Origin of the sequence: Stenotrophomonas sp. SKA14 (genome assembly GCF_000158575.1) — a bacterium.
GTDB classification, from domain to species: Bacteria; Pseudomonadota; Gammaproteobacteria; order Xanthomonadales; family Xanthomonadaceae; genus Stenotrophomonas; species Stenotrophomonas forensis.
The window spans coordinates 3,476,351-3,524,855 of the sequence record NZ_DS999412.1; the positions used below are offsets into that span (position 1 = coordinate 3,476,351).

At 66.1% G+C, this 48,505-nt stretch carries 34 protein-coding genes and 1 tRNA gene; 8 read left to right on the forward strand and 27 right to left on the reverse strand.

Annotation, left to right across the window (positions count from 1 at the left end):
• Positions 1-91 precede the first annotated feature (91 nt).
• Positions 92-1,012 carry a LysR family transcriptional regulator gene (locus SSKA14_RS15620; RefSeq protein WP_008265411.1) on the reverse strand — a complete coding sequence of 307 codons (921 nt, stop codon included), beginning with the start codon at positions 1,010-1,012 and terminating at the stop codon, positions 92-94.
• A gap of 140 nt (positions 1,013-1,152) precedes the next feature.
• On the opposite strand from SSKA14_RS15620, the gene SSKA14_RS15625 reads away from it, so the two are divergent.
• Positions 1,153-1,854 (forward strand): pirin family protein, encoded by a 702-nt coding sequence (locus SSKA14_RS15625; RefSeq protein ID WP_008268748.1) that lies wholly within the window; start codon positions 1,153-1,155, stop codon positions 1,852-1,854.
• A 56-nt stretch (positions 1,855-1,910) separates the two neighbouring features.
• Here the strand turns inward: SSKA14_RS15625 and SSKA14_RS15630 are convergent, their stop codons facing one another.
• Together SSKA14_RS15630 and SSKA14_RS15635 are read right to left on the reverse strand one after the other, a co-directional pair.
• Positions 1,911-4,115, reverse strand: coding sequence for a TonB-dependent siderophore receptor (locus SSKA14_RS15630; RefSeq protein WP_040008043.1), 2,205 nt, complete (start codon positions 4,113-4,115; stop codon positions 1,911-1,913).
• Between the two features lie 187 nt (positions 4,116-4,302).
• Entirely contained in the window at positions 4,303-4,998 is a 696-nt protein-coding gene (locus tag SSKA14_RS15635; protein ID WP_040008044.1) for an alpha/beta hydrolase, read from the reverse strand.
• A gap of 185 nt (positions 4,999-5,183) precedes the next feature.
• Here SSKA14_RS15635 and SSKA14_RS15640 point away from each other — a divergent pair, with 185 nt between their 5' ends.
• A complete protein-coding gene (locus SSKA14_RS15640) occupies positions 5,184-6,323 on the forward strand; it encodes an MFS transporter (protein ID WP_008268669.1) in 1,140 nt (379 codons plus the stop codon).
• Positions 6,324-6,406: 83 nt separating this feature from the next.
• Here SSKA14_RS15640 and SSKA14_RS15645 read toward each other — a convergent pair whose 3' ends face one another.
• The gene (locus SSKA14_RS15645) at positions 6,407-7,558 is read right to left on the reverse strand and encodes an alpha/beta fold hydrolase (protein WP_008268325.1); all 1,152 of its coding nucleotides are present in this window, start codon (positions 7,556-7,558) and stop codon (positions 6,407-6,409) included.
• Positions 7,559-7,743: 185 nt separating this feature from the next.
• On the opposite strand from SSKA14_RS15645, the gene SSKA14_RS15650 reads away from it, so the two are divergent.
• On the forward strand, positions 7,744-9,090 hold the full coding sequence (locus SSKA14_RS15650; protein ID WP_040008046.1) for a cytochrome c: 1,347 nt from the start codon (positions 7,744-7,746) through the stop codon (positions 9,088-9,090).
• Positions 9,087-10,013, forward strand: coding sequence for a c-type cytochrome (locus SSKA14_RS15655; RefSeq protein WP_008268629.1), 927 nt, complete (start codon positions 9,087-9,089; stop codon positions 10,011-10,013). The genes SSKA14_RS15650 and SSKA14_RS15655 overlap by 4 nt, the downstream gene beginning before the upstream one ends.
• 12 nt (positions 10,014-10,025) lie before the next feature.
• Here the strand turns inward: SSKA14_RS15655 and SSKA14_RS15660 are convergent, their stop codons facing one another.
• Complete coding sequence (locus SSKA14_RS15660) at positions 10,026-11,648, reverse strand: OmpA family protein (protein ID WP_232281407.1); 1,623 nt, start codon at positions 11,646-11,648, stop codon at positions 10,026-10,028.
• Between the two features lie 60 nt (positions 11,649-11,708).
• On the opposite strand from SSKA14_RS15660, the gene SSKA14_RS15665 reads away from it, so the two are divergent.
• Both SSKA14_RS15665 and SSKA14_RS15670 read left to right on the forward strand, forming a co-directional pair.
• Positions 11,709-14,087, forward strand: coding sequence for a TonB-dependent receptor (locus tag SSKA14_RS15665; RefSeq protein WP_008268490.1), 2,379 nt, complete (start codon positions 11,709-11,711; stop codon positions 14,085-14,087).
• 8 nt (positions 14,088-14,095) lie between these two features.
• Entirely contained in the window at positions 14,096-16,204 is a 2,109-nt protein-coding gene (locus SSKA14_RS15670; RefSeq protein WP_008265962.1) for a phospholipase C, phosphocholine-specific, read from the forward strand.
• Between the two features lie 102 nt (positions 16,205-16,306).
• Here the strand turns inward: SSKA14_RS15670 and SSKA14_RS15675 are convergent, their stop codons facing one another.
• From SSKA14_RS15675 to SSKA14_RS15690, 4 genes are all read right to left on the reverse strand, one after another.
• Positions 16,307-17,902: an alkaline phosphatase D family protein gene (locus SSKA14_RS15675; protein ID WP_008265496.1), complete on the reverse strand. Its 1,596-nt coding sequence runs from the start codon at positions 17,900-17,902 to the stop codon at positions 16,307-16,309.
• 10 nt (positions 17,903-17,912) lie between these two features.
• Positions 17,913-20,846, reverse strand: coding sequence for a TonB-dependent receptor (locus SSKA14_RS15680; RefSeq protein WP_008266774.1), 2,934 nt, complete (start codon positions 20,844-20,846; stop codon positions 17,913-17,915).
• Between the two features lie 138 nt (positions 20,847-20,984).
• Positions 20,985-22,010: a FecR domain-containing protein gene (locus SSKA14_RS15685; RefSeq protein WP_008265211.1), complete on the reverse strand. Its 1,026-nt coding sequence runs from the start codon at positions 22,008-22,010 to the stop codon at positions 20,985-20,987.
• Positions 22,007-22,522, reverse strand: coding sequence for an RNA polymerase sigma factor (locus SSKA14_RS15690; RefSeq protein WP_008266364.1), 516 nt, complete (start codon positions 22,520-22,522; stop codon positions 22,007-22,009). The genes SSKA14_RS15685 and SSKA14_RS15690 overlap by 4 nt, the downstream gene beginning before the upstream one ends.
• Before the next feature lie 274 nt (positions 22,523-22,796).
• Between SSKA14_RS15690 and aceE the strand changes: the two genes are divergently transcribed.
• Positions 22,797-25,472, forward strand: a complete 2,676-nt coding sequence (gene aceE, locus SSKA14_RS15695; protein WP_008264502.1) for a pyruvate dehydrogenase (acetyl-transferring), homodimeric type — start codon at positions 22,797-22,799, stop codon at positions 25,470-25,472.
• 56 nt (positions 25,473-25,528) lie between these two features.
• Here the strand turns inward: aceE and SSKA14_RS15700 are convergent, their stop codons facing one another.
• The 3 genes from SSKA14_RS15700 to SSKA14_RS15710 form a co-directional block, all read right to left on the reverse strand.
• A complete protein-coding gene (locus tag SSKA14_RS15700) occupies positions 25,529-26,011 on the reverse strand; it encodes a hypothetical protein (protein WP_008267606.1) in 483 nt (160 codons plus the stop codon).
• Positions 26,012-26,134: 123 nt separating this feature from the next.
• Positions 26,135-28,306, reverse strand: coding sequence for a TonB-dependent siderophore receptor (locus SSKA14_RS15705; protein WP_040008049.1), 2,172 nt, complete (start codon positions 28,304-28,306; stop codon positions 26,135-26,137).
• Between the two features lie 111 nt (positions 28,307-28,417).
• Entirely contained in the window at positions 28,418-29,347 is a 930-nt protein-coding gene (locus SSKA14_RS15710; RefSeq protein ID WP_008264893.1) for a helix-turn-helix transcriptional regulator, read from the reverse strand.
• Between the two features lie 144 nt (positions 29,348-29,491).
• On the opposite strand from SSKA14_RS15710, the gene SSKA14_RS15715 reads away from it, so the two are divergent.
• A complete protein-coding gene (locus SSKA14_RS15715; protein ID WP_008264615.1) occupies positions 29,492-31,822 on the forward strand; it encodes a TonB-dependent receptor in 2,331 nt (776 codons plus the stop codon).
• A gap of 54 nt (positions 31,823-31,876) precedes the next feature.
• Here SSKA14_RS15715 and SSKA14_RS15720 read toward each other — a convergent pair whose 3' ends face one another.
• From SSKA14_RS15720 to folP, 15 genes are all read right to left on the reverse strand, one after another.
• Positions 31,877-34,294, reverse strand: coding sequence for a TonB-dependent receptor (locus SSKA14_RS15720; RefSeq protein ID WP_198283613.1), 2,418 nt, complete (start codon positions 34,292-34,294; stop codon positions 31,877-31,879).
• Positions 34,295-34,500: 206 nt separating this feature from the next.
• The gene (locus SSKA14_RS15725) at positions 34,501-35,655 is read right to left on the reverse strand and encodes a FecR domain-containing protein (RefSeq protein WP_008265433.1); all 1,155 of its coding nucleotides are present in this window, start codon (positions 35,653-35,655) and stop codon (positions 34,501-34,503) included.
• A 79-nt stretch (positions 35,656-35,734) separates the two neighbouring features.
• On the reverse strand, positions 35,735-36,244 hold the full coding sequence (locus SSKA14_RS15730; protein ID WP_040008053.1) for a sigma-70 family RNA polymerase sigma factor: 510 nt from the start codon (positions 36,242-36,244) through the stop codon (positions 35,735-35,737).
• A gap of 299 nt (positions 36,245-36,543) precedes the next feature.
• A tRNA-Ser gene (locus tag SSKA14_RS15735) sits at positions 36,544-36,636 on the reverse strand.
• A gap of 78 nt (positions 36,637-36,714) precedes the next feature.
• Entirely contained in the window at positions 36,715-36,918 is a 204-nt protein-coding gene (csrA, locus tag SSKA14_RS15740; protein WP_004152909.1) for a carbon storage regulator CsrA, read from the reverse strand.
• A 148-nt stretch (positions 36,919-37,066) separates the two neighbouring features.
• Positions 37,067-39,715 carry an alanine--tRNA ligase gene (gene alaS, locus SSKA14_RS15745; protein WP_008267546.1) on the reverse strand — a complete coding sequence of 883 codons (2,649 nt, stop codon included), beginning with the start codon at positions 39,713-39,715 and terminating at the stop codon, positions 37,067-37,069.
• A gap of 109 nt (positions 39,716-39,824) precedes the next feature.
• On the reverse strand, positions 39,825-40,316 hold the full coding sequence (recX, locus tag SSKA14_RS15750) for a recombination regulator RecX (protein ID WP_008265297.1): 492 nt from the start codon (positions 40,314-40,316) through the stop codon (positions 39,825-39,827).
• A 110-nt stretch (positions 40,317-40,426) separates the two neighbouring features.
• Complete coding sequence (gene recA, locus SSKA14_RS15755; RefSeq protein ID WP_040008061.1) at positions 40,427-41,464, reverse strand: recombinase RecA; 1,038 nt, start codon at positions 41,462-41,464, stop codon at positions 40,427-40,429.
• Between the two features lie 204 nt (positions 41,465-41,668).
• Positions 41,669-42,304: a transcriptional repressor LexA gene (gene lexA / locus SSKA14_RS15760; RefSeq protein WP_008267755.1), complete on the reverse strand. Its 636-nt coding sequence runs from the start codon at positions 42,302-42,304 to the stop codon at positions 41,669-41,671.
• A gap of 208 nt (positions 42,305-42,512) precedes the next feature.
• Complete coding sequence (gene ubiB, locus SSKA14_RS15765; RefSeq protein WP_040009740.1) at positions 42,513-44,195, reverse strand: 2-polyprenylphenol 6-hydroxylase; 1,683 nt, start codon at positions 44,193-44,195, stop codon at positions 42,513-42,515.
• Between the two features lie 34 nt (positions 44,196-44,229).
• Positions 44,230-44,724 (reverse strand): nicotinamide-nucleotide amidohydrolase family protein, encoded by a 495-nt coding sequence (locus SSKA14_RS15770; protein WP_005409020.1) that lies wholly within the window; start codon positions 44,722-44,724, stop codon positions 44,230-44,232.
• 122 nt (positions 44,725-44,846) lie between these two features.
• Positions 44,847-46,157: a ribosome rescue GTPase HflX gene (gene hflX / locus SSKA14_RS15775; protein ID WP_008268766.1), complete on the reverse strand. Its 1,311-nt coding sequence runs from the start codon at positions 46,155-46,157 to the stop codon at positions 44,847-44,849.
• Positions 46,158-46,171: 14 nt separating this feature from the next.
• Positions 46,172-46,447, reverse strand: a complete 276-nt coding sequence (hfq, locus tag SSKA14_RS15780) for an RNA chaperone Hfq (RefSeq protein WP_004152891.1) — start codon at positions 46,445-46,447, stop codon at positions 46,172-46,174.
• A 96-nt stretch (positions 46,448-46,543) separates the two neighbouring features.
• Positions 46,544-47,497, reverse strand: coding sequence for a tRNA (adenosine(37)-N6)-dimethylallyltransferase MiaA (miaA, locus tag SSKA14_RS15785; RefSeq protein WP_008266264.1), 954 nt, complete (start codon positions 47,495-47,497; stop codon positions 46,544-46,546).
• Positions 47,497-48,393, reverse strand: a complete 897-nt coding sequence (gene folP, locus SSKA14_RS15790) for a dihydropteroate synthase (protein ID WP_008268106.1) — start codon at positions 48,391-48,393, stop codon at positions 47,497-47,499. Before folP ends, miaA begins: the two co-directional genes overlap by 1 nt.
• Positions 48,394-48,505: the final 112 nt, after the last annotated feature.

Here is a 48,505-nt window from a genome sequence, read left to right on the forward strand (position 1 = left end):
CCATCAGGAAACCTGCTTTTGCTTTTGCTGTTGAGGTTGCCGGCCAGCGTCCGGCACTACCTCGGGTGCAGGGCGCAGCCCTGCCAAACCCCTACCCCCTGGCCATGGCCTGCCACCACTGCGACAGCAGCTCCGGCCTGCGCAGGCGCTCGCGCCACCAGCGCAGTGCCGCGCCATCCTCACCCGTGCGCCAGGCCAGCCAGAAGGTCTCTTCCGGCTTGTGCTCCTCCACCTCGCGGATCACCAGCTGGCCATGCGCCACCGCCGCGCGCGCGCACGGCTCAGGCAGGAAACCGAAGCCGACACCCTCGCACTGCAGCTTCAGCTTGCTGGCCATGTCCGGCACCGTCAGCATCTCCTGCCCCATCAACAGGCCGACCGTACGCGGCAGCAGCCGCCGCGCCGAATCAGAAACGGCGATCGCGCAATGCTCGACCAGCTGCTCGCGACCCAACACGCCCTCCACCGCGGCCAGGGGATGGTTGGGCGCAACCGCGAACACGAATTCCACCGTGCCCAGCGGCTCGACCACGTAGCCGCCGCCACTGGGGCCCTCGCCCGGTGCGCCCACCAGCAGGTCGGCGCGTCTGTCGAGCAGCGCTTCCCAGGTGCCGGACAGTGCCTCGCCGATCAGCCGCAGCCGGGTCGGCGCCTCGGCCTCACGGAATGCAGCGATGTCAGGGCCCAGCAGCCAGGTCGGGAACACCGAATCCACCGCCAGGGTCAGCTCGGTCTCCCAGCCCGATGCCACCCGGCGCACCCGCAGCTCCAGTTCGCGGGCCGCGCGCAGCAGGTGCCGGCCCTCGTCCAGCAACGCGCGACCGGCCTCGGTCGGTTCGGCACGCGGGCCGACCCGGTCGAACAACTGAACGCCGAGGTCCTCCTCCAGCTTGGCCACGGTGTAGGAAATGGTCGAGGGCACCTTGTGCAGGGCCTTGCCGGCGCCGGCGAACGAGCCGCGGCGGTCAATGGCATCGAGAATCTGCAGGGCATCCAGGCTGAGCTTGAGCATTCGAATTTTTCGATGATGGCTGTCAAAACTATCCGTTTTTCAAACCCACGGCGCAAGCGGATACTTCTCTCCAACGGGGAAACACGGCGCCTACCGCCCCACCCCGCCCCATCGAAACCATCGAACAAGGAGATTCCATCATGCTGCAGATCCGCAAGAGCGCTACCCGTGGCCTGGCCGAGCATGGCTGGCTGTCCTCGCGCCATACCTTCTCCTTCGCCAACTACTACGACCCCCGCTACGTCAGCTTCGGCCCGCTGCGGGTGATCAACGAAGACAAGGTGATCGGCGGCCAGGGCTTCGGCACCCACAGCCACAGCAACATGGAGATCGTCTCCTACGTGCTGGGCGGTGCGCTGGAGCACAAGGACTCGATGGGCACCGGTTCGGTGCTGCGCTACGGCGACGTGCAGCGCATGAGCGCCGGCAGTGGTGTCAGCCACAGCGAGTTCAACCACTCGGCCGACGAGACCGTGCACTTCCTGCAGATCTGGATCTTCCCGGATGCGGAGAACATCACCCCGTCCTACGAGGAGACCCACTTCACGCCGGACAGCAAGCGCGGCCAGCTGCGCCTGATCGCTTCGCCGGACGGTGCCGACGGTTCGCTGCGCATCCACCAGGATGCCCGCATCTTCGCCACCATCCTTGATGGCGACCAGAAGCTGCACCATGCGCTCGGCAACGGTCGTGGCGCCTACGTGCAGGTGGCCCGTGGCCAGTTGCAGGTGAACGGCATCACCCTGGAGGCCGGTGATGCGCTGCAGGTCAGCGACGAAGCGCAGCTGACCCTGGAAAACGGCAACGACGCCGAAGTGCTGGTGTTCGACCTGCCGCTGTAACCATGGCGCCCGCGATGCCATGACGCATCGCGGGCGGTTTCGCGTAGCGGCGGGTGTCAGAACCTGTACGTCATCGCCAGCCGTACATTGCGCGGCTCACCCCAGGTGTAGGTGCTGTACCAGCTGAAGATGGTGTAGTAGCGCTTGTCGAGCAGGTTGTTGACGTTGAGCGTGGCCGACAGGCGATCGTTGAATTCATAGCGCGCCATCGCGTCCAGCAACCAATACGGTTGGGTGCGATGCACCACCTTGGCCTGCGTGGCCGGGTTGGTGATCTCGCCGAAGGTGGAATCCTGCCACCGCGCGCCACCGCCCAGCGTCAGCCCCTTCCAGTCGCCACGCAGGCGGTAGCTGGTGTGCAGGCTGAACTGGTTTTCCGGCTCCAGCGTGGTCACCTTGCCACCGGCCTGGCGCGCGATCTTGTGCGAGAACCCACCTTGCACCTGCCAGCCCTCGGCCAGCTGGCCCGACATTTCCAGCTCGTAACCCTTGGTCCGCACGCCCATCAGGGCGCGATAGGCATCCTGCCCATCCGGTGTCTTGCCGCCGGTGGGCTGGGCGAAGTTGTCCTGGTCAAGCTGGAACAGCGCTGCACTGGCGTTGAAGCGGCCGTCGAGGAACTCGGCCTTCAGGCCCATCTCGTAGCTGCGGCCTTCCAGCGGATCCAGCGCCTTGCCCTGCTCGTCACGCTCGCCCTGTGGCTTGAAGATGGTGCTGTAGCTGGCGTACACCGAATAGTGCTCGCCAAGGTCGTAGACCACGCCGGCATACGGCACGAACACGCCGGTCTCGCGCGTCTGCGGCGAGCGGTAGCTGGCCAGGCGGCTGCCAACGATCACCTTCAGCGGATCGGCCAGGTCAAAACGGCCGACCACGTACAGGCCGTTCTCACGGGTCACTTCATTGTTGTCGTAGCTGCGCTGCCATTGCGGCTCCGCGATGTCGCCCCGCCATGCACGGTAGTCGGGTACTTCCGTCGGGTAGCCGGGCTGCGGCGAATAACCGGTATTGGTCCAGCGCTTGCGCGAGGCACTGCCGCCCACCACCAGCTCATGCTCGCGGCCGAACAGGCCGAAATGACCACTCAGGTAGAAATCGGCGGCATTGCTGACCGTCCTGCCGACATACTTGCTCAACCACAACGACACGCCTTCGCCGGTGACCGGATCGGGATTGCCACCGGCCGCACCGGCCAGGGCAGCGTCATAACCGTTGACCTGGTGGTTGAGCTGCAGCTTGGCGACCCAATCGTTGTCGAAGGTGTGCTCCAGCGTGGCAAAGCCGGTACGCACATACTGGCCCCAGCCACTCCAGCGGGTGCCGTTGTTGAACGAGCGCGGCATGTCATTGAAGTTGCCGGCACTGTCCAGCAGCGGAATGCCACCCCAGGTCGAGCCCTTCGGGTCGCTGTCCATCGCGTCGCCACCCACGGTCAGTAGCGTGCGCTCGCCCAGATCGGCTTCCAGCACTGCGTAGCCGACCTTGCTGGTGCGCTGGTAGTGGTCGAGGTTGGAATGCTTGTCCTGCCACGCACCGACCGCGCGGCCGCGCACGCGCCCATCCGCGGTCAATGGGCCACCCACATCGATCTCGGCACGGTAGTCGTCCCAGCGACCGAGGCCCAGCGTCGCGCTGCCGGCGAAGTCCCTGCCGGGCTTCTTGCGCACCAGATTGATGGTCGCGCCGGGATCGCCCATGCCGGTCAACAGGCCGGTAGCGCCCTTGAGCACTTCGATGCGGTCGTAGATGGCGGTGTCGCTGAGCGTGTTGCCGGCCGAATAGGCCGAGTCACGCGACATCGGGATGCCGTCGTACTGGAAGTTCTGCACGGCGAAACCACGTGCGTAGTACTCGGTGCGCTCGCTGTCGTAGGTGACGATGCTGATGCCCGGGGTCACCCGCATCACGTCATCGATACCGTGCAGGCCGAAGTCATCCATCTCCGCACGGGTGATCACGCTGATGGTCTGCGGTGTCTGCCGCGGGGTCAGCACCAGGCGGGTGGCGGTAGCGATGGTGCCAGGTGTGTAGGCGCCGCTGCCTTCGGTGATGGTGCCCAGCTGGTTGGCGGTGACCTGCACGGTCTGCAGGGTCGGCGAGGTGGGCGTCTGCGTGGCCTTGTCGCCGTCATCGGTGGACTGTGCGGCGGCGCTGCCGCTGCCGGCCAGTGCAGCGATCAGCAGGCTCTGTGCGAGCGCCTGCGGCAGCAGGCGACGGCGCATCAGCAAAGACGGGATACGGGCAACGGGCACGGACAGCACGACGGGACCTCCACGATCGGGTGGGATCCTCTGGCGACGGCTGGAGGGGATGGGGATTCGGCCGGATGGCCGCAGGCGCAGGCGCAGGCGCAGGCGCAGGCGCAGGCGCAGGCGCAGGCGCAGGAGTGTACTCCCCTGCGCCCCGGCTGTCGTGCGATGTGCTGTCGTGCGGCGCGCTGCCGCAGGCTCAGCCGCCGATGGCGGCGCAGGCCTCCAGGATCAGCGCGGTTACTTCCTTCGGCTGCGAGGCCAGCGAGGCATGGCTGGCATCCAGCTCCAGCAGTCGCTTGGGCTGCATCCTGCCAGCCATCGCCTTCTGGTTCTCCGGCGCGATCATGCGGTCATGGCGGGACAACTGGTACCAACTGGGCCGGTGCCTCCACGCCGGGTCGCTGACCGCGTCACCAAAGGTGCTGGCCAGCGGCGCCTTCTGGGTCACGGCCATCACCCGGCCTTCGTCGGCGCTCAGGTCCTGGCAGAAACTCTCATGGAACTTGTCCGCGCGCAGCCACAGGTAGCCGTCGCTGTCCGGTGCCAGATTCGGCGCGGCTTCCGGCAGATGTTGCTGGGTGATGCCGCCCGGGCTTTCGCCGTCATCCGGGGCAAAGGCCGCGATATAGACCAGCCCCTTCACGTTGGCCTCGTTGCCGGCCTGGCTGATCACTGCGCCACCATAGGAATGGCCGACCAGCAGCACCGGCCCGTCGATCTGCCGGATCATCTTCTGGGTGCGTCCTGCATCGTCGGCCAGCGAGGTGAGTGGCAGTTCCACCGCCTGCACGCGGTCATGGCCGTTGCGATGCAGTTCCAGGATCACCTTCGCCCAGTGTGCAGCCCCGCCCCAGAATCCATGGACGAGGAGGATGGTCGGTGTCGTGCTCATGTACGGATCTCCGGCAGCGGCCGGCGGAATGCCGACCGTGCAGCCACTGTCCGTGGGCGACGTTAACCACTGGTGACGCAATCGGGTCACTGCAATCGTATGCGTCGTCCAATGTCATGCATGGCACTTGCCGATCCCGTGTGAAAACGTTTCCATGGAGGTTCCTCTGGAGCTTCACATCGCGCATGACGCCTTCATCTCCGCTTGCCCAGCAGCACGCTACCCGTGCCGCCTTCTTCATTCCCGGATTCGCCACCGCCGCGTGGGCGCCGATGGTGCCCTACGCCAAGGCCAAGGCCGGGCTGTCCGACGCCAGCCTTGGCGCGGTGCTGCTGTGCCTGGGCCTGGGCTCGCTGCTGGCGATGCCTTTGGCGGGCGCACTGACCGGGCGACTGGGCTGCCGTCGGGTGATGGTCATCACCTGCGCCATGATGTTTTGCGCGCTGCCCCTGCTGGTACTGGCCCCTTCACCCATGGCACTGGGCGCGGCGCTGTTCGTGTTCGGCGCTGGCGTAGGGGCACTGGACTGTGCGATGAACATGCAGGCGGTGGCCGTCGAGCGCGATGCCGGGCGCGCGATGATGTCCGGCTTCCACGCCTTCTACAGCATCGGCGGCTTCGTCGGTGCCGGCTGCATGACCGGCCTGCTGATTCTCGGCACGCCGCTGTGGGTGGCCGCGCTGGTGTCGGTTGCCGCACTGCTGCTGGTCGCAGCCCTGTCGGCTCCGCACTGGCGACCGCAGCGCATCCTGCATGAAGGCCCCCTGCTGGCACTGCCGCATGGCGTGGTGCTGTTCATCGGTGTGCTCGCGTTCGTGGTGTTCCTTGCCGAGGGCTCGATGCTGGATTGGAGCGCAGTGTTTTTGGCCGACGTGCGGCAGGTGCAGCGCGACCAGGCCGGCGCGGGCTTCGCGGTGTTCACCCTGGCGATGACAGCGATGCGGCTGTTTGGTGATGGCATCGTCGAGCGCCTCGGGCGAACCCGCACGATCGTCATCGGTGGCATCACTGCGGCCACCGGTTTCGGCCTGGCCACGCTGGTACCGTCGTTCCCGGTGGCGCTGGGCGGCTACGTACTGGTCGGGCTGGGCTGCGCCAACATCGTGCCGGCGCTGTTCTCGATGGCCGGCCAGCAACGGGTGATGCCGGAGAGCATCGCCATCACGGCGGTGACCACGCTGGGCTACGCCGGCATCCTCGCCGGCCCGGCCGCGATCGGCGCGCTCGCGCATGTGACCAGCCTCGGCTTCGCCTTCCTGTGCGTGGCCGCGTTGCTGCTCGGTGTGGCCGCGTCCGCACGCTCACTGGCACGCCGCCTGCCCTGACAGAAAAAGGGGACGGAGGGGATTAAGGCGTATCTGCATCAGGTGTGCTGCAAACGACTTGATCCCCTCCGTCCCCTTCTTGTTCAACCGCGCGTTGGAGACTTCGGCGAAGTATCGGCGTCGTGCACCAGCCACTCGGCCTGCGCGGGCAGCTGCGGGGCCGGGCATGCGCTCTTCGGGTGGTGCTCGTCGCGGGCCATCCAGTCATCGACCACGCCGGCCAGCAGGTCCAGCCGCAGCGGCAGAGTGATGTGGTCCTCGCCACGCATCTCGATGTAGTGCGCGCGCGGATTGGCCTGTGCCAGCTCGCGGCCCTGGCTGACCGGAATGTGCTGGTCGCCCTGCCCGTGCAGCAGCAGCACGCAGGCACGGGTATCGGCCAGCGCTCGCGCCACGTCCACCCGATCCAGATCGACATCGATGCGGCGGCTGGCTGCAGCGATCACCTGGTTGATGTCCTGGCCGCCGTAGCGCCAGCGCGCGTAGGACGCCACCGCCTGCGCCTTCAGGCCTTCCGGTTGCAACCCCATCAGGTGCGGGATCATCGTGCGGATCGCCACCCCGGCATTGGCGAACGACTCCATCGCCACCACCCCGGCCACCTGGTCGCCCAGCTTGTCGGCGGTGAACACCGCGGTCGCGGCGCCGTAGGAGACGCCGAACAGGTACAGCGGTCCAGTGATCTCGCCGCGCGCGCGCAGTTCACCGATCACATCGACAACGTCGTCGGATTCATAGGTGCCATAGCCGGACGGGCCTGCACCGGACTGGCCGTGGTTGCGCAGATCCAAGGTGACCACGCGGTAGCCCGATTCGGCCAGCTGCAGCGACCACGGCAGCATCGAATCGCCGTTCATCATCCAGCCGTGCAGCAGCACCACGGTGCCGCGCGGCGCCTGCGCACGGAATGGCTGCGGCACGGCCAGGCTCAGTCCGGTGTCCAGCGGCAGGCCGTTCTCGTGGCGCTGCGGCAGGTAGTGGTAGCGCGCACCGTAGTCACCCGCATCGAACACGCGCCAGAAGATCGGCACGCCATCGCGGCCCGGTGCGAAGCCATGGCGGTTGGGCAGTTCGGCGATGGCCGCGGCGATGCGCGGGCGATCAAGCAGGGTCGACACGCCACCTGGCGCAATCAGCCTGTCGGCGAGCGAGGTGGACGCGGCATTCATCGAAGAAGAGCATGCAGCCAGCCACAGGCCGGCGCACGCCAGCAACAGCAGCAGCAGGCGCTTCATATCACGTCATAGGGGCAAATCAGACAGGCTGGGACGTTAACGCCTCAATCGCCCTTCCATCTATCGCGCACGGATGACGGCTTGATGACAACGCAGGAACGATTCAGCTTGGTGCACAAGCTGTATCCGTTCAGTCATTGATCCGGATCAATGAACGCGCCCGCAGGATTGAACACAGTGCCGCCATGCGCACCTCGCTCAAGCTCGCCATTGCCCTGGCCGCCACAGTGGCCGCCGCCTACGGCATCGCCCGCACCACGCCCTACTGGTTCGCACCGCGACAGACGGCGCAGGTCGACATCCACGATCCAGCCCTGATCACGCAGGGGCAATACCTGTCGCGCGCCGCCGACTGCGCGGCCTGCCATACCGCGCCGGGCGGCAAGCCGTTCGCCGGTGGCCTCGGCATGCAGACGCCGATGGGCACGATCTACTCGACCAACATCACGCCCGACCCCGAAACCGGTATCGGCAGCTACGACTACGCCGACTTCGAGCGCGCGGTGCGCCGCGGCATCCGTCATGACGGCCAGCCGTTGTATCCGGCGATGCCATATGCCTCCTACGTGATTGCCAGCGACGCCGAGATAAAGGCGCTGTACGCCTACTTCATGGGCTCGGTGCAGCCGGTAAAGCAGGACAACGCCGACAGCACGATTCCATGGCCGGCCAACATGCGCTGGCCGCTGGCGTGGTGGCAGCTGCTGTTCGCACGCCCGCGCAGTTTCAACCCGGACCCGTTGCTGGATGCCGGGCAGCAGCGCGGTGCCGAACTGGTGGAAGGCCTGGCCCACTGCGGCGCCTGCCACACGCCACGCGGCCTGGCGTTCCAGGAAAAGGCGATGGCCGACGATGGCAGCCGCCAGTTCCTGTCCGGCTCGGTGCTGGAAGGCTGGTATGCGAAGAACCTGCGCAACGAGTCAACCGGCCTGGCCAGCTGGAGCGAAGGTGAGATCGTCGACTTCCTGCGCACCGGCCGCACCGATCGCTCGGCGGCCTTCGGCGGCATGGCCGACGTGGTCGAACACAGCACGCAGTATCTGTCCGATGCCGACCTGCTTGCGATGGCGCGCTATCTGAAACAGCTGCCGGCGCGCGAGGGCCGCAGCGCACAGGGGTCGGTCGGTACCGACACCACCACCGCAGCGCTGCGCAATGGCGACTACCGTGTGGCCGGCTCGCTGGCCTATGCCGAGCACTGCCAGGCCTGCCACCGCGCCGATGGCCGCGGCATGCCACGCGTATACCCGGCGCTGGCCGGCAACTCGATCGTATTCGCCGATGATCCGAGCTCGCTGGTGCAGGTGACCCTGATCGGCGGCCGCACGCCGCACACCCCGCATGACCGCATGGCGTTCACCATGCCGGGCTTCGAGCAGCTGCCGAACGCGCAGCTGGCACAGATCCTGACCTTCATCCGCAGCAGCTGGGGCAACCAGGCCAGCGCGGTCAGCGAGGTCGACGTGGCGCGGATGCGCCGGGTGGTGCGCGACAAGCCGGTGCACTACGTTCCGCAGGAGGCCGCGCGATGAAGCGCTCTCGCAAGCATTCCCGCCTGCTGTTCGGCAGTGCGATCACCGCGCTGGTACTGGCCGGTGCCGGCACCCTCGCCTATCGCCATCTGTACCCGGATCTCGATGCCGCCACGGCCAGCACGTTCGACATGCTCGATGCGCAGGGCAAGGTGGTCGGGCATTACCAGCCGCCCAGCGCCGAAGAGATCGCCGCGCTCGGCAACGCCGAGTCGGTGATGCTCGGACGCCGCCTTCTCAATGAGACCGCGCGGCTGCTGCCGGACAATGTCGGCAACGATCTGAACTGCAATTCGTGCCACATGGCCGAGGGCAAGCGGGCCTTCGGCAACCACTACTTCAATACCGGTGGTGGTGCCTATCCGCGCTATATGCCGCGCCCGGGCAAGGTGATCGGACTGACCGAGCGCATCAACGGCTGCCTGCAGCGTTCGATGAACGGCAAGCCGCTACCGAAGGACGCGCCGCAGATGCGCGCGATGCTCGACTACATGGCATGGCTGAGCAGTCCGGTGCCCGAGGGCGCCCGCGTCGCTGCGCCCAGTGAAGGGCCGATCGACAGCACGCTGACCCCCGACCCGATCCGCGGCCAGGCGCTGTACGCCGCCCAGTGTGCGGCCTGCCATGGCGACAACGGCGAAGGCCGCCGTGATGCCAGCGGTGACATCGCCTTCCCGCCGCTGTGGGGTGAGCACAGTTTCAACATCGGCGCTGGCATGGCCCGGCTGTACAAGGCCGCCGGCTTCGTCAAGCACAACATGCCACCGGCGGTAACCCGCGAGCCGCCGCTGGGGCAGCAGGTGATGCCCGACCAGGACGCGGTGGACATCGCCAGCTACTTCATCAACCAGCCGCGGCCGGACTTTGCCAACAAGAGCAAGGACTGGCCGCGCGACCCGAAACCCAAGGACGCGCGGTACTGAGCAGGCGCCCGCTCAGCGCTTGACCAGCTCCACGCGGCGATTGCGTGCCTTGCCTTCCTCGCTGCCATTGTCGGCCACCGGCTTGTCGGCACCGAAGCCGGCCGCCTGCAGGCGATCGGCGGCGATGCCCTTGGCGGTCAGCGCGGCCACCACCGACCGTGCGCGATCCTCCGACAGACTGCGGTTATGCGCCACGGCGCCGCTGTCGTCGGTGTGGCCTTCAATCGACAGCTTCAACGCAGGATCACCCTGCAGAAGCTGCAGCACCTGCGCCAGCTGCAGTTCGGAGGCCGGCAGGATCTGCGCCTTGTCGGTGGCGAAGTTGACCTGGATCGCCACCCGGCCGTCGCTGTCCAGCTTCTTCTTCAACGCATCGGCCGGCAGCAGCGCCGCGGTCTGGGCGAAGCCCTTGCGTTCGGCCACCACCCAGCCGGCACTGAGGTATTCCAGCCGCGCGTGCACCCACACCTGGCGGCCATCGGCCAGATCGGCGCGGTAGACCACGCTGTCGTAGTTGTTCCAGTTGTAGCTGGCTGCATTGCTGTAGGCCGACTGCACCGGCTTCGGCACCCCTTCGGCCGCCTCGCGCGGGATGCGTCCCTCGAACACCTTGATGCCGTTGACTTGGGCCATCATCGCTTCAAGGTTGCGGCGCACTTCGTGCATTGAGTACTCGCGCTCGCCCTTGTCGAAATCGACGGCGAAGGTACGACCCTCGACCTGCTCGAAGTGATCGCCGGTCCAGAACGGGAACGCATCGAAATCGCGTTGCTTGGCCTTGTTGCGGTCGCCATAACCGGCCGGCAGGGACAGGTGCGGGAAGCTGTCCGACCACTGCGCGGTGGCCTTGAATGGCACTTCATCCACGACCACCAGGCCAGCGCCGTTGCTGTCCACTGCCAGCTGCACCCACACGGTGCGGTTGGCCTGGCGCAGCACGTAGACCGTGGTGGGCGCGTCCTGTTCGCCGTTCACCGCATCGATGAAGCCGCCACCGATCTCGCCTTCCAGCTGCGGGCCATAGTAGATATCGCGCCGCAGCGCGCCTTCAAACACCTTGCGCCCACCGGCGGCCGTGATCACACCGTCGAAGTTTCGCTGCACTTCCAGTGCGGAGAACGCCTTGTCGGGTGCCGCTTCACTGTCGGCCACGATGCGTGCCGACCAGCTCGGGCCTTCCACCCAATGCACACCCTCGCCCATGCGGAACGGAAAACGTGCCCACGCGCGCGGGTGCGGCGCGTTCTGCGGCGCATAGCCCTGCGGCAGGCTGAAGAACGGCAGTTCGCCCAGCGCAGCAGTGCTCAGCGGCACGCTGCCGGTGTCGAACGGCATCAACGGCACGGGCTTGCCATCGCGGTCGGCAAGTGCGGCACCATCGGCCGCAGTGGCGGAAGCCAGCGGCGCTGCCTCGGGTGCGGCGTTCTCACCGGCGCTGGGCAGCGGAGGCTGTGCGCCCGCCTGTTCGCCTGAAGGCGCCCCGCTGCACCCTGCCAGCAGCACCAGTGCTGCGCCCCCCAACCAGATCTTCGACCGCTTCCGCATCGCCAGCACCTCAGCTCCATTGAAGCGCCGAGCATACCCGAAGGCCGTGACCGGCCCCACAGTGCCATCGTCGTTGCGTGGCCACGTCATGCCGATGTCATTGGCGCTGCCGACACTCCGGGGCTTCCCTCCCTTGCAGGTCCGGTTTCGATGCGAACGATTGCGCGCTTTCCCCGTATTTCGCTGCTTGCCCTGCTGATCGCCCCCGCACTGGACGCCCTGGCCGAAGCACCGCAGGGCGAGACGGCCGAAGCGCGCAGCAGCGACGCCCGCACGCTGGACCAGGTGCAGGTGATCGGCCAGGCCACCAGTTACGCCAAGACTTCGGTACGCGCGGAGACGCTGAACCGGCAGACGGTGATGAGCAGTGTCAACGACGCGCTCAATGAAGTGCCGGGCGTGGTGGTCAGCGAGGCCGACGCCACCGGCTCGTCGGTGTGGGGTACGCAGATCAGCATGCGTGGCTTCGTCACCAACCGCGACACCCAGCAGATCGGCACCACCATCGACGGCCTGCCCAATGGTGGCTCTGGATACGGCGGTGGTTCGCTGGCCAACCGCTACATCGACACCCTCGATCTGGAAACGGTGGAAGTCAGCCAGGGTACCGCCGACATCTCCTCGCGCTCGAATGAGGCGCTGGGCGGTACGCTGAACTTCCTCACCAGCGATCCGCTGCAGGACAGCCGCCTGCGCTTCGTGATCGGCGCCGGTGACAACGACGCACGCAAGTACTACGTGCGTTATGACACCGGCCTGCTCGGCGGCCACACCCGCGCCTGGGTCAGCGCCTCCTCATCCAAGGTGCACGACTGGATCGATGGCACCGGCCACGCCAGCAACGACCATATCGCCGGCAAGTTCATCACCGAGCTGGACCGCTGGACGCTGACCGGCTACCTGTCCTACAACGATGCCGACGAGCCCGAGTACACCAGTGTCTCGCCCGCCGGCTTCGCCACCAACCCGGACCGTGACAATCTGGTGGGCACGCTTACCGGCATTCCGTACCTGGACCAGAACTACCGTTCCGGCTCGCGTGCGCTGCGCGAAAACACCTTCGGCTACCTGCGCGCCGCCTTCGATGGCGGCAACGGCTTCAAGGCCTCGGTGGCGGCCTACGGGCACCGCATGGAAGGGCGCGGCGACTGGCTGCCGCCGTACCTGGCGCAGGTCAGCGATGACGGCGCCGGTCGCCCGGAGTCGGAATACATCGGCGGCAAGACGGTCTACGGCGGCAGCAATCGCGGCCAGATCTTCTTCGTCAATCCCGATGGCAGCGCCGCGCAGCGCCTGGCCAGCTGCACCCCGCGGCTGGGCTTCACCGCCGAGTACGACCCGAACTGCTACGCCGGCAACGTACTGGGTGCGCAGTCCTACCGCCACACCCACTACGACAACGACCGCATGGGCGTGACCGCCGACGTTGAATGGCGGCAGAGCTTCGGCACGGTCGACAACACGATCCGCGGCGGCCTGTGGGTGGAGAAACTTGACCGTTCGGCGCGCCGCGACTGGCACCGCCTGCTCAATGTCGGCCAGAGCATCGCCTTCGATCACCAGCCGTACTGGGTGCAGTTCGAGGACAAGTACAAGGTTGACGAGCAGATGTACTACGTCGAGGACGTCGCGCGCTTCGGCCCGTTCAGCGCGCGCCTGGGCGTGAAGCAGTTCTTCGTCGACCAGTCACGCCGCCGCGTGATCGGTGCCGCCGAGCATGTGACCTCCGATTCCAAGTCCGACCCGCTGCTGTCCACCGGCTTCACCTGGGCGCCGGGCGTGGAAGGCATGGAGCTGTTCGCCGGCTTCTCGCAGAACTTCGCCGCCATCCCCTCCGGCGTGCTGGGCGAGACCGACCCGCAGCGCTTCCGCAACGTCGAGCCGGAAACCGCCGACAACATCGAAGTGGGCATGCGCATCAGCCGCTGGCCGCTGACCGCCTCGGTCACCCTGTACAACATCAAGTTCGACAACCGCATCGTCTACCTGCCGGCTGGCTTCGTCAGCGGCATCGACTACCTGGGCGAGACCGACGGCGTCTACGAGAACTTCGGCGGCGTGGAAAGCAACGGCCTGGAAGCGGCGTTCGGCTATGGCTGGGACAACGGCTGGCGGATCAATGCGGCCTACACCTACAACCGCTCCAAGTACCTCGGCAGCGGCAACGCCGCACGCGACACCCAGCTGGGCATCGTCGACGGCGCCAAGGTGATCGGCCAGCCGGAGAACACCCTGGTGCTGTCGGCTGACTGGCAGGGTGCGAACTGGAACTTCGGCCTGTCCGGCCGCTACCTGGGCACCCGCTACCTGGACGCCGCCAACGTCAACAAGCTGCCGTCGGCCACCGTGTTCAATGCCAACATCGGTTTCGACCTGCAGGGCCTGTCCCCGCGCCTGAAGGGCATGGGCGCCAACCTGGTGGTGAGCAATCTGACCGACAAGCGGTATCTTGCAGGGGTGGACGGCCGCGACAACGCCTTCATCGGCGCCCCGCGCACCGTCGGCATCTCCTTCCGTGTGGACCTGTGAGTGAGCCCGTGACCGATATCGGCCGACGCCGGTTGTTGCAGGCCGGCGTTGCCGCCGGCCTTTCCCCGCTGCTGCCCAGCATCGCCCGGGCCGCAGCGATTGCCCCTGCCGCGCAGACGCGCAGCCTCGAAGACCTGCAGCACATCGTGGTGTTGATGCAGGAAAACCGCTCGTTTGACCACTACTTCGGCACCCTGCCGGGCGTGCGTGGCTTCGGCGATCGCTTCGTCGCGCCGGCCGCTGCACTGGAGGCCGGTGGCCGCACCCGCAGCCTGTGGCTGCAACCCGACGCCAGCGGCAAGCGCGCGATTGCGCCGTTCCCGCTGGATACCGCCGCGCACTTCGGCTACATGCGCGTGGAAGGCACCCCACACACCTGGCCCGATGCCCAGCGCGCATGGGACCACGGCCGCATGGGGCAATGGCCGAAGGCCAAGCAGAATCACTCGATGGGCTACTTCCAGCGCAGCGACCTGCCGTTCCAGTTCGCACTGGCCGATGCCTTCACGATCTGCGACGCCTACCACTGCGCGATGCAGGCCGGCACCAACCCGAACCGGGTGTTCCTGTGGACCGGCCACAACGATGCGCGGGCCCGCGCCGGTGGCCCGGTGATCGCCAACTCGCACGACAACTTCCCCGAATACGGCGGGCATCCGGCGTCGTACCGCTGGACCAGCTATGTCGAACGCCTGCAGCAGGCGGGCGTGTCCTGGCAGATCTACCAGGACATGGCCGACAACTTCACCGACAACCCGCTGGCCGGCTTCGAAGCGTTCCGCCGCGCCTACAGCGCTGCACCCGGGCATGACCCACAGCTGCGCGCGCGCGGCGTCAGCACGCGCGGGTTGGCGCTGCTGCGCCAGGATGTACTGGACGGGCGCCTGCCGCAGGTCAGTTTCATCATCGCCGACGCCGCCGGCAGCGAACATCCCGGCCCGTCCAGTCCCGCCCAGGGCGCGGCCTATACCGCGCGCGTGCTGGACGCGCTGACTGCCGATCCGGAGGTCTGGAGTCGTACGGCACTGCTGCTGATGTTCGACGAGAACGACGGCTTCTTCGACCACATGCCGCCACCGGCACCGCCTTCGCCCGTGGCCGGCGGCTGGGCCGGCGCCTCATCGGTCAGTACCGACGGCGAGTATCACCATCATCCGGCACCGGGTGATGAAAAATACGATGCCACCGAGCTGCGCGGCCGCCCGTATGGGCTCGGCCCGCGCGTGCCGCTGTACGTGATTTCGCCGTGGAGCCGCGGCGGCTGGGTCGATTCACAGGTGTACGACCACACCTCGGTCATCCGCCTGATCGAACGCCGCTTCGGCGTGGCCGCGCCAGACATCTCGCCGTGGCGCCGTGCGGTCTGCGGCGACCTGACGGGCGCCTTCGACTTCGCCCAGCGCGATACCCGCCCGTTCGTGCGCGGCCTGCCCGACGTCAGCGCGGTGGCCGCACGTGCCGCCGCGCTGCCGGGACGCACCGTGCCGGCGTTGCCGGAGGGACTGAAGCCGGCGAAGCAGGAAAGCGGCGTGCGCCCGGCGCGGGCCTTGCCCTATCGGCCGCAGGCGTCGATCGCCCGCCTGGATGCATCGGGCGTGGATCTGGTGCTGTCCTGTGAAGGTGCGGCGGCGGTACTGCATGTCTACGACCGCTTGCGGCTCGGGGCCATTCCGCGCCGCTACACGCTGGTACCGGGGATGCCGCTGCAGGAGCGCTGGCCATTGGATGCCCAGGGGCGCTACGACCTGTGGCTGCTCGGCCCGAATGGCTTCCACCGCCACTTCCATGGCGCGGCAAAGGCGCCCGCCCTGCAGGCGACGGTCGAGCGCGCGGACGGCCAACTGCGGTTGCAGCTGCGCAATCTCGGCGACAGCGCGCTGCAACTGCGTGTGCAGGCCGGCGCCTATGCCGGGCACATGCCCGAGCAGACGCTGGCGCTGCCGGCGCGTGCGGACACATCGCTGGCATGGGACGCGACTCCTACCGCTGGCTGGTATGACCTGCAGGTCAGCGCCGGCCAGAGCACCCTGCGCCTGGCCGGGCGCGCCGAGGATGGACGCCCCGGCACCAGCGACCCGGCGATGGGCAGCGAACCGCTGCGCTTCGAGCACGATTGAGCTGCTCCGCCGTTGTAGCGTCGAGCCATGCTCGACTGCTTTTCGATCATCTACCGGGAAAAGCAGTCGAGCATGGCTCGACGCTACAATGGACTGGCCTGATCAGGCCTCCTGCAACCCCGGCCGGCCGTGCTCCACCGCGTAGCGCTTCCAGCTCTGCACGTTGCCATTGGGCTGCATCACAGAATCCAGCGTCTTCATGTCACCGATCCATGCGTGGCGGGTGACATCGCACAGCACATAGCCACGCTTGTCGGTGGTCGCCTTCAGGTGCGGGCTGTGCCGCAGCTGGTTTTCGGCGTAAGCGTCCATGCCCTGGCCATCGGCACCGGAGGTGATCGACGTGGCGAGGAATTCGCTGGAGACCACGCCCGAATCGCGATGGTCCTGCACCAGGTCGCTGGCGTAATGGCGGTGCGCATCGCCACAGGCCGTGACCACGTTGCCGAAGCCGACTTTCTGGATGTGGTCGAGCAGGCGCCGGCGGCTGTCCAGATAGCCCGACCACTGGTCGTCGGACGACTGCACCACCCCGTCCTTCTCACGCATGTAATTGCCCAGCGCCACCTGGTGGGCGATGGTGTGCCAGCGCGGTGCGGCATCGGCCAGGCCGTCGAACAGCCAGCGCTCCTGCTTCGCCCCCACGATGCTGCGCTTCGGCGATTCCACCTCCTCGCGCAGCGCCATGTTCACCTGCTTGCTGCGGTACTGGCGGGTGTCGAGCAGGTGCAGGTCCATCAGCGTTCCGTAGCGCGCGCGCCGGTACAGCTGCATGTGGCCCTCGCGCGGAAATGCCGAACGCCGCAGCGGCATGTTCTCGTAGTAGGCCTGGAACGCCTGCGCACGGCGCAGCAGGAAGACTTCGCTGGGCGTATCGTCCTGGTCTTCGGCACCGGCCCAGTTGTTGTCCACTTCGTGGTCATCGAAGGTGACGAACCAGGGTGCCGACGCATGTGCAGCCTGCAGGTCGGCATCGCTCTTGTACTGGGCGTAGCGGCGGCGGTAGTCGTCCAGCGTATAGGTCTGCGGCCCGACATGATTTCGCAGGTTGGTGAATGGCTGGCCGTTCATCCTGCGCCGGCCCGGCTGGCTTTCACCCTCGTAGATGTAGTCACCGTAGTGGAACACGAAATCCAGCGGCTCCCCGGCGATCCGCCGCCACGCGGTGTAGTGGCCTTCCTCGTAGTGCTGGCACCCCGCCACCGCAAAGCGCACCCGATCCACTGCGGCCGTGGCCGCAGGCAAGGTGCGGGTACGGCCCACCGCACTGGCGTGGCCGCCCACCGTGAAGCGGTACCAGTAGGGGCGACCGGGTGCCAGCCCTTCCAGCTCCACGTGCACGGCGTGGCCCAGCTCGGGATGGGCCATCGCCGAGCCCTGGCGTACCACCTTGCGCATGCCATCGTCCGCAGCCAGCTGCCACTCGACCACCATCGGCCGCGTCGGCATGCCGCCGCCGAACAACAGTGGTTCGGTCGCCAGCCGCGTCCACAGCACCATGCCGTCGGCGGAGGGATCACCCGAGGCCACGCCCAGGGTGAACGGTGTGCTGGCAAAGTGCGGCGAGGCCAGCAGGTTGCGCGGGTTCAGCGCGGTGGCATCGGCCTGCGCGGCCAGTGCATGTGCCGTGCCCATCCACGCACCGGCTGCGGACAGGCCGGCCAGTGCCAGGAATCGCCTGCGATTGATCGTCTCCACGGCTGCGCCCTCAGTTGTAGATGATGTGGAAGTAGAAGAAGCGGCCGTAGTCGTCGATCTCGGTACGGAAGCGCCCGTTCGGACCGGTGCTGTAGGTGGGCTGGGTATTGAACAGGTTCTTGGCTTCGTACTTCAGCGTCACGTGCCTGCTGACCTTGTGGCTGAAGGCCATGTTGAAGGTCATGTAGGGGTCGTAGTACGAATCCAGCCACTCGGTATCACCGAAATCAACCAGCATCCGGCTGCGGTAGGTACCGGACAGGCGCAGCTGCGCACTCTTCCATGGCATGCGCCAGATCACCGAACCGTTGAGCGACCAGTCCGGCTGGTACAGCAGACGGTCGAGGCGGCGCTCGGTGCCATCGCTGATGCGGTAGTTGGTCTGGCCCTCCAGCCGGGTCGCGTTGAAGTACATGTCGAAACGGTGGCGGCCCCGCTGCAGGTTGCGGTTGGCCACCGCGAATTCGATGCCACGCAGCTTCGACTCATCCGTGTTCATCGGCTGGGTCACCCGGTAGCGGGTATCACCCACGTTCTCGAAGGTGGTCAGGGTGTAGATGTCATCCTTGATCACCTTGTCGAACAGCGCCACCGAGACAAGGCCGTTGTTGCCGTTGAAGTACAGATCCCACGCCAGGTCGATGTTGGTGGAACGGCGCGGCTGCAGGTTGGCGTTGCCCTGCTTGATGGTGCAGAAGCCCCTGCCTTCCTCGTCATCGCCACAGCTGGTGCTCGTGGCCTGGGCGATATTGCTCGGCGTCGGCCGGCCCAGGGTACGGCTGGCGGAGAATCGCAGGCGCTGGTCATCACTCAGCTTGAATGTGGCGTTCAATGACGGCAGCAGGTTGTTGTAGCCGCCGCCGGTCTTGCGGAAGGCCGAGGTATAGGTGGTGCCGCCGTCGTTGCTGAACGGACTGAATGCATCGAAGGCGGTGTGGTCATAGCGCAGGCCGCCGATCAGCAGCAGGCGGTCCCAGGCGTAATGGGCAGACACATACGCGTTGCCGATGTCTTCCACGTACTTGTAGTCGCTGGTGAAGTTGGCATTGGGATACGCCGCGTTGTTGCTGCCCAGCTTCGGAAACAGTTCGTCGTTCCACTTGCGGTTGTCGATCAGCGGAAAGCCCGGCACGCTGCCCAGCAGGGTCGAACCCGGGTACAGGTAGTCGTTCAACGTCGCGCTGCTCTTGTAGTAATCGAAATCGATGTCCTGCCAGATTTTCAGGTGACGGTACTCGGCACCCGCGGCCAGGCCGAAACCGCGCGCGTCGGCATCGATGTTGTAGCTGAAGTCGGCGCGCAGGTTGTCGATGGTTTCCTTGGCATCGCGCGGCGAAACATAGGCCTGTGCCGGATTGAGCTTGAATGCCGAACTGGTCAGCAGGCTGGAGTCGGAGACGCCCACCGCGTTGGGAAAGCCGTGGCTGTCGTTCTCGTAGTCGACGAACAGGTTGCTCGGATAGGCGCGCACGCCCCAGTAGACCTGGCTGTTGTGGAAGGTCTCCTCGGTGTGGCCGCCGCGCAGGGTCAGCCGCGAGCGATCACCGATATCCCAGTTGAAGCTGGCGATGGCGCCACGGTTGTTGCGGTCCCAGCGGTCGTGGCGATTCTTGATGTAGATGCTGTTGATCTGGGTGGTGCCGCTGTGTTCGGTCTGGTTGCGGATCGGAAACTTGGCATTGCCATACAGATCGGTCTTGTTCATCGTCGAGTTCTCGTAGAACCGGTACGAGTACAGCAGCAATGACGCATAGAACGGATCATCCGATGGTTTCCATTCCAGTTTGGCCGAGCCACCGAAATTGGTGATGAAGTTGGTGTAGGTACCGGTGCTGAAGTTGCCGGGTGCACGCAGCCCGTTCCAGCCCTTGGCCTCGTCCGGCCCGGTGGTGCCGTCGGTAAGGTACTTGCCGGCATCGTTGTAGTAGTAGTTCGACTCCACCCAGCGCTTGACGCTGTTACGCGAACGCTGCTCGTAGCGGGCCACCGCAACGATGCCGAATTGCTGGTCGGCACCGAACTGGTTGGAGAACACCATCTTGGCGCTCTTGCCGAAGTGGCCCAACGTCTCGTGGTTGCCGCCGGCGCTGCGCTCGACATGGGTCTCGGCCGTGGAATGGATACCGGCGACGTCGGCGAACACGTACTTGCCGGATCGATCGAACGCGCTGCGGCTGATGATGTCGATCACGCCGCCAATCGCGTCCGGCGCCTGTTCGGCGCTGAAGCTCTTGTAGATGTCGGTGCGGGTGCCGATGTCGCTGGGAATCAGCTGCAGGTTGTTCATGCGCTCGCCGGAGCCACTGCCGCCCACGCTGGCAATCGCGATGCCATCGATGGTGGTGTAGTTGAGGTTCGCCTGCACGCCACGCACGGTCACGTAGCGTGGTTCACCGGCATCCTCGACCGCGCTCAGGCCCGGCGCGGCCATCAGGCTTTCGGCCAAGGTCTCGTCACCGTAGCTGTCCATCTCGTCGTAGACCACCGAGTCCTTGATCACCGGCGAGGTCTTCTTCTGGTCGATCACCTCGTGGGCGGCGATCACCTTCACCGTATCCAGCGTTGGCGCCACCACGGCCTCGGCCTCGCGCGGCTTCGGTGCGGCCGGCTTCGGGGCGGTGCGCGCGGGTGCCGGATCGATGGCGATGACGTTGCCATCGACCACGGTATAGCCCAGGCCGGTACCGGCCAGCAGAGCGTCCAGCGCCTGCCTGACGGTAGCCCCTCGTGGCACCGCGCCGGCCATGCGCGCGTCACCGCCCGCCGAATACAGGAACTGTACGCCGGAACTGCGCGACAACTGTTCCAGCGCACGCGACAGCGGCTGCGCTGCAATCGGGGCCGATACAGGCGTTTCGAGGCCATCGGCGCCGGCCGCGAGGGCCACCGGCATGCTGCAGGGAGACAGGGCGAGGACGATCGACAGGTAGAGCGTGTTCCGCATCACGGGTCCTTGGAAGAGAGAGGCAACAGGTGCCGCAGCGTGATCCGACAGCGGCTTCTCCCAAGTAAGAGCCCGCGTCCGCCGAAGTGGAGAACGCGGATTCGATGAATTTTTTCTGACAGCGCGCGGCAGCCGGCTTCAACGACTTCCGACCCGCACCGTATCGCCTTCGCGACGGACGACGAAGCGCGGATCGCGTTCGAGGAAGGCCTGCAACGCACCGATGCGATGCGCATCCAGGCTGCCGGACAACCGCGCCGCCGCCGCGCCTTCGTCCAGCACCCGCACCTGTACCTGGTTGTGGCGGTTGAAGGCTGCAGCCACCTCGTCCAGCCGCTCGTCCAGGAACGATACCTTGCGCTGCTGCCAGTCCAGCAGCATCGACAATGGCATGTCCAACGATTCAACGGCATGGCTGCGCGTGTCGACCTGCACCACGCGCCCTCCGTCCAGCTGTGCAAGGCGGCGGGCGCCTGCTCCCTGGCTCCAGACCTCGACCTCGCCGGAAACCACGCCGATGCGCGTGCCCTGCAGACGTCGCGACACGTCGAACACCGTGCCGATGTCACGGATCTCCAGGCCGTTCACCTGCACCTTGAACGGCCGCCGGTCGTGAGCGATGTCGAATGTGGCCTCGCCCTGCAGGAGTTCCACCTTGCGGCTGAACCAGCCCATCCGCACGCGCAGGCGGCTGTCCGCGTTGAGCTGCACCTGGGTCTGATCGGCCAGCACCAGGTCGAGCAGTTCACCGTGGTCGGCGCTGTACATCTGCTCGGCAGGCATCAGCAGCGGAAGCAGGCCAATGCCCAGCAAGGCAGCGCACGCTGCGGCGGCCAGGCCCAGCCAGCGTGTGCGGTCGCGCCTGGGCACACTGCGCAGCGGCTCCGGCGTGCTGCCGAACAGCGGCACCACCTTCGCCGAGGCGCCCTTCACTGGCCACGCCAGCACCTCCTCGGGCAGCGGCGATTGCAGTGCCTCATCGACCTGACGATACAGCGCGAGCGCCCGCATGTAGGCGCGCACGTGCTCGGGCGAACGCTTCATCCACTCCAGGAAGGCAGCGCGCTCGGCCTCGCTCAACGTCCCCTCGCGATTGCACAGGAACCAGTCCATGGCCTCGCGGGAAATGCCATCGTCGGCCACGTGGGATGGATGCCGGTTCATGTGTGCTCCCTGGCGCCCAGCGCCTTCCTGCAGGCCTCCAGCCCCTTGCCGATATGCTTGCGCACCATGTGCACCGACACCTGCAGCTGCTGGCTGATTCCCGGGCAGTCCAGCCCGTCGCGATAGTGCAGTTCCATCACCCGCCGCGTAGTCGTCGGCAACTGTGCGATGGCGCTGCGGATGTCGATCCAGCGCTGCGCGCGCTCGAACTCACCTTCGATGTCTTCTTCACTCTTCAACACTTCAGCCAGCAGATCGACGTCTTCCAGCGGCGGCAACGTGGAACGCGAGCGTGCGTGCTCGCGCGCCAGATTGGCCGCCACGGTGAACAGGTAGGCTTCCGGGTTCTCGATCGCCGCCGCATCCTCGCCGGTCGTCCGCAGCAGCCGCAGGTACACCTCCTGGGCGAGATCCTCGGCATCCTCGCTGGCCGAGCCGCGACGCAGGAAGAAGCCACGCAGCAGCCTGCGCCGCAGTTCGTAGCTCTTTTCCCAGATCCTCACGCTGTTCACGGCCGACCAACCACCCCGAGGCTGGAAAACCCAGCAGAGTGACGGCCCTCGGTGACAGGGGTGTTGCAGTGGCATGCCAACGGCTGCTTGCCAGAGACCCAAGCCGGGCCCGCCTATCGACGCCAGCAGGCCCGGCCTACGCTTTCCTTCCCGGTGACCGCCACGGTCGCCCTTCGCCTCCCGGCCCCGCCGTGGCAACCCCGCTCCAGTGCTGTGCGCCCTGCCGGTGTTGTCGTCCCGGCAGGCGGCCGGCCGGCGCACTCTGGAGACCGCCATGAACCAAGCCCTCATCCCCTTCGATACCGACCCGCTGGAAACGCGGGAGTGGCGTGAATCGCTGCAGGCGGTGATGCAGGCCGGTGGCCGGCCACGCGCGCATTACCTGATCGACCAGCTCAGCGATCTGGACGCCCAGCAGCACGGCGACCTGCACACCCGCGCCTGGACCGCCTACGTCAACACCATTCCCCCCGAGCGCCAACCTGCCTATCCGGGCGACCTGGCCATCGAGCGCCGCTTGAACGCGATGATCCGTTGGAACGCGATGGTGATGGTGCTGCGTGCCGGCAGGTATTCCAACGTCGGTGGCCACATCGCCACCTACCAGTCAGCCGCCGTGCTGTACGACGTGGGCTTCGACCATTTCTTCCGCGGCCGCACCGACACCTTCGACGGCGACATGATCTACATCCAGGGCCATTCCGCGCCGGGCATCTATGGCCGTGCCTATGTGGAAGGCCGCATCGATCCGCAGCGGATGGACAACTTCCGCCGCGAAGCCGCGCGCGAAGGACTGTCTTCCTACCCGCACCCGCGCCTGATGCCGGAGTTCTGGCAGTTCCCCACCGTGTCGATGGGGCTGGGCCCGCTCACCGCAGCCTACCAGGCGCGCTACATGCGCTACCTCGAGTACCGGGGCCTGAAGGAACACCAGGGTCGCAAGGTATGGGCCTTCCTGGGTGATGGCGAGATGGACCAGCCCGAATCACTGGCGGCGATCTCGCTGGCCGGACGCGAGCGGCTGGACAATCTCGTGTTCGTGGTCAACTGCAACCTGCAGCGCCTGGACGGCCCGGTGCGCGGCAACGGCAAGGTCATCCAGGAGCTGGAAGGCACCTTCCGCGCCGCCGGCTGGAACGTGATCAAGCTGATCTGGGGCAGTGGCTGGGACGATCTGCTGGCCCGCGACCACGGCGGCCTGCTGCGCCAGCGCATGATGGAATGTGTGGATGGCGACTACCAGACCTTCAAGTCGCAGAGCGGCGCGTATGTGCGTGAGCACTTCTTCGGCCGTTACCCCGAACTGCTGGAGCTGGTCTCGCACATGAGCGACGACGACATCTGGGCGCTCGCACGCGGCGGCCACGATCCGCAGAAGGTCTTCGCCGCCTACCAGCAGGCCGTCAATACCAGCGGCCGGCCGACGGTGATCCTGGCCAAGACGGTCAAGGGCTTCGGCATGGGCGAAGCCGGCGAAGGCCAGAACATCAACCATCAGCTGAAGAAGATGAGCGCCGACGCGGTGCGTGCGTTCCGCGACCGCTTCAATCTGCCGATCAGCGACGAACAACTGGAGGAGATGCCCTACCTGCGCCCGGAACCCGGCAGTGCCGAAGCGCTGTACTTCGCCGAGCGCCGCCGCATCCAGGGCGGACAGCTGCCGGCGCGCCTGGCCCGGGTCGATCCGCTGCCACTGCCGCCGTTGTCGATCTTCAACAGCCAGCTGCAGGGCAGCGGCGATCGTGGCCAGTCCACCACCATGGGCTTCGTGCGCATCCTCACCAGTCTGCTGAAGGACCCGGAACTGGGCAGGCTGGTGATTCCGATCGTGCCCGATGAATCGCGCACCTTCGGCATGGAGGGGTTGTTCCGCCAGATCGGCATCCATTCGTACCTCGGCCAGCTGTACACCCCGCAGGACGCCGGCCAGTTGAGCTACTACAAGGAAGCCAGGGACGGGCAAATCCTGCAGGAAGGCATCAACGAATCCGGTGCGATCTGTTCGTGGATCGCCGCCGGTACCGCCTACAGCAACCATGGCCTGGCCACGATTCCGTTCTCCATCTTCTATTCGATGTTCGGGCTACAGCGCGTCGGCGACCTGGCATGGGCCGCAGCCGATGCGCGTACGCGCGGTTTCCTGCTGGGCGCCACCTCCGGCCGCACCACGCTGATGGGCGAAGGCCTGCAGCACGACGATGGCCACAGCCACGTGCTGTCGTCGGTGATTCCCAGTTGCGTGTCCTACGACCCGACCTTCAACTACGAGCTGGCGGTGATCATCCACGACGGCCTGCGCCGCATGTACGTCGACCAGGAAGACATCTACTACTACATCACCGTACTCAACGAGAACTACCCGCATCCGGCACTGCCCGAGGGCGCCGAGGCCGGCATCCTGAAGGGACTGTACCTGCTGCACCCCGCGCCCTCCGGACGAGGGACCTCGCAGCCACGCGTGCAGCTGATGGGCAGTGGCTCGATCCTGCGCGAAGTGGAGGCTGCGGCCGAGTTGCTGCAACAGGACTTCGGCATCGCCAGCGACGTCTGGAGCGCGACCAGCCTGACCGAACTGCGCCGCGATGGCCTGGCTGCGGAACGCTGGAACCTGCTGCATCCGGCCGCGGAACCCCGTGTGCCTTACGTGCAGCAGTGCCTGCAAGGCCACGCAGGGCCGCTGGTGGTGGCCACCGACTACATGAAGATCGTCGGCGACCAGATCCGTCCCTTCATCAATGACCGCCGTTTCACTGCATTGGGCACCGACGGCTTCGGCCGCTCCGACACGCGTGAATCGCTTCGCACGTTCTTCGAAGTGGATCGCCACTTCATCGTGCTGGCGGCCCTGAAGGCACTGGCCGATGAGGGCCGCATCGAGCGCTCGCGGGTGCAGGAGGCCATCGACCGATACGGCATCGACACCGGCAAGCCCGATCCGGCCGCGGTGTAGGGCGGCAGGCGCAACGCCTGCGGATCTTCCGCGCAGGCGCGGCGCGCGCAGTGCCGCTAGGGCAACCGCTTGAACAGGTTGGTCTGCAGGATCGGCGTACCGTCATGGCCGTAGAACGCCTTGGTCTCGGTCATCGTCGCGCGGTCATCGGCTACCGTGTAGATGCGGGTCGAGGCGGGCGTGCCATGGTCCACCAGCTGCATCACCAGCGTGTTCGGCGCCGGCAGCTTCAGGTTGGCCTTGTCCGCGCCATAGGTGCCGGACAAGGCGCCCGGCGTGCCATCCAGGGCCAGCGTGCCATCGGACTTCATGGTCTTGCCGTCATGCAGGACGATATCCACATGCGAACTCCAACGGCCGCTGCCGGCGTCCTTGAACTCCAGCACCACCTGCTTCGGGCGCTGCGCTTCGGGCAGCGCCGAGGTGGCGATATCCAGCGACCAGCGCCCCAGCAGCGGTGAGGGTGAGGCCTCCATCGCCAGCGCCGACGCGGCCGGCAGTGACAGCGCGGACAACAACACAGCGGACAACAGCTTCATACGATGCTCCGTTCGAGTGAAGAAGGCTCTGCGTAGGACATTGTGGGGCGCAGCGCTTCGGATCGTGCCCGTCACCCGTGCCGGGTACAAGCCGAAGCGCTGAACACAGGGCAACGTCACGCCTTAATAGCCGACCTTCACGGTGAACATCACGTTCCGCGGCGCGCCGTACCAGGCCTGGTTGTAGAAGCCGATCTGCGAGTAGTAGTGGCGGTCGAACAGGTTGTTGATGTTGACCGCCGCGGACAGGTTGGAACTGAACTGGTAGCGCGCCATCAGGTTGACCAGCGCATAGCCGGGCTGCTCTACCGGCACCCGGCGGTTTCCGGGTGCCGTGGCGGTCTGGTACATGCGGTTCTGCCAGTCCACGCCACCACCAAGGGTCAGCCGGTCCCAGGCACCGGGCAGGCGCCAGGTAGTGAACAGCTTGAACAGGCTGCGTGGCTTGGCGGTATTGATGGCCCTGCCCTGTGCGTCCTGCGCGACGAACGTGGTGAAGCTGGTGCCCAGGCTCCAGCCCGGCAATGGCTCACCGGCCAGTTCAAGTTCCAGTCCATCCACCGTTGCACCCTTCACTGCGCGGTACGCGGCCTGCGTACTGCCCTCGACCAGCCCGCCGGTCGCTTCGGCCAGGTTGTCCTGCCGGGTACGGAACAGCGCGGCTGAAGCATTCAAGCGCTCCTGCAGCCAGCTGCCCTTGAGGCCCAGCTCATAGCTGCGGCCGCTCACCGGGTCGAGGATCTGCCCGGATGCATCGCGATTGTTCTGCGGCTTGAAGATGCCGGTGTAGCTGGCGTAGACGCTGCTGTACCCGTTGAGGCCCCAGACCAAGCCGGCATACGGCACGAACTCGTTGCGATAACGGTACTTGCGCTTGCTGCCGAAGTAGACCTGGTCCGTCTCCCAGTTGCTCAGGCGAGCACCGACGATCGCATGCAGCGGGTCAGCCAGCGACAGCCGCGCCACCGCATAGGCGCCGCTCTGATGGTTGTCCAGATCATCGGCCTGGGTCTTGCTGCTGGCCCACACCGGTTCCGGCGTGCCCGGCCCGTGCCAGTCCAGATAGCTGGCCAACGGCGGCAGCGGCGCCAGCGCGCGGTACTGGCCCAGCGCGATCTCGTCGCGCGACCGCGACCAGCCGATCGACGCCGTGTGCTGGCGACCGAACAGCTGGAACGGACCCGACAGGCTGGCACTGAGTGCCTCTCGCCGCACCGGTCCATCGTAGCGGGTGAAGCTGTTGCCATTGGGCATGGCACCGGTGACCGGATCGGGATAGCCGCCGCGATAGAGATGCTTCATCTCCATGTCGGTATGCGAACGGCTGTAGGACACCCGCGCCTGCCAGTCGTTACCGAAGCGGTGGTTGAAATCGAAGAAGCCGTTGCGGGTATCGGTGCTCATCCGTGCCCACGGGGCCGTGGCCGATACCGAACGATCGAAGGCGGTGCGCGTGCCATCGGCGTTGAACAGCGCGAAGCCACTGCCAAAGCCACGGTTGTCATTGCCCTGGTAGGAGATGCCGGCGATCAACCCGGTGTCCTCGCCCAGATCCACGCTGACCACGCCGTAGAGCGTCTTCGCGGTGCTGTCCAGGCCGGCGGTGTAGCTGTCGGCCTCTGCTTTGGCTGCCACCAGGCGACCGCGTACGCGGCCTTCCCTGCTCAACGGGCTGGACACATCCGCCCACGCCCGCCGTGCGTCCCAGCTACCGAGGCCGATGCCAGCACTGGCAGCGAACTCGCGCAACGGTCGCTTGCGCACGTAGTTCACCGCTGCCGAAGGATTGCCGGCACCGGTCATCAGGCCGTTGGCACCGCGCACGATCTCGATACGGTCATACACCACCATGTCCAGGTTGTTCTCGCCGAAATTCCACGGCGACAGCACCGGCATCACCACGCCATCGAACTGGTAGTTGTCGATCTCGAAACCCCGCGCCGAGAACGAGTAGCGGTTGGCATCGCTGCGCGTGACCGAGATGCCTGGCGCGGTGGCCAGCGCATCGGCCGTACTCAGCAGCGCGCGGTCCTCGATCTGCTGGTGGGTGACGACGCTGACCGACTGCGGTGTCTGCCGCGACGTCAGCGACAGGCCGGTCGCCGTGCCCATGGAATCGGTGGTGTAGGAGCGCGACGATTCGGTGCTGCCGTCGAGATCGGCGGTGACCTGCACGGTGGGCAGTTGCGAGGCCGTGGCGGCAGGTGCGCGTTCGGCGGCATGGGCAGCGTTGAACAGCGCCAGGGTCGTGCCGATGGCAGTTGCCAGGGCACACGGGCGGAAACAGGCAGGCATGGAAGGTCCAGCGGGAAGGAAAGGCTGGATGAGAATTATTGTCATTTGAACGTGAGCGCACGTATGCGCGGACGCAGCAGGTGTTTGCGCGCTGCCGGCGATGATCGAACGTCAGCGGAACCGGCTCGGTGCGATGCCATAGCGTGCACGGAACGCGGTCGCGAAATTGGTGGCATGCCGGTAGCCGGCGAAATGTGCGGCCTGCTGCACGCTGCAGCCCTGCCGGAGCTGCTCGCAGGCCCGCTGCAACCGATGCTCGCGCAGCCAGGCAAACACCGAGCATCGATACTCCTGCAGGAACTTCAGGCGCAGGCTGCTGGCGCTCATGCAGGCCACGCGCGCCAGATCGTCCAGGCTGTGATCGGCGGCCGGCGCTGCCTGCAGGCAATCGATCACCCGCTGCAGCATGCGGCGATCGCGCGCGGACACGCGCAGCTCCAACGCGGCATTGCGAGCAGGCGCGCCCAGGGACAGTGCCAGCATCTGCAGGCCCACGCCCTCGCACAGCAGCGCATGCATCGCACCGTCCCAGACACCCGACAGCAGCTGGTCGGCCGCGTGCCCCAGATGCGCGGGTACCTGCCAGCTGTGCAACGGCCGGCCGTCGGAGCGGTGCGCGGACAGCAGTTCGTTGATCACCGGGTCATCCAGCGGCGCCGATGCATCCAGCGAGACATTCAGGCTGCGCATGCGCTGCCCCGCGGGGTGGATCGCGGTCATGGGCGCCGCATCGGCCAGTATCCTCGCGCCCGCGCCCGGGCGCATTCCGATCTGCGCCTGCCCTGACAGGCGAGCACCGGCGCAGCCTTCCAGCATCACGATGGCCGAGAACGCCGGCGGCACTTCCGAGATCGCCTCGAAGGCCTGGTGCGCAACCACGTCCGACAGCGCCAGGGTCACGCCCGGGCGCAGGCAGCGCTGCTCCACCCTGCCCTCGACCACGTACGGCTCCGCGGTGGTGGCGGCCGGTTCCGGCAGTCGATAGCGGAAGCCGCTGCGGCGGCCCAGGTGGTCCAGGTCGGCAAGGGTGAGGGCATGCATGGAGTCACCAGCGGAGGAACAAACGTCGGCCATTCTCATATGAGAACCACTCTCATCTCCAGTCCGACTGGCAAGGCCCATTCGCCCCTTGTCGATACAAATAGTTACGTTATAACATTTCACACTATTTTCACGGAGCGTGTCATGCGTCGCCATCTGCTTGCTGCCGCCATTCTGTTCGCCGTCCACACCGCCCACGCGGCGGACGAACCCACCCTTCCCACGCTTCAGGTCGAGGCCTCGAAGCCCTCGCGTATCGACAGCCGCGTCACCGTCGACAATCCACAGGCGCAGAACCGCACCCTGGGCGGCCTGCTCGAGCATGTCTCCGGCGTGCAGAACAGCGCTTTCGGGCCCAACGCGGGCGCCCCGGTCATCCGCAGTCTCAGCGGCAACCGGGTTCAGATCCTGCAGGATGGCCAGTCCATCCTTGGCATGAATGCGATCAGCGGCGACATCAACATTCCCTTCGACCCACTGTTCGTGCGCAGTGTCACCGTCAACAAGTCCTCCGACACGGTGCGCTATGGCGGCAACGCGATCGGCGGCAGCGTGGAGGTCGACTCGGGCCTGATCTCGCGCAGCATGGAAGACAAGGACCAGTCGATGGAACTGGTCCTGCGCAAGGGCTTCAACGCCGCCGACGCGCAGGGCTTCCGCATGAACTTCAACAACCAGCGCAACATCTCCACCAACCTGCAGGTCTCGCGCCAGCGCATCTCCCACTACGACATCCCCGGCAATAGCAAGGCCAGCGTCTGCAACACCCGCCTGTTCCCCGCCACCGGCGGCGTCAACTCGGCACTGGCCGACAGCTGCCAGAAGGAAGCGCGCGTCCAGCAGATCTACAACAAGGCCTCGCAGCCCTATATCGACCAGTTCATGACCGAGAACCCGGACTGGGCCGACGGTGACTTCTCCTTCTATACCAACAACCCGACCTCGGTCTGGCAGCGCCGCACCTACATCAACCCGGTCAATCCGGCCTATGTGCCCGGCACGCCCTCGTATGTGCAGAAGCAGATCAACAATGACGTGACCCCCGACTATCACCACCGGTTGGGCAACAGCTACTCACGCAATTCGCAGGTGGCCGCCGGCTCGACCCTGTTCTTCGACCGCGGCTACGTCGGTGTCAGCATCGATGCCAAGGACAGCGAATACGGCGTGCCCGGCTTCTCGATGCAGAACCTGTCATTCGGCTCGAACTACGCCGATGGCCTGCCGGTGGGCGTGGTGATCAAGCAGCAGCGCTACGCGCTGGAAGCACTGCTGCGCGATCCGCTGCCCTACTTCGAGCGTGCCGAACTGCGTGTCTCCAAGCTGGACAACACCTCGGGCGAACGACTCGGCGCGTCCAAGGCCAACGACTACGACTTCGAAAGCATCCAGGCCGAGCTGCTGCTCAGCCACCAGCGCGTCGGCCCGCTCAGCGGCATGCTCGGCCTCAGCCACCAGTCGCGTGATGTCACCGGCAGCGGCTCGCTGCGCTACCTGCCCGATGTCGATACCAGCAGCAATGCGGTGTTCCTGAAAGAGACGCTGGACTTCGGCTGGGCCACTTTCGATGCCGGCGTCCGTCATGAGCGTGTCGACCACACGCTGCAGCCCAGCCGATTCAAGACCGCGCGCAACGCTGCCAACACGAAACTGCAGGACCGCGACTACCGGCTCAACAGCTACAGCCTCGGCTCGTACGTCGAGCTCGGCCCTTTGTTTGCCGCCAAGGTGCGCTACTCGTCCTCGCAGCGCGCACCGGAGATCAACGAGCTGTATGCCAGCAACGCGCACTATTCGGTGATGACCCAGGAAGAAGGCAACCAGAACCTGGAGCCGGAGCGTGCGAAGAACCTGGAGTTGACCGGCCTGTTCCACCTCGGCGGTTTCGAGCTGTCGGCCACCGCGTACCGGATGAAGTACGAGAACTACCTCTACCTTGGATACTCCGGCCTGCAGACCGCCAACCGCCTGCCGCTGAAGTACTGGAAGCAGACCGACACCACGGTGAAGGGCTTCGAGATCGACGCTTCGCAGGCGCTGGATCTCGGCCGCTATGGCACGTTGAATGTCTCGGCCTTTGCCGACCTGGTGAAGAACAAGGCCGACCACCCGGACGCACTGCGCGCCCACAATGATGGCGAGTACCTGCCGAACATGCCGACCAACCGCTACGGCGCCAACCTGCAGTGGCAACGCCAGGGCTGGAAGGCGCAGCTGTCCAGTACCTACTACGGCACGCAGAAGTACCTCGGCCGCAATGTCAGCGAGGAAATTCCGCTGGACGCGTTCAACCTGGTCGACCTGCAGGTCAGCCGCGAACTGCCGGTGCGCAACAGTTACATCGCCGGCATGGAAGTGTTCGTCAACGGCAGCAACCTGCTCGACGAGGAAGCGCGCCCGCACAACTCGCCGTTGAAGTACATCGCCCCGCTGCCGGGGCGTGGCTTCCAGGTGGGTGTGACGGTCAGGCTCTGAGCCTGGCCTTGCAACACAGCGCCTGCGGCCACGGAGCCGCAGGCGCCTGCCACCTCAGTAGCTGCCGCGCAGGGTCAGCATCCAGTTGCGCGGTTCGCCGTAGTAGTTGCCTAGGGTGGATGAGCCGACCGTGCGGTAGTACGTTCTATCGAACAGGTTGTTGGCATTGAGCGCAACCAGCCAATGCGGAGTCATCCGGTACTCCACCATCGCATTCCATACCGCATAACCGGCCTGGGTGTAGGCGAACGCCGTGCTGGGGCCTGTCCAGTTCCGAGCGCTCTCGTTCCAGGTCGCAGCCATGCCCTTTACGTACTGGTTGCTGCTGATGGTCGCACCTCCGCCGATCTTCCACGCCGACGCCATGCCAGGCAGCTGCCAGGTGCCGAAGAACTTCAGCGAGTGCTTGGGCGTGATCGTGCTGAACACCGCGCTGTCGGTCTTGTTGTGGTTGCTGTTGAAGGTGTAGCCGGCATACAGGTTCACCCCGCGCGCGATCTCACCATTTACTTCCGCATCCACGCCCTGGCTGACCACCCTGCCCGCGTTGACGTAACAGCAGGTGCCGGCGAACAGCGTTTCCGTGATCGGGTAGCGGGCATCCTGTATCGCACGGTCCTTCTGGATCACCCGGTAAAACGCAAAGGACGTGTTGAGGCCACCTTCCAGCAGTTCCCCCTTCACGCCCACTTCGGTGTTGCTGCCGTGCATCGGCTTGAGGCCACTGCCCGGTGCCGGCCCCGATTTGTAATAGGCCTGCGGGTTGAAGATCTCCGCGTAGCTGGCATAGGCCGACCATTGCGGCGAAAGGTCGTAGATGATGCCGCCGAACGGCACGACCTGGGTGGGTTCGCTGTACTGGGTGGCGCTGGCCACGCGCCAGGTATCGGTCATCTGCCAACTGGCGTCCAGGTAGGTGCTGTAGACCTGGTTGAATGTGTATCTGTTCGCGCGCGCGCCGACGACCACCTTGGTGTTGTCCGCCACTTCCAGCCGCAGCGTGCTGTAGACACCATACTGGCGCGTGTCGTTCGGGTCATAGCTGCGGAACAGCTGGCCACGTGCCAGGTTGCCAGGCACGTAAGGCGTCGAGCCGATGTCAAACAGATTGGCGGCCTGCCCGGTAGCGCGCTCGACCACGAAACTCTGCCAGCGGCTCCGGATATCCTGCATGTCCGCACCCACCAGCAGTTCGTGCGTGCGCCCGAACATATCGAATGCACCACTCAGGTTGAGATCGATCATGTGCTGGCGGTTCCAGCTGTGCTGGTCAGAGCCGACCCAGCGCGAACCGGCCAGGGTCACCGGATTGACCGCACCAGACACGTAGCCCCCGTTGACGTCGCGATCTTCCTCGGTGAACGTGGCGTTGAGGCGCATCGTCCAGCGCGGCGCCAGCCTCCAGCTGACCTTGGCGAAGAACTCGGTCGAGGTGGTGTCCTCGTAAGCCCATGGCGCGGTCAGTGCGGTGTGCCGCGGCAGTCCCAGGTCGGCACCGTTGCTGTAGCGCGGAAAGCCCTGCGGCGTTCCTTGTTCCTTGACGTGCTGGTAGCGCGCCCCCAGTGCCACCACGGCATTGGAACCGACATCGGCTTCCACAACGCCATAGAACGTCGGCTTGCGGGTGGACCGCAGATCGGTGAAGTACCTGCGGTCATCGTAGGCCACCACCGCGCGACCGCGCAGCTTGCCACCGAAGGCCAGTGGACCGGAGGCATCCATCTCGGTGCGGTAGTTGTCCCAGCTGCCGGCGCTGGCGGTCAACTTGAACTGCGGCACGGCGGTCGGCATCTTCCGCACGAGGTTTACCGCGCCTCCTGGGTTGCCGGTGCCGTTGAGCAGGCCTGCCGCACCGCGCAGCACTTCGACACGATCAAACTCGGTCATGTCATAGGAGATGAAGGTGTAGTTGCCGCTGGAGGTCGACATCGGCGCACCGCCATCGATCTGCACGCTGTCGATGGCAAAGCCGCGCGAGTAGATGTCGGTCAGGCGGTGGCCACTGTCCTGCACGGTCAGGCCGACGATCTGCTCGGCCGCCTTGCCCAGGTCGGTGATGTTCTGATCCTCGAGGCGCTGCTTGGTCAGCACCGAGACCGACTGCGGCAGTTCCCGCATGGCCTGTGCCGTCTTGCCAATCGTCAAGCCATCGCTGGTGTACGAGCCGGTGCCTTCAGTCTCTCCCAGGCGACGGGCCTCAACCCGCACTTCGCGTAGCGTGCCCACCGTCCTGCCGTCTTCGTGGCCCACCGATGCACGTCGCACGATCACGTCAGTGCCCTGGATATCGGCCACCAGGCCACTGCCTGACAGCAGCCTCTCCAGCGCCTGCCGCGCTGTCAGCCGTCCGGACACCGCAGGCGCCTGCTTGCCCGCGACCAGGTCGGGATGCACCATCAGCTGCAGCTCAGCCTGCCGTGCCAGTTCATTCAGCGCGCTGCCCAACGACTGTGCTCGCAGCGAGACGGTCACGGAGCCGGCATCGGTTTCCCGCGCATGTGCTGGCAAAGAAGTGGTTGCCAGCAATGGCAGGGCAATAGCGGTGGCCAGCGCGAGCGGCGCAAGGCGAAGGAACGGGTGCGGCATGTAGGGAGCTCCACGGTAGAAATATTTCCTACCTGTGCAGACGCACGACCTGCGAAAGTGTTGAGGTCAATAAGCGAACTTTCTGCAGCCCCTCACTCCGCGCTGACCGCCACGATTTCCGTATGCCTGCCGCGAGCATCCAGGCGCACCGGCAGCACCTGCGGCAACGCCCTGGCAAAGGCGCCCGCACGTCGCAGGTTGAAACTGCCCTGCACCTTCAGTGCCGCCACCGCCGGATCGTGGATGACCAGGCCGGTATCGCCATAGCGTTCGAACTCGGCCAGGGCCTGGTCCAGGCGGGTACCGCTGAAGCTGATGCGGCCGTCGCGCCAGGACGTGTCCACCTCGCTGCCCACCGGGCCGGGCTTGCCACCCGCGCCGACAATGACCGATTGGCCCGCCAGCAGATCCACAGCAGCACCCTGCTCTGCCATGTCCTGGGCCTTGGCGACGCGCACATGCCCCTGCTCCACGGCTACGCTCACCTCGCCGCTGCCACCGAGGGCACTGCCGGTACGTCGCACCGAGAAGCGTGTTCCGACCACGGTGACCCGCGTGTTGGCGACCAGCACGTTGAAAGGATGCTCACGGTCAGGGTGCACGGCGAAGAACACCTGCCCCGTCGACAGGCGCACTTCACGGTGCGTGCGGTACAGGCTGACATCTGCGCGTGTCGCGGTATCCAGCCACAGCGTGCTGCCATCGGGCAGCTCCACCCGAGTCTGCTCGCCACGTGCCGTGGCGAATGACTGTTCGAAAATCGGCGCGCGCTGCCACGCGTTCCAGGCGATCCACGCCGTGCCCATCGCAGCGAATGCGATGGCGGCAGCGGCTGCGCGGGAAATCACGCGGCTTACAGCAGGACGCCATGACCGCCTGCGCCGCGGCACCTGTGGCGCGGGCCGCTGGGCACGCGATGGGTCCGCGGCGGAAGCCACTGGCGAAGGCAGGCCGGCCCTCAGCGCATCCACGACCCCAACCGGCAGATGGCCCAGCCTGTCCCAGGTGCCTTCCAGGCGTGCCAACGCGCGCGCATGCGTCGGGTTGCTGGCCAACCACTGCTCGAATTCGACCTGCTGGTCCGACGTCAGGCCATCCTGGCGCCGGACCATCCACGCCGCAGCTACTGCATCCAGTGGGTCCTCGCCCTGTACGGCGCTGGCGGAGCCATGCGCATCCACGTCGTCCTGCGGGAAGGACAACGGATCAGGCCGGTCGTTGGAATGGCGGGGATCGGGCTGGCTCATGGGATGGATGGCATTTCGTATCGGGACCGACGCATGCAGGCACGATCAGTGTAGTTCGATGGGTGCAGTTGGATCGGTGCTATCTGGCCTTCTTCATTGCTCGCTGGAAGCGATCCTCGCAAGCCTTGCAGGCCAGTACGCCGCGGATGACATGCTGGGCCACCATGTTGCGCGAGATGCCCATGCGCTCGGCCACCTGCTGGTGCGACAGGCCGTCGAAGCGATTGAGGATGAACGCTTGGCGGCAGCGCGGTGGCAGGCTTTCAATGGTGGCCTGCAGGGCCTGCATGTACTGGCTGGAGTCGAGCACTTCGTCAGGCTGCAGGCACTCCGGCGCGCGAGGATGTTCCTGCTCCGGCAGCGCTTCCAGACTTGTGTGGCTACGCACTTCGGCGCGCCGATGCTGGTCGGTGAGCAGGTTGCGCGTAGTCCGGTACAGCATCGCGCGCGTATTGCCGATGGTGGTGCCGGACTGCTGCGCGCCCAAAAGGCGGGCGTATGCCTCCTGCACAAGATCGGCCGCTGCGGTCCTGTCCCGCAGACTGCGCGCGCAGAAGTTCAGCAGTTCCCGGTAGTAATGCGCTGCCAAAGCGGGGTCGCTCCCAACCTGTTCGTCATCGTTGTCGACGTCGCACAATTCTAAATGAGACGTAGTCGCGTTTATAGCGCGACATCAAAGATCGAGACTGGTGTGATTCGGAGATGGCCGCATGACGGCGATCGATTGGTGCCGTGTACGTCGATCAAAGCTGCGAAAACGCAACGTGCGTCGATCGCTGTTGCGCTGCCGCAGCAACTGTCTTCTGCTTGAGTATACGCAGGCCCTGAAGCACACACGCAACGAAAAACGCCCACAGATCTCAGGATCTGCGGGCGCCTTCTTGTATCTGGCGGAGTGAGAGGGATTCGAACCCTCGATAGAGCTTTTGACCCTATACTCCCTTAGCAGGGGAGCCCCTTCGGCCACTCGGGCATCACTCCGGGGTATTCACCGCGTCTGGTGCGTTGCACCTCAGCGGGGCGTGAATCATAACGTTAATCGAGTGCGAAGGTAAAGCGTTATTCGGCAGAATTTTCGCTACCGGTGCCACCGGCTTCGTCACCGCGCTGGATGCGCTGATAGATCTCTTCGCGATGCACAGCGACGTCCTTCGGCGCGGTGATGCCGATACGCACCTGGTTACCCTTGACGCCAAGCACGGTGACGCTCACCGAGTCACCGATCATCAGGGTTTCGCCGACGCGGCGAGTCAGGATCAACATTTTTGTAAGTCTCCATGGAACCGTGTGGAAGGGTATCCCCCACCGGCTTGACGCTCCGTCAAGAAGCGCTACCACGACAAAGGGAAAAGATTTCGCAATGGTACCGTCAGCCGTCCCGCTCCTACAAGGAGGGGGACGGCGGGGATCATCACAGGCGGGGGCTGACCCATTCGACAACTGCAGCCAGCGCAGTGGCAAGGGCGGGCCCGTCCTCGCCACCACCCTGGGCGAGGTCCGGGCGTCCGCCGCCCTTGCCCCCGATCTGACCGGCGATATGGGACAACAGTTCCCCAGCCTTGACCTTGCCCGTTGCGCTGCCGTTCACGCCTGCGACCAGGGCGGCTTTGCCGTCCTGGGCGCCGGCCAGCACGATCACCGCGTCGCCCAGCTGCTGCTTCAGGCGATCCATGGCGTCACGCAGGGCCTTGGCGTCGAAGCCCTCCAGGCGGGCGGCCAGCACCTTCACCCCGGCGACCTCGACGGCCTGGCCGGACAGATCGGCGGTGGCACCGGCGGCGACCTTGGCCTTCACGGCCTCCAGTTCGCGCTCCAGCTGCTTCTGGCGCTGGCCCAGGGCACGGATCTTTTCGACCACGTCGGCAGCGCTGCCACCGAGCAGCTCGGCGGCTTCGGCCAGGCGGGCCTCTTCGGCGTCCACATGGTCCAGGGCGCCCTGGCCGGTGACCGCCTCGATGCGGCGCACGCCGGCGGAAACACCGCCCTCGGAGGTGATCTTGAACAGGCCGATATCACCGGTACGGTTGACGTGGGTACCGCCGCACAGCTCGGTGGAATAGTCACCCATCTTCAGCACGCGCACATGCTCGCCGTACTTTTCGCCGAACAGGGCCATTGCGCCGAAGTCCAGCGCCTCCTGCATGGCCATGGTGTGCACTTCGGCGGCATTGTTGGCGCGCACCTGCTGGTTGACCTTGCGCTCGATCACCGCCAGCTCTTCCGCGCTGATCGGCTGGAAGTGCGAGAAGTCGAAACGCAGGCGGTCCGGCGCGACCAGCGAGCCCTTCTGCTGCACATGGGTACCCAGTACTTCACGCAGGGCTGCGTGCAGCAGGTGGGTGGCCGAGTGATTGAGGATGGTGGCGCCGCGACGCTCGCCGTCAACCTGGCCGGACAGCACGTCACCGATCTTCAGGCCGCCTTCGGACAGGGTGCCGACGTGGCCATGGAACTGGCCGGCGAACTTCTGGGTGTCCTCCACCGCCAGGCGCACGCCGTTGCCGGTCAGCACGCCCGTGTCGCCGACCTGGCCGCCGGATTCGGCGTAGAACGGGGTCTGGTTGGTGATGACGATGACCGAATCACCCGCATCGGCCGACTGCACTGGACGACCGTCCTTGAGCAGGGCCAGCACGCTCAGGCCATCGGCCTGCAGGCGGTCATAGCCCAGGAATACGGTCGGGCTGAGGGTGGCCACCAGTTCGGCCGGCAAGGTCACGCCGCCGCCGAACTTGCCGGCCGCACGCGCAGTTTCGCGCTGCTGCTCCATCGCGGCATCGAAGCCGGCGATGTCGACGGTCAGGTCACGCTCGCGGGCGATGTCCTGGGTCAGGTCGAGCGGGAAGCCATAGGTGTCATACAGGCGGAAAGCGTCAACGCCCGGGATCACGCCATTGCTGGCCTTGCCAGCGACGTCCTCGAAGATCTTCATGCCGGCATCGAGGGTTTCAGCGAAACGCTCTTCCTCGGCCTGCAGCGCACGGGTGACGGTGTCCATCGCCGCCGGCAGTTCCGGATAGGCCTCGCCCATCTGCTCGACCAGGGTCGGCACCAGCTTGCTGAAGAACGGCTGGCGCACGCCCAGCATCCAGCCGTGGCGCAGGGCGCGGCGGATGATACGGCGCAGCACGTAGCCGCGGCCTTCATTGGACGGCAGCACACCGTCGACGATCAGGAACGAACAGGCGCGGATGTGATCGGCGATCACGCGCAGCGACTTGTTCTCCAGGTCGGCGGTGCCGGTCAGTTCCGAGGCCTTGCGGATCAGCGCCTGGAACAGGTCGATCTCGTAGTTGGTGTGCACGTGCTGCAGGATCGCCGCCAGGCGCTCCAGGCCCATGCCGGTATCCACGCACGGGGCCGGCAGCGGCACCAGGGTGCCGTCGGGCTGGCGGTCGAACTGCATGAACACCAGGTTCCAGATTTCGATGAAGCGATCGCCGTCCTCATCCGGGGAGCCCGGGGGGCCGCCGGCGATATGATCGCCGTGGTCGTAGAAGATCTCGGTGCACGGGCCGCACGGACCGGTGTCGGCCATCTGCCAGAAGTTGTCCGAGGCGAACGGCGCGCCCTTGTTGTCACCGATGCGCACGATGCGCTCTTCCGGCACGCCGACCATGTCGCGCCACAGCGCGTAGGCTTCGTCGTCGGTCTGGTAGACGGTGACCAGCAGGCGCTCGGCCGGCAGCTTCCAGACCTGGGTCAGCAGTTCCCAGGCCCAGGCGATCGCGTCCTTCTTGAAATAGTCGCCGAACGACCAGTTGCCCAGCATCTCGAAGAAGGTGTGGTGGCGTGCGGTGTAACCCACCTGGTCGAGATCGTTGTGCTTGCCGCCCGCCCGCAGACAGCGCTGGACGTCGGCCGCGCGCACGTAGCTGCGCTTCTCCGCGCCAAGGAACACGTCCTTGAACTGCACCATGCCGGAGTTGGTGAACAGCAGGGTTGGATCGTTGCCCGGCACCAGCGGCGCCGACGGCACGATGGTGTGGCCTTTGCCCTTGAAGAATTCAAGGAAATCGCTGCGGATCTGGGAAGTCGTGAATTTGGCGGATGCGTTCATTGAGGGCTGGCAGTCTGCGGGCCGGCGGACCCGGACCACCGGCCACATTGGCCAGGGTCGCAAGGGACCGCCGAAAACCTAAAGGGTATCAGGCCCGGCGTCGCCAGTCTCAGTCATCCGGGTCGTAGCGGGTCGCGCGGCGGATGCTATCGCCGTCAAAGCCACGTCTAGCCAACAGATCGGCGGCCTTGCGCCGCTGCGTCAGGTCCTGCGGGCCAGCCTCGCCGAAGCGGCGGCGGACCAGATCTCGGGCGTTTTCCTGCCAGTCGCCTTCATAGCTGTCCATCGCTGCGGCAATCGCGGCGCTATCCAGCCCGTGGGTGCCCAGCTCGGCACGCACGTGGATCGGCCCGTAGCCGGTATTGGCGCGCATCCGCACAAGGTTCTCGGCAAAGCGGGTGTCGTCCTGCCAGCCGGCCTCGGTCAGCTTGGCGACAGCGGCCTGCGCGGCTTCGCCTTCAATGCCACGGGCGGTCAGCTTGCGGGTCAGTTCCTTGCGCGAGTGTTCACGACGAACCAGCAGGCCCAGCGCGCGTTGCACGGGGGTCTGCTCGCGTGGCCGGCGCTTGCGGCCAGGGGGAGTGTCTTCGGCGTCGGACATCGGTACTCCAGAGGTGGCGCCCTCCATGGCGCCCTGCCCATCCGTGGGCGATTCGAACCTGCGAGGCAGGGCGACGTCACTGACGGCGCCGCCCTGCCCCACAGCAAGCCTTATTCGTCGTCGCCGTCGTCGTCGCCTTCCTCGCGGACGGCTTCAGTCGGCTGGAACTTCTCGCGCAGCTCGGCTTCGAGCTTGGCGGCGACGGTCGGGTTGTCACGCAGGTAACCCCGGGCATTGTCCTTGCCCTGGCCGATACGCTCCTCACCGTAGCTGTACCAGGCACCGGCCTTCTCGACCAGCTTGGCCTCCACGCCCATGTCGATCAGTTCGCCTTCGCGGCTGATGCCCTCGCCGTACAGGATCTCGGTGATGACCTGCTTGAACGGCGGTGCCAGCTTGTTCTTGACGACCTTGATCTTGGTCTGGTTGCCGATGATCTCGTCGCCCTTCTTGATCGCACCGATGCGGCGGATGTCCAGGCGGACCGAGGCGTAGAACTTCAGTGCGTTGCCGCCGGTGGTGGTTTCCGGGCTCTGGCCCGGCATCATCACGCCGATCTTCATGCGCAGCTGGTTGATGAAGATCACCAGCGTATTGGAGCGCTTGATGTTGCCGGTCAGCTTGCGCAGCGCCTGGCTCATCAGGCGGGCCTGCAGGCCCGGCAGCTGGTCGCCCATCTCGCCTTCGATTTCGGCCTTCGGGGTCAGCGCGGCAACCGAGTCGATCACCAGGATGTCGACCGAGCCCGAACGGACCAGCATGTCGGCGATTTCCAGCGCCTGCTCGCCGGTATCCGGCTGCGACAGCAGCAGGTCATCCACGTTCACGCCCAGCTTGCCGGCGTAGATCGGGTCCAGTGCATGCTCGGCGTCGATGAAGGCCGCAGTGCCGCCCAGCTTCTGGCATTCAGCGATGGCCTGCAGGGTCAGGGTGGTCTTGCCCGAGGATTCCGGCCCGTAGATCTCAACGACACGACCCTTCGGCAGGCCGCCAATGCCCAGTGCGATGTCGAGCATCAGCGAGCCGGTCGGGATGGCTTCAACGGGCTCGACCACGCGGTCGCCCATGCGCATCACCGAGCCCTTGCCGAACTGCTTCTCGATCTGGCCCAGAGCTGCAGCGAGGGCGCGCTTCTTGTTCTCGTCCATCGGTTGGGTCCTTGCAGAGGTGATGTCGTTGGAGGTGCTGTCTTTGGGGGTCTTCTTTGCCATGGGCTCACTTTAAGTCGGACGTATCGCACAGGCTGAGATTCTGCCCGGCGCTCTGAAAAGAATTATCGGACATCCGTACCAACCTCAGTGGAACCAGAGAATCGCCACAAAAGACCGCGAGGAAATGCAATGCGAAACGGGTCAACGGTTGGGGCGCAGCAAGCCGCAATAGAGGCCTTCGATCGCAAAGTCCTGATCCGGCAGCACTTCGATCGGCCTGTAATCGGGGTTGCGCGGCAGCAGACGGATGCGGTCCTTGGCGATCTTCAGCAGCTTGACCGTGATCTCGTCATCGATGCGGGCCACCACGATCTGCCCGGAATGGGCGTCACGGGTGCGGTGCACGCCGATCAGGTCACCGTCGAAGATGCCCTCGTCGATCATCGAATCGCCCTGCACCTTCAGCAGGTAGTCCGGCGCCGGCGAGAAGAACACCCGGTCCAGCACCACGAAATCGTCCGAGCCGATATCGGCACCGATCGGCAGGCCGGCCGCGACCCGGCCCAGCACCGGCAGACGCAGCACGCTGTCGGGCAGGCCCGGCTCGGCCAGCTTCTCGACCGGCGGGGCCTGCACCAGGCGGATGCCGCGGGCCTGGCCCGGGATGCGACGGATCGCACCGGCCTGCTCCAGGGCTTCCAGGTGGTACTGGGCTGCGCGCACGCCCTTGAAGCCGAACGCACGTGCGATTTCAGTCTGCGACGGCGGTGCGCCTTCGCTCTCGATACGCTCGGCGATCAACTGCAGGATCGCCTGCTGGGTGTCGGTCAGGTCCATGGTTAGTAGTATTACTACTAACATTCAGATCTGCAAGTGCCGGGTGCGACACGGGGTGACGCCTACCTGCGGGGCCGAGCCATGCTCGGCAATCGTCGCCGGGCATGGCCCGGCTGGTAAGGGCAAAAGCAGCCGACCAGCGGTCGGCTCTACAGGAATCACGCAGCGATTCCGCGGTTCCCCACGGGAACCGCTGCGGTAAACACACTCACGTGTGTTTACCGCTTCTCCATATCGAGAACAGGATCCAGACGCCGCAGAAGCCAGCGCCGATGAAGCCGCACACGCCCAGTGCCAGTAGCCAGCGGCTGGAGACGCCGCCGACGCTGTGCATCACGATCGACGAGCCGATGATCAGGGCGGCGGTCACGATGCCCATCACCAACCGGTTCGCCGCGCGGTTCACCTGTTCGCCGAAACCCTGCAGCGCCGTGGTTTCCACCTTCAGCTGCAGGCGACCACGGCGCGCGGCCTGCACCAGCTTGCGCAGGTCGCGCGGCAGTTCGCCGGCAAAATCCACCAGCCCCAGCAGGCTGCGCCGGCCGCGCTTGAGCAGCGCCTTTGGCGCATAGCGCTGCAACACTACCCGTTCCAGGAACGGGCGCGCGGCGCTGGCCATGTCGAAATCCGGGTCCAGCTGCCGGCCCATGCCTTCCAGCGTCAGGAACGCCTTGATCATCAGCGCCAGGTCGGCCGGGAGGGTCAGGCTGTAGCTGCGCAGCAACTGGGTGATGTCGCCCAGCATGAGCCCGATGCGCAGGTCCTTCAACGGCACACCGCGGTACTGGTCAACGAACTGGCTGATGTCATGCTGCAGCCGGTTCTCGTCCACTTCCACGCCACCGGCCCAGTCCAGCAGCACGTCAGCCACGCTCTGCGGGTCCTGCTCGACCAGCCCGTGCAGCAGCTGTGCAACCTGGAACCGACGCACCTCGGACAGCGCGCCGACCATGCCGAAATCGATCACGCCGATGCGGCCATCGCGCAGGTAGATGATGTTTCCCGGGTGCGGATCAGCATGGAAGCTGCCGTCCTCCAGCACCATCTTCAGCACGATGTCGGCGCCACGCCGTGCCAGTTCGCGCCGGTCCAGGCCAGCCGCGTCGACGCCAGCCAGGTCCCGTCCGGGAATGCCGTCGACGAAGTCCTGCACGTTCAGGCTCTCGCAGGTCCACTGCCAGTGCACGCAGGGAATCAGGATGTCGTCGCGGCCTTTGAAGTTGCGCGCGATGCGCTCGGCATTGCGGCATTCGGCAGCGAAATCCAGCTCGCGGCGCAGTGACACGGTGAACTGCTGCACGACCTCGGCCGGACGATAGCGGCGCAGGTCCGGCAGGCGCGCTTCGACGATCTCGGCCAGCCGTGCCAGCAGCCGCAGGTCGGCCTCGACCACATCGCGGATACCCGGGCGGCGCACCTTCAGCACCACCTCGCGACCGTCATGCAGGCGTGCACGATGGGCCTGTGCCAGCGACGCGGCGGCCATCGGGGTTTCATCGAGGAAGGCGAATACCTCCGCCGGCGACGCGCCAAGGTCGGCTTCAAGCTGCTCGCGGATGTCCGCGTATGGCAGCGCCGGCACTGCGTTCTGCAGTTCGGACAGTTCGGCGATCCATTCCGGCGGCAGCAGGTCGACGCGGGTCGCCAGTACCTGGCCGAGCTTGACGAAGGTCGGCCCGAGATCCTGCATCGCGCTGCGTACACGCACCGGTGCGGTCATCCGCAACAGTTCCTGGCGATCTTCGTTCCAGTGCAGCAGGCGCCCTGCCCGTTCCAGCGTGGTGGCCAGGCCGATGCGCCGCACCACGTCACCGAAGCCGTAGCGGATCAGGACGACGGCGATTTCCTGCAGTCGGCCCAGGTCACGGACCGTGCCCAGCGTTTCCCACATCATGCGTGCTCCGGACGATTACCGGAGCAGCATGTCACAGCTGGGCGTCGATGCCGCGCAATGCCGCCGCCACGGTTTGCCGGCGGATGGCTTCGCGGTCGCCGTCGAACTGGAAGAGTTCGGCACGGGCGTAGCCGCCGCGGCGCTTCCAACCGATCCAGACACTGCCGACCGGCTTGTCCGGGCTGCCACCGCCTGGGCCGGCGATCCCGGTCACGGCTACGGCAATCCCGGCACCGGAATTGACCAGTGCGCCGGACACCATCTCCAGCACGGTTTCGCGGCTGACCGCACCGAACTGCTCCAGGGTCTGCGCGCGCACGCCCAGCAGGCGCTGCTTGGCTTCGTAGCTGTAGACCACCATCCCGCAGTCGAAGAACGCCGAGGATCCGGCGATGTCGGTCATGCATTTGGCGATCCAGCCGCCGCTGCAGCTTTCAGCGGTCACCAGCTGCAGCGAGGCCTGCTGCAGGCGCTGCCCCAGCGCGGCGGACTGGGCGTTGAGATCGGCGTCGGTGGGAATGGACATCGGCATGACGGTGGGGTGAAGAACCTGCACGTTGTACCGCAGATGACAGGTTGATGTCGCGGGCCTCCGGCACGGTTGCGCTGCCGGCCAGCGGCCGGCACTACCGGGCATGGGCCGCTACCTCACCACTCCGGCAGCTTCTCCGGCAACAGGGTCCTGATCGGCGCGCCGTCGGCACTGGCGGCCAGCTTCTCTGCCTCGGCGATCGGCAGGTCAACCTGCAGCAGCCATCCCTCTTCATCGGCCTGTTCGCTGCGAATCACTTCCAGCTGGTGCAGGCGCGCGCGCAGGCGGCCCGCATCGGGCGGCAGGCGCAGTTCACCGGTCACGTGCTGCAGGCCCAGACGCTTGCCCAGCACCGCCTGCAGCAGGTCCAGGCCCCGCCCGTCACGCGCGGAAATCCACACCCGCTCGCGTCGCGATTCATCCGGGATGCCGTCCTGGCCGTCGTGGCGGACGTCGGCACCGTCGATGCGATCGATCTTGTTGAACACCAGCAACTGCGGCAGATCGCCGGCACCCACCGCGGTCAGCACTTCGTCGACCTGGGCGATGCGCTCCTCGCGATGCGGATCGGCGGCATCCACCACGTGCAGCAGGAAATCAGCCTCGCGTGCTTCGGACAGGGTCGAGCGGAACGCGGCGACCAGATCATGTGGCAGGTCGCGGACGAAACCGACGGTGTCGGCCAGCACCACGTTGCCGCCGGGGACCGCAATGCGGCGCACGGTCGGGTCCAGCGTGGCAAACAGCTGGTCGGCGGCGTAGGCCTCGGCACCGGTCATGGCATTGAACAGGGTCGACTTGCCGGCGTTGGTGTAGCCCACCAGGGCCACGCGCGGCAGTTCGCTGCGCACGCGCGCACGGCGCATCTGGGTGCGCTGCACTTCCACCTTCTCCAGGCGCTTCTGCAGCTGCTCCACCCGCTTCTGCAACAGGCGGCGGTCGGTTTCCAGCTGGGTTTCACCCGGGCCACGCAGGCCGATCGAGCCGCCGCGCTGGCGCTCAAGGTGGGTCCAGCCGCGCACCAGTCGCGTGGCCAGGTGACGCAACTGCGCCAGCTCGACCTGCAGCTTGCCTTCGTGGCTGTGCGCACGCTGGGCAAAGATGTCCAGGATCAGGCCGGTACGGTCGATCACCCGGCGCTCCAGGAACCGTTCCAGGTTGCGCTCCTGACCGGGGCTCAACGCATGGTTGACCAGGATCAGGTCGGCGCCACTGGCATCGGCCGCCGCCTTGATTTCGTCCAGCTTGCCGCTGCCGATCAGGGTCGACGGGTTGGGACGGTCCAGGCGCGCGGTGATCGTCGCGGCGATGCTGGCCCCAGCCGAGCGGGCCAGATCACCGAACTCTTCCAGCACATCGTCTTCCAGCTTGCCGAAATGCGGCTGGATCAACAGGGCGTGTTCGCCCTTTTTCGAGCGGTCAAACATTCACCGCTCCGGTATTACTCGTCTGCTTCATCACCTGCCTGACCACCTTCACCCGATTGCACGTAACCACCGCCCGGACCGACCTTCACGTTGCGTGCCGGGACGACCGTGGAAATGGCGTGCTTGTAGACCATCTGGCTGACCGTGTTGCGCAGCAGGACCACGAACTGGTCAAACGACTCGATCGTGCCCTGCAGCTTGATGCCGTTCACCAGGTACACCGAAACCGGCACGCGTTCGCGCCGCAGTGCATTCAAGAAAGGATCCTGCAGCGATTGCCCCTTGGACATTGCACACTCCTGATTATTGTTCTTATTGGGTTGCCGACGGTTGCCACGGCCCCCGAGCCGCCCGCCGGCCAATGATGTTACACGGCTGGCGGGGGTTCAGCGTGCGACGAAGGTCGACACCGCGCCGGCCAGGCGCTCGTGGTCAATATGGGGATCGAACCAGCGCGCATCAAGCTCGCCGCGCAGCCAGGTCAGCTGGCGCTTGGCCAACTGGCGGGTGGCGAAGATTGCCTTGTCACGGAATCGGGCGGCATCCCCCTCCCCGTCCAGGTATTCCCAGGCCTGACGGTAGCCGACCGCACGCACCGCGGGCAGGTCCAGTGGCGCCTTCACCGCGGCCATTTCCGGCATCGCACGCAACGCCCGCACCTCGTCGAGGAAGCCCTGTGCCAGCATGAGATCGAAGCGGGCCTCGATGCGCCGGTGCAGGACGGCGCGGTCACGCGGGGCCAGGATCAGCTTGAGAGTACGCACCGGCAATGGCGCCACGCCCGGTCGGCGCTGCCATTCACTGATCGGAGTACCGCTGAGGCGGTAGACCTCCAGCGCCCGCTGGATGCGCTGCGGGTCGGTGGCATGGATGCGCGCAGCCGCGGACGGATCGACCTCCGCCAGTTCCGCATGCAATGCCGCCCAGCCACGCTCGGCGGCTTCGGCGGTCAATGCGGCACGCAGCGCCGGATCGGCCTCCGGCATCGGCGACAGGCCCTGCAGCAGCGCACGGAAGTACAGCCCCGTGCCGCCGGCCAGGATCGGCGTTTTGCCACGCGCGACGATGTCGGCCACGACGCGGCCGGCATCGGCGGCAAACTCGGCCGCCGAATAGGTCTGCCAGGGCTCGCGCAGGTCCAGCAGGTGGTGCGGCGCCTGCGCGCGTTCGGCGGCATCGGGCTTGGCCGAACCGATATCCAGATGGCGGTAGACCAGCGCCGAATCGACACTGACGATCTCGCCATCCAGCTGCCGGGCCAGCGCAATCGCGGTGGCGGTCTTGCCACTGGCCGTCGGCCCCATCACGGCGATCGCCAATGGCCGCCGGTCGATGCCCATCAGTCTTCGTCCGGCCAGCGGACCGACGGCGCGGCGTCGGTACGCGGCGTCGGCACGGCTTCCACGGCCTGCCAGATCTTCAGGGCATCGACGGTGGCCGCCACGTCATGCACGCGCACGATGCGCGCGCCGCGCTGCACCGCGATCAGGTGCGCAGCCACCGAAGCGGCCACCCGTTCCGACGGCGTATCGCGGCCAGTCAGTTCACCGAGACTGCGCTTGCGCGACAGGCCCGCCAGCATCGGCACACCCAACTCCAGGAAGCGCTCCGAGCGCGCCAACAGGGTCATGTTGTGCACGGTGGTCTTGCCGAAACCGAAGCCGAGATCGACCAGCAGGTGCTTCTTGGCGATGCCGGCCATTTCCGCCGCGAACAGGCGCTGCACGAGGAAGCCGTGCACCTCGGCGACCACGTCGTCATAGTGCGGATCGGCCTGCATGTGTCCCGGCTCGCCCTGCATGTGCATCAGTACCACCGGCACGCCCGCCTCGGCAGCGGCATCGAGTGCGCCGTCCTGGCGCAGGCCGAAGATGTCGTTGATCATGCCGGCACCGGCGGTCACCGCCGCGCGCATCACTTCCGGCTTGAAGGTGTCGATGCTGATCGGCACGGTAGTGCGGGCAGCCAGCTGCTCGATCACCGGAACCACCCGTCGCAGTTCTTCTTCCACCGATACCGGTGCAGCGCCCGGACGGGTGGATTCGCCGCCGATATCGAGCAGGTCGGCGCCTTCCCCGACCAGCTTCAGGCCATGTGCGACCGCCGCCTCGGTGGTGTCGTGCGCGCCGCCATCGGAGAAAGAGTCCGGGGTGACGTTGACGATGCCCATGACCCGGGCACGGTCGAGGCGCAGGATGCGGTCGGCGCAATCGAGCTGGGGCGAGGTATCGAACATGGGCAATCCTGCAGGGACAACGACGGGTAGTTTAGTTCGGCAGGTCGGCGCCCTGCACCCGCAGAGGCCAGTGCGTCAGCAACGGCCAGAGCAACAGCGGGTCTGCTGGGGA

What these genes read in the sequence shown, in the direction of transcription:
- SSKA14_RS15710 (WP_008264893.1), bottom strand. Translation starts at nt 29,347, where the DNA reads ATGCATGCCCTCACCCTTGCCGACCTGGACCACCTGGGCCGCCGCAGC.
- hfq (WP_004152891.1), bottom strand. Translation starts at nt 46,447, where the DNA reads ATGTCCAAGGGGCAATCGCTGCAGGATCCTTTCTTGAATGCACTGCGG.
- SSKA14_RS15620 (WP_008265411.1), bottom strand. Translation starts at nt 1,012, where the DNA reads ATGCTCAAGCTCAGCCTGGATGCCCTGCAGATTCTCGATGCCATTGAC.
- SSKA14_RS15635 (WP_040008044.1), bottom strand. Translation starts at nt 4,998, where the DNA reads ATGAGCACGACACCGACCATCCTCCTCGTCCATGGATTCTGGGGCGGG.
- folP (WP_008268106.1), bottom strand. Translation starts at nt 48,393, where the DNA reads ATGTTCGATACCTCGCCCCAGCTCGATTGCGCCGACCGCATCCTGCGC.
- SSKA14_RS15770 (WP_005409020.1), bottom strand. Translation starts at nt 44,724, where the DNA reads ATGTCCATTCCCACCGACGCCGATCTCAACGCCCAGTCCGCCGCGCTG.
- miaA (WP_008266264.1), bottom strand. Translation starts at nt 47,497, where the DNA reads ATGGGCATCGACCGGCGGCCATTGGCGATCGCCGTGATGGGGCCGACG.
- SSKA14_RS15725 (WP_008265433.1), bottom strand. Translation starts at nt 35,655, where the DNA reads ATGAGCCAGCCCGATCCCCGCCATTCCAACGACCGGCCTGATCCGTTG.
- recA (WP_040008061.1), bottom strand. Translation starts at nt 41,464, where the DNA reads ATGGACGAGAACAAGAAGCGCGCCCTCGCTGCAGCTCTGGGCCAGATC.
- SSKA14_RS15680 (WP_008266774.1), bottom strand. Translation starts at nt 20,846, where the DNA reads ATGCGGAACACGCTCTACCTGTCGATCGTCCTCGCCCTGTCTCCCTGC.
- SSKA14_RS15685 (WP_008265211.1), bottom strand. Translation starts at nt 22,010, where the DNA reads ATGAACCGGCATCCATCCCACGTGGCCGACGATGGCATTTCCCGCGAG.
- lexA (WP_008267755.1), bottom strand. Translation starts at nt 42,304, where the DNA reads ATGGACCTGACCGACACCCAGCAGGCGATCCTGCAGTTGATCGCCGAG.
- SSKA14_RS15700 (WP_008267606.1), bottom strand. Translation starts at nt 26,011, where the DNA reads ATGAAGCTGTTGTCCGCTGTGTTGTTGTCCGCGCTGTCACTGCCGGCC.
- SSKA14_RS15715 (WP_008264615.1), top strand. Translation starts at nt 29,492, where the DNA reads ATGCGTCGCCATCTGCTTGCTGCCGCCATTCTGTTCGCCGTCCACACC.
- SSKA14_RS15645 (WP_008268325.1), bottom strand. Translation starts at nt 7,558, where the DNA reads ATGAAGCGCCTGCTGCTGCTGTTGCTGGCGTGCGCCGGCCTGTGGCTG.
- alaS (WP_008267546.1), bottom strand. Translation starts at nt 39,715, where the DNA reads ATGAACGCATCCGCCAAATTCACGACTTCCCAGATCCGCAGCGATTTC.
- csrA (WP_004152909.1), bottom strand. Translation starts at nt 36,918, where the DNA reads ATGTTGATCCTGACTCGCCGCGTCGGCGAAACCCTGATGATCGGTGAC.
- SSKA14_RS15640 (WP_008268669.1), top strand. Translation starts at nt 5,184, where the DNA reads ATGACGCCTTCATCTCCGCTTGCCCAGCAGCACGCTACCCGTGCCGCC.
- ubiB (WP_040009740.1), bottom strand. Translation starts at nt 44,195, where the DNA reads ATGTGGGAAACGCTGGGCACGGTCCGTGACCTGGGCCGACTGCAGGAA.
- SSKA14_RS15655 (WP_008268629.1), top strand. Translation starts at nt 9,087, where the DNA reads ATGAAGCGCTCTCGCAAGCATTCCCGCCTGCTGTTCGGCAGTGCGATC.
- SSKA14_RS15650 (WP_040008046.1), top strand. Translation starts at nt 7,744, where the DNA reads ATGCGCACCTCGCTCAAGCTCGCCATTGCCCTGGCCGCCACAGTGGCC.
- hflX (WP_008268766.1), bottom strand. Translation starts at nt 46,157, where the DNA reads ATGTTTGACCGCTCGAAAAAGGGCGAACACGCCCTGTTGATCCAGCCG.
- SSKA14_RS15665 (WP_008268490.1), top strand. Translation starts at nt 11,709, where the DNA reads ATGCGAACGATTGCGCGCTTTCCCCGTATTTCGCTGCTTGCCCTGCTG.
- aceE (WP_008264502.1), top strand. Translation starts at nt 22,797, where the DNA reads ATGAACCAAGCCCTCATCCCCTTCGATACCGACCCGCTGGAAACGCGG.
- recX (WP_008265297.1), bottom strand. Translation starts at nt 40,316, where the DNA reads ATGTCCGACGCCGAAGACACTCCCCCTGGCCGCAAGCGCCGGCCACGC.
- SSKA14_RS15625 (WP_008268748.1), top strand. Translation starts at nt 1,153, where the DNA reads ATGCTGCAGATCCGCAAGAGCGCTACCCGTGGCCTGGCCGAGCATGGC.
- SSKA14_RS15705 (WP_040008049.1), bottom strand. Translation starts at nt 28,306, where the DNA reads ATGCCTGCCTGTTTCCGCCCGTGTGCCCTGGCAACTGCCATCGGCACG.
- SSKA14_RS15660 (WP_232281407.1), bottom strand. Translation starts at nt 11,648, where the DNA reads ATGACGTGGCCACGCAACGACGATGGCACTGTGGGGCCGGTCACGGCC.